At 69.4% G+C, this 57671-nt stretch carries 46 protein-coding genes, 9 tRNA genes, 1 other RNA gene and 2 pseudogenes (2 of these 58 cut by a window edge); 32 read left to right on the top strand and 26 right to left on the bottom strand.

Annotated features, from left to right (window positions below):
- Together ACZ48Z_RS36900 and ACZ48Z_RS36895 are read right to left on the bottom strand one after the other, a co-directional pair.
- Positions 1–180: the 5' portion of a PIN domain-containing protein gene (locus ACZ48Z_RS36900; protein WP_468740270.1), read on the bottom strand. 246 nt of this gene lie to the left of the window's left edge; 180 of the gene's 426 nt are visible here — the first part of the coding sequence; the start codon lies at positions 178–180; the stop codon falls past the left edge of the window.
- Positions 177–455: a ribbon-helix-helix domain-containing protein gene (locus ACZ48Z_RS36895; RefSeq protein ID WP_468740269.1), complete on the bottom strand. Its 279-nt coding sequence runs from the start codon at positions 453–455 to the stop codon at positions 177–179. The genes ACZ48Z_RS36900 and ACZ48Z_RS36895 overlap by 4 nt, the downstream gene beginning before the upstream one ends.
- Before the next feature lie 234 nt (positions 456–689).
- Here ACZ48Z_RS36895 and ACZ48Z_RS36890 point away from each other — a divergent pair, with 234 nt between their 5' ends.
- The 4 genes and pseudogenes from ACZ48Z_RS36890 to ACZ48Z_RS36875 form a co-directional block, all read left to right on the top strand.
- Positions 690–1409 carry a hypothetical protein gene (locus ACZ48Z_RS36890; RefSeq protein ID WP_468740268.1) on the top strand — a complete coding sequence of 240 codons (720 nt, stop codon included), beginning with the start codon at positions 690–692 and terminating at the stop codon, positions 1407–1409.
- Positions 1406–1666: a hypothetical protein gene (locus tag ACZ48Z_RS36885; protein ID WP_393844682.1), complete on the top strand. Its 261-nt coding sequence runs from the start codon at positions 1406–1408 to the stop codon at positions 1664–1666. Before ACZ48Z_RS36890 ends, ACZ48Z_RS36885 begins: the two co-directional genes overlap by 4 nt.
- Before the next feature lie 385 nt (positions 1667–2051).
- Positions 2052–2687, top strand: coding sequence for a hypothetical protein (locus tag ACZ48Z_RS36880; RefSeq protein ID WP_468740267.1), 636 nt, complete (start codon positions 2052–2054; stop codon positions 2685–2687).
- Positions 2683–2970, top strand: a pseudogene (locus ACZ48Z_RS36875) (site-specific integrase); the annotation flags it as partial. The gene ACZ48Z_RS36880 and the pseudogene ACZ48Z_RS36875, both read left to right, overlap by 5 nt.
- A 62-nt stretch (positions 2971–3032) precedes the next feature.
- Here ACZ48Z_RS36875 and ACZ48Z_RS36870 read toward each other — a convergent pair.
- Positions 3033–3120 (bottom strand) — tRNA-Ser (locus ACZ48Z_RS36870).
- 72 nt (positions 3121–3192) lie between these two features.
- Between ACZ48Z_RS36870 and ffs the strand changes: the two genes are divergently transcribed.
- The 6 genes from ffs (at position 3193) to ACZ48Z_RS36840 (ending at position 12716) form a co-directional block, all read left to right on the top strand.
- An RNA gene (ffs, locus tag ACZ48Z_RS36865) (signal recognition particle sRNA small type) lies at positions 3193–3291 on the top strand.
- A gap of 62 nt (positions 3292–3353) precedes the next feature.
- The gene (locus ACZ48Z_RS36860; RefSeq protein WP_468740266.1) at positions 3354–5810 is read left to right on the top strand and encodes a DNA polymerase III subunit gamma and tau; all 2457 of its coding nucleotides are present in this window, start codon (positions 3354–3356) and stop codon (positions 5808–5810) included.
- Positions 5811–5995: 185 nt separating this feature from the next.
- A complete protein-coding gene (gene purD / locus ACZ48Z_RS36855) occupies positions 5996–7249 on the top strand; it encodes a phosphoribosylamine--glycine ligase (protein WP_468740265.1) in 1254 nt (417 codons plus the stop codon).
- 302 nt (positions 7250–7551) lie between these two features.
- Positions 7552–9831 carry a M48 family metalloprotease gene (locus ACZ48Z_RS36850; protein WP_468740264.1) on the top strand — a complete coding sequence of 760 codons (2280 nt, stop codon included), beginning with the start codon at positions 7552–7554 and terminating at the stop codon, positions 9829–9831.
- Between the two features lie 365 nt (positions 9832–10196).
- Positions 10197–11711: a N,N-dimethylformamidase beta subunit family domain-containing protein gene (locus ACZ48Z_RS36845; protein ID WP_468740263.1), complete on the top strand. Its 1515-nt coding sequence runs from the start codon at positions 10197–10199 to the stop codon at positions 11709–11711.
- A gap of 105 nt (positions 11712–11816) precedes the next feature.
- The gene (locus ACZ48Z_RS36840; protein ID WP_468740262.1) at positions 11817–12716 is read left to right on the top strand and encodes a phosphoribosylaminoimidazolesuccinocarboxamide synthase; all 900 of its coding nucleotides are present in this window, start codon (positions 11817–11819) and stop codon (positions 12714–12716) included.
- Between the two features lie 36 nt (positions 12717–12752).
- Here the strand turns inward: ACZ48Z_RS36840 and ACZ48Z_RS36835 are convergent.
- From ACZ48Z_RS36835 to ACZ48Z_RS36800, 8 genes are all read right to left on the bottom strand, one after another.
- Positions 12753–12828, bottom strand: a tRNA-Gly gene (locus ACZ48Z_RS36835).
- 22 nt (positions 12829–12850) lie between these two features.
- Positions 12851–13459: a response regulator gene (locus ACZ48Z_RS36830; RefSeq protein ID WP_468740261.1), complete on the bottom strand. Its 609-nt coding sequence runs from the start codon at positions 13457–13459 to the stop codon at positions 12851–12853.
- A gap of 265 nt (positions 13460–13724) precedes the next feature.
- On the bottom strand, positions 13725–14960 hold the full coding sequence (locus ACZ48Z_RS36825; RefSeq protein ID WP_468740260.1) for a sensor histidine kinase: 1236 nt from the start codon (positions 14958–14960) through the stop codon (positions 13725–13727).
- Between the two features lie 20 nt (positions 14961–14980).
- A complete protein-coding gene (locus ACZ48Z_RS36820; protein ID WP_468740259.1) occupies positions 14981–15790 on the bottom strand; it encodes an ABC transporter permease in 810 nt (269 codons plus the stop codon).
- The gene (locus ACZ48Z_RS36815; RefSeq protein ID WP_468740258.1) at positions 15787–16728 is read right to left on the bottom strand and encodes an ABC transporter ATP-binding protein; all 942 of its coding nucleotides are present in this window, start codon (positions 16726–16728) and stop codon (positions 15787–15789) included. The genes ACZ48Z_RS36820 and ACZ48Z_RS36815 overlap by 4 nt, the downstream gene beginning before the upstream one ends.
- 137 nt (positions 16729–16865) lie before the next feature.
- Positions 16866–16941 (bottom strand) — tRNA-Gly (locus tag ACZ48Z_RS36810).
- A gap of 97 nt (positions 16942–17038) precedes the next feature.
- Positions 17039–17110: transfer RNA gene (locus ACZ48Z_RS36805), tRNA-Gly, on the bottom strand.
- A 325-nt stretch (positions 17111–17435) separates the two neighbouring features.
- Positions 17436–17753: a histone-like nucleoid-structuring protein Lsr2 gene (locus ACZ48Z_RS36800; protein ID WP_389099915.1), complete on the bottom strand. Its 318-nt coding sequence runs from the start codon at positions 17751–17753 to the stop codon at positions 17436–17438.
- A 269-nt stretch (positions 17754–18022) separates the two neighbouring features.
- Here ACZ48Z_RS36800 and purS point away from each other — a divergent pair, with 269 nt between their 5' ends.
- From purS to purM, 7 genes are all read left to right on the top strand, one after another.
- Positions 18023–18286, top strand: a complete 264-nt coding sequence (gene purS / locus ACZ48Z_RS36795) for a phosphoribosylformylglycinamidine synthase subunit PurS (RefSeq protein ID WP_356026239.1) — start codon at positions 18023–18025, stop codon at positions 18284–18286.
- Entirely contained in the window at positions 18283–18963 is a 681-nt protein-coding gene (purQ, locus tag ACZ48Z_RS36790; RefSeq protein WP_468740257.1) for a phosphoribosylformylglycinamidine synthase subunit PurQ, read from the top strand. The genes purS and purQ overlap by 4 nt, the downstream gene beginning before the upstream one ends.
- Positions 18960–21218, top strand: a complete 2259-nt coding sequence (gene purL / locus ACZ48Z_RS36785) for a phosphoribosylformylglycinamidine synthase subunit PurL (protein ID WP_468740256.1) — start codon at positions 18960–18962, stop codon at positions 21216–21218. The genes purQ and purL overlap by 4 nt, the downstream gene beginning before the upstream one ends.
- A 266-nt stretch (positions 21219–21484) precedes the next feature.
- Positions 21485–22282, top strand: coding sequence for a maleylpyruvate isomerase family mycothiol-dependent enzyme (locus ACZ48Z_RS36780; RefSeq protein WP_468740255.1), 798 nt, complete (start codon positions 21485–21487; stop codon positions 22280–22282).
- Between the two features lie 66 nt (positions 22283–22348).
- Positions 22349–23197, top strand: coding sequence for an META domain-containing protein (locus ACZ48Z_RS36775; RefSeq protein WP_468740254.1), 849 nt, complete (start codon positions 22349–22351; stop codon positions 23195–23197).
- A 57-nt stretch (positions 23198–23254) separates the two neighbouring features.
- Positions 23255–24781 (top strand): amidophosphoribosyltransferase, encoded by a 1527-nt coding sequence (purF, locus tag ACZ48Z_RS36770; RefSeq protein ID WP_468740253.1) that lies wholly within the window; start codon positions 23255–23257, stop codon positions 24779–24781.
- 45 nt (positions 24782–24826) lie between these two features.
- The gene (gene purM, locus ACZ48Z_RS36765; protein ID WP_468740252.1) at positions 24827–25891 is read left to right on the top strand and encodes a phosphoribosylformylglycinamidine cyclo-ligase; all 1065 of its coding nucleotides are present in this window, start codon (positions 24827–24829) and stop codon (positions 25889–25891) included.
- Between the two features lie 122 nt (positions 25892–26013).
- Here purM and ACZ48Z_RS36760 read toward each other — a convergent pair whose 3' ends face one another.
- Complete coding sequence (locus tag ACZ48Z_RS36760; protein ID WP_328748565.1) at positions 26014–26274, bottom strand: DUF3073 domain-containing protein; 261 nt, start codon at positions 26272–26274, stop codon at positions 26014–26016.
- Positions 26275–26555: 281 nt separating this feature from the next.
- Complete coding sequence (locus tag ACZ48Z_RS36755) at positions 26556–27656, bottom strand: Leu/Phe/Val dehydrogenase (RefSeq protein WP_468740251.1); 1101 nt, start codon at positions 27654–27656, stop codon at positions 26556–26558.
- A 222-nt stretch (positions 27657–27878) separates the two neighbouring features.
- On the opposite strand from ACZ48Z_RS36755, the gene ACZ48Z_RS36750 reads away from it, so the two are divergent.
- Both ACZ48Z_RS36750 and bldC read left to right on the top strand, forming a co-directional pair.
- The gene (locus ACZ48Z_RS36750; protein ID WP_468740250.1) at positions 27879–28721 is read left to right on the top strand and encodes a DUF8083 family protein; all 843 of its coding nucleotides are present in this window, start codon (positions 27879–27881) and stop codon (positions 28719–28721) included.
- A 523-nt stretch (positions 28722–29244) separates the two neighbouring features.
- Positions 29245–29451, top strand: a complete 207-nt coding sequence (gene bldC, locus ACZ48Z_RS36745; protein WP_003949541.1) for a developmental transcriptional regulator BldC — start codon at positions 29245–29247, stop codon at positions 29449–29451.
- Positions 29452–29852: 401 nt separating this feature from the next.
- Here the strand turns inward: bldC and ACZ48Z_RS36740 are convergent, their stop codons facing one another.
- From ACZ48Z_RS36740 to ACZ48Z_RS36710, 7 genes are all read right to left on the bottom strand, one after another.
- Positions 29853–30044, bottom strand: a complete 192-nt coding sequence (locus ACZ48Z_RS36740) for a DUF6274 family protein (RefSeq protein WP_468740249.1) — start codon at positions 30042–30044, stop codon at positions 29853–29855.
- A 203-nt stretch (positions 30045–30247) separates the two neighbouring features.
- Positions 30248–30322: transfer RNA gene (locus tag ACZ48Z_RS36735), tRNA-Asp, on the bottom strand.
- Positions 30323–30415: 93 nt separating this feature from the next.
- Positions 30416–34375, bottom strand: coding sequence for an ATP-dependent RNA helicase HrpA (gene hrpA / locus ACZ48Z_RS36730; protein WP_468740248.1), 3960 nt, complete (start codon positions 34373–34375; stop codon positions 30416–30418).
- 128 nt (positions 34376–34503) lie between these two features.
- Positions 34504–34577: transfer RNA gene (locus ACZ48Z_RS36725), tRNA-Phe, on the bottom strand.
- Positions 34578–34601: 24 nt separating this feature from the next.
- A tRNA-Asp gene (locus ACZ48Z_RS36720) sits at positions 34602–34676 on the bottom strand.
- Between the two features lie 38 nt (positions 34677–34714).
- Positions 34715–34787: transfer RNA gene (locus tag ACZ48Z_RS36715), tRNA-Glu, on the bottom strand.
- Between the two features lie 80 nt (positions 34788–34867).
- Positions 34868–36427: a metallophosphoesterase family protein gene (locus tag ACZ48Z_RS36710; protein ID WP_468740247.1), complete on the bottom strand. Its 1560-nt coding sequence runs from the start codon at positions 36425–36427 to the stop codon at positions 34868–34870.
- Positions 36428–36512: 85 nt separating this feature from the next.
- Here ACZ48Z_RS36710 and ACZ48Z_RS36705 point away from each other — a divergent pair, with 85 nt between their 5' ends.
- The 6 genes from ACZ48Z_RS36705 (at position 36513) to ACZ48Z_RS36680 (ending at position 44040) form a co-directional block, all read left to right on the top strand.
- Positions 36513–36863: a metallopeptidase family protein gene (locus ACZ48Z_RS36705; RefSeq protein ID WP_468740246.1), complete on the top strand. Its 351-nt coding sequence runs from the start codon at positions 36513–36515 to the stop codon at positions 36861–36863.
- Positions 36864–36942: 79 nt separating this feature from the next.
- Positions 36943–37461: a hypothetical protein gene (locus ACZ48Z_RS36700; protein ID WP_468740245.1), complete on the top strand. Its 519-nt coding sequence runs from the start codon at positions 36943–36945 to the stop codon at positions 37459–37461.
- Positions 37462–37753: 292 nt separating this feature from the next.
- The gene (locus ACZ48Z_RS36695) at positions 37754–39955 is read left to right on the top strand and encodes a DEAD/DEAH box helicase (RefSeq protein ID WP_468740244.1); all 2202 of its coding nucleotides are present in this window, start codon (positions 37754–37756) and stop codon (positions 39953–39955) included.
- A gap of 183 nt (positions 39956–40138) precedes the next feature.
- Entirely contained in the window at positions 40139–42256 is a 2118-nt protein-coding gene (locus tag ACZ48Z_RS36690) for an FG-GAP repeat domain-containing protein (protein ID WP_468740243.1), read from the top strand.
- Positions 42257–42327: 71 nt separating this feature from the next.
- A complete protein-coding gene (locus tag ACZ48Z_RS36685) occupies positions 42328–43869 on the top strand; it encodes an amino acid permease (RefSeq protein ID WP_468740242.1) in 1542 nt (513 codons plus the stop codon).
- 98 nt (positions 43870–43967) lie between these two features.
- Positions 43968–44040: transfer RNA gene (locus tag ACZ48Z_RS36680), tRNA-Lys, on the top strand.
- Positions 44041–44374: 334 nt separating this feature from the next.
- Here the strand turns inward: ACZ48Z_RS36680 and ACZ48Z_RS36675 are convergent.
- The 3 genes from ACZ48Z_RS36675 to ACZ48Z_RS36665 all read right to left on the bottom strand — a co-directional run bounded on the left by ACZ48Z_RS36675 (position 44375) and on the right by ACZ48Z_RS36665 (position 48046).
- On the bottom strand, positions 44375–45637 hold the full coding sequence (locus tag ACZ48Z_RS36675; RefSeq protein ID WP_468740241.1) for a pPIWI-associating nuclease domain-containing protein: 1263 nt from the start codon (positions 45635–45637) through the stop codon (positions 44375–44377).
- Positions 45638–45845: 208 nt separating this feature from the next.
- The gene (locus ACZ48Z_RS36670; protein WP_468740240.1) at positions 45846–47363 is read right to left on the bottom strand and encodes a site-specific integrase; all 1518 of its coding nucleotides are present in this window, start codon (positions 47361–47363) and stop codon (positions 45846–45848) included.
- Positions 47360–48046: a helix-turn-helix domain-containing protein gene (locus ACZ48Z_RS36665; protein ID WP_468740239.1), complete on the bottom strand. Its 687-nt coding sequence runs from the start codon at positions 48044–48046 to the stop codon at positions 47360–47362. The genes ACZ48Z_RS36670 and ACZ48Z_RS36665 overlap by 4 nt, the downstream gene beginning before the upstream one ends.
- A 94-nt stretch (positions 48047–48140) precedes the next feature.
- On the opposite strand from ACZ48Z_RS36665, the gene ACZ48Z_RS36660 reads away from it, so the two are divergent.
- The 7 genes from ACZ48Z_RS36660 to ACZ48Z_RS36630 all read left to right on the top strand — a co-directional run bounded on the left by ACZ48Z_RS36660 (position 48141) and on the right by ACZ48Z_RS36630 (position 55620).
- Positions 48141–48371 carry a hypothetical protein gene (locus tag ACZ48Z_RS36660; RefSeq protein ID WP_043434156.1) on the top strand — a complete coding sequence of 77 codons (231 nt, stop codon included), beginning with the start codon at positions 48141–48143 and terminating at the stop codon, positions 48369–48371.
- Positions 48372–48811: 440 nt separating this feature from the next.
- The gene (locus tag ACZ48Z_RS36655; RefSeq protein ID WP_468740291.1) at positions 48812–49885 is read left to right on the top strand and encodes a DUF3631 domain-containing protein; all 1074 of its coding nucleotides are present in this window, start codon (positions 48812–48814) and stop codon (positions 49883–49885) included.
- A 193-nt stretch (positions 49886–50078) separates the two neighbouring features.
- On the top strand, positions 50079–50849 hold the full coding sequence (locus ACZ48Z_RS36650) for a DUF2637 domain-containing protein (protein WP_468740238.1): 771 nt from the start codon (positions 50079–50081) through the stop codon (positions 50847–50849).
- A gap of 127 nt (positions 50850–50976) precedes the next feature.
- On the top strand, positions 50977–51624 hold the full coding sequence (locus ACZ48Z_RS36645; RefSeq protein ID WP_468740237.1) for a MobC family plasmid mobilization relaxosome protein: 648 nt from the start codon (positions 50977–50979) through the stop codon (positions 51622–51624).
- Complete coding sequence (locus ACZ48Z_RS36640; RefSeq protein ID WP_468740236.1) at positions 51621–53333, top strand: relaxase/mobilization nuclease domain-containing protein; 1713 nt, start codon at positions 51621–51623, stop codon at positions 53331–53333. The genes ACZ48Z_RS36645 and ACZ48Z_RS36640 overlap by 4 nt, the downstream gene beginning before the upstream one ends.
- Positions 53334–53550: 217 nt before the next feature.
- On the top strand, positions 53551–55200 hold the full coding sequence (locus ACZ48Z_RS36635) for a hypothetical protein (protein WP_468740235.1): 1650 nt from the start codon (positions 53551–53553) through the stop codon (positions 55198–55200).
- Positions 55201–55224: 24 nt separating this feature from the next.
- Positions 55225–55620, top strand: a complete 396-nt coding sequence (locus ACZ48Z_RS36630) for a hypothetical protein (protein WP_468740234.1) — start codon at positions 55225–55227, stop codon at positions 55618–55620.
- A 17-nt stretch (positions 55621–55637) separates the two neighbouring features.
- On the opposite strand, the pseudogene ACZ48Z_RS36625 reads toward ACZ48Z_RS36630, so the two are convergent.
- The 3 genes and pseudogenes from ACZ48Z_RS36625 to fxlM all read right to left on the bottom strand — a co-directional run.
- Positions 55638–55793 (bottom strand): annotated as a pseudogene (locus tag ACZ48Z_RS36625) (flavoprotein); the annotation flags it as partial.
- 74 nt (positions 55794–55867) lie between these two features.
- On the bottom strand, positions 55868–57004 hold the full coding sequence (locus tag ACZ48Z_RS36620) for a hypothetical protein (RefSeq protein WP_468740233.1): 1137 nt from the start codon (positions 57002–57004) through the stop codon (positions 55868–55870).
- A gap of 88 nt (positions 57005–57092) precedes the next feature.
- Positions 57093–57671, bottom strand: the final stretch of a protein-coding gene (fxlM, locus tag ACZ48Z_RS36615) for a methyltransferase, FxLD system (RefSeq protein WP_468740232.1). 1503 nt of this gene lie beyond the right edge of the window; only the last 579 of its 2082 coding nucleotides appear in the window; its start codon lies beyond the right edge, outside the window — the gene reads right to left on this strand; the stop codon is at positions 57093–57095.

Below are 57671 nucleotides of genomic sequence, written 5' to 3'. Positions count from 1 at the left end.
GCCGTCGTACGCCTCCACCAGCGTCATGGGCGACGTGACCACTTCGGCTTCGCCTCGTGCTGCGAGATCGAGCCAGGCGATCATCTTCCGGTCGCCACGCACGGCCAGGGACAGGGCTTCGCAGTCGAGTACGAAGGCGCGCAGTGGCCGCTGCCCGTGCTCACCGGCTCGCTTGGTCACGCGGCCTCTCCGGCGTTGTGTCCTCCGGCGGTGAGGCGACGCTGGTGCTCGGCGTCGAGATCTTCCAGCTCCGAGAGTGCTGCCGCGCGCTCGTCCTCGGTGACCGCGCCGTGTTCCTCCTGCAGCCAGTCGACCAGTTCCAGCAGTCGGTCCCGATCGCGCTTGAATCGCAATGCTTCGGCGACGTACGCCGAAAGTCCCCGCTCAGCCGCCTCGGCGCGGATCTCGTCCAGGAGATCTTCGGGGATCGTCACCGTTACTTTCTTGGTTGCCATACAAGTCACCATACTCTTGGTGTGAATGCCCTTACCAGATTGCCGTGACCCGTAGGGCAAGGAGGCCAATGGCCAATCCGTGAGCCCTGCCCATGCGTGATCGCCGACTCGTACCGCTTCACTCGGCCACCGCGTGCCGTTCACTCTCATCAGCGCATGCTGCCTCGGATGAGGATGGTTGTCCTTCACGGTGGTGAGCCTCCTGCCGTTGACGGAACGACAGGAGGAGAGTCCATGTCCCTGCTGCCTTCGGCAGACGTCTTCAGGTCGATCGAGCTAAAGGTTCCGCAGCTGCTCGGTGGACAGTTGGTCTGTCCACATGTACCGGGGGAGAGATGTTCGGTCGGCGAGCACCTCACGCTCTCGGAGGCGAAGGAAGCGGCGGCACGGGATGCCACTGATGCTGCTGTGCGGGATGCGCTGTGGCGGTGCGTGGGGCGCGATGCTCGAAGCGACGTGCCGAACTTGGCTCAGCGTGGCCAGTTGCTCGCGTTGTACTTCATCATCCCCTACCTGCGGAAGTCGGCCGCGAGAGTCTCAAGGAGGCTCTGCGTCGATGTCGCAGAGGTGAGGTCAGCCATGCTCGTCGGCGCGTTGTACGGGCTGGCACTGGCCGCTGAAGCCGACGACGTCCGTGATGAGGTCATCCGGGCTGCCAATGCCGCCGGCTGGGCGGTGGAGCGGTCTGATCCAGCCGAGCGTACGACAGATCCGCACAGCCTTGTCGACCGTGCGAGCCGCCTTGACGACGACTACTCGCCCATCCGCAACGAGTCGGACATCCAGGCCGTCGGTGAGGTGGACTCTTTGCTGGGGGAGCGCATCAGCGGCGAACGCATGGGCGCTACCTTGCACCGCCTCGGGCTCTTGGCCGCATTCCTCGCCTCGGGTTCGGGGCAGGTGCCCGGGGGTGAGTCCGACGAACTCGACGGACTGCAGAAGGAAGCCGAGTGAACCCGAGCGCAAGGCGACTGTCGCAGTGGCTGGGCGAGCCAATGCCCCTCCGCAAGGTGGCAGATCTCCTTGGAGTCGACGCAGCGAAGGCGTGCGGACTGGTGAGGGCGGGCCGCTTCCCCTGCCGTGTCACGAAGGAGAAGGGGAAGTACGTAGTCCTTCCCGCCGATGTGTTGGTGGCCATGGGGCTCGATGATCCGATCGTGCGGATCGTCGACCTGCTGGCCGGAGCCGAGTTCGCGAGGAGATGGGACTGAGGGCTGGCCGCCGCCGGGCCGAGTGCGACATCGGAGGGCAGGTCGCGCGAACGTCCCACCCTCCGGGTGACGTCGGCATGGAACGGGTTGGTAGGGCGCATGCGGATGGTCGGTGCGCTGCTGATCCGTCGAGCGGCTCCGCGTCGGCGGCTTCGGTCGCACGAAAACCCCCAATAGCGCGGATGGTGACGTCCAACAGGAACGTCTTGCCGGGGCCGCGGTGTCCGGTGACTGCCCTGCCGACACCGCGTGGCCGTCCGGGGCGTTCGTGGGGACTCAGGGAGCAGGTCAGAAGCGGTTCTCTTCTCCTCTGCAGGGAGGGAACCGCCTGATCCGTTCCCCACTGCACCGAATCGGGTCCGACGAGAAGCGAAGGAGCAAGATCATGTACGACTGCGAGGGATGCGGACGATCCCGGCAGGGGTTGTTCTTCGGCTCCGGGATCGGAGAAGCGAAGTGGTGGTGCCGGCGCTGCCAGAGCACCGATCAGAAGGAACTGATCAGCTCACTGGATGACCACGCCCGGGGCGTGCTAAACCGTGACGCCGACGGCGTGCGCTGGCCCTACGGCCCGAACATCTACGTCCAGATGCGCGCGGACCTGTTGGGCTGGGCGGACCGGCACGACCTCAAGAGTGGCAACACGGGGTGTTCGTCCGGACTCCACTGGCTCGACAGGGGCCGCTGCGCCAAGAGGGAATGCCAAGGCAGGCCGGGGTTCTACGACCACACGACCACGTGGCTTTCGCGGACCACCGGCAGGCCCGCTCTGGTGTTCAACCAGCCGTACAGGCAGGTGGACCCGGCCGAGGTTTGGGATTACATCAGCGAGTACCCGTCTCTCACGGCCGCGGTCGGGCCGGAGAGTTGGTACGGCGCAGGTACCAGCGGTGTCTACATCTGGAATGACGGCAACCGTTCGGTGGCTGTTCGGCCGCCCCGCCAACCGCGCATCGAAGGGTTCCACCTCGCGGTGGGCCTCTCCGGAATCGTGCCCGGTGAGGCACTGGCGGAGGAGTGACTATCACTACTGGAAGCGCCTGCTGGAAGACGCGGGGGGCCGGAACGGGCGGCTGCGTGACGCCCGACACACGGCCGCCACCGTGCTCATGCTACTCGGTGTCCCGGCCCGCGTCATTGATCAGATCATGGGGTGGGAGCCGGGCACGTCCATAAGCATGCGGGCTTCGTACCTCCATGTGCCGGACGCCATCCTCGAGGACGTCGCCCGGAGGATCGCCGAAGCCATCTCGGGAACCCCCGAGACACCCGCTGTGGACAAAAACCAGGACAACGAGGGCTGAGAACCGTCGAAGGGCCCCACCGCGAACGGTGGGGCCCTTCGACATCGTGCCCGGTGAGGCACTGGCGGAGGATACGAGATTCGAACTCGTGAGGGGTTGCCCCCAACACGCTTTCCAAGCGTGCGCCCTAGGCCACTAGGCGAATCCTCCGCGGCAAACAATACAAGACGTTGAGGAGTGCTCGCGAACTCGTTCCCGACCCCTGCCATCGGGTACTGTTTGGGCAGCCCCTCACGCGGCGCTATCTGACTGAACTCCCCCAGGGCCGGAAGGCAGCAAGGGTAGGTTGGCTCTGGCGGGTGCGTGGGGGGCGCTCGCGTTCCCGGGGGCTGGCGGAGCGCACAGGGGCCGGGTTGTCAGTGGGCGCCTATAACCTCGTATGCGTGTCGTCTCTCGCGTTGTACCGCCGCTACCGCCCGGAGTCCTTCGCCGAGGTCATCGGGCAGGAGCATGTCACCGACCCGTTGCAGCAGGCGCTGCGGAACAACCGGGTCAATCACGCGTACCTGTTCAGCGGGCCGCGCGGATGCGGGAAGACGACCAGCGCGCGGATCCTGGCCAGGTGCCTGAACTGCGAGCAGGGACCCACGCCGACCCCGTGCGGTGAGTGCCTGTCCTGTCGCGACCTCGCGCGCAACGGTCCCGGATCCATCGACGTCATCGAGATCGACGCCGCTTCCCACGGTGGCGTGGACGACGCCCGTGAGCTGCGCGAGAAGGCTTTCTTCGGGCCCGCGAGCAGCCGTTACAAGATCTACATCATCGACGAGGCCCACATGGTCACGTCGGCCGGGTTCAACGCGCTGCTGAAGGTCGTTGAGGAGCCCCCGGAGCACCTCAAGTTCATCTTCGCCACCACCGAACCCGAGAAGGTCATCGGGACGATCCGGTCCCGGACCCATCACTACCCCTTCCGCCTCGTGCCGCCCGGCACTCTGCGGGAGTACCTCGGCGAGGTGTGCGGCAAGGAGAACATCCCCGTCGCGGACGGTGTCCTGCCTCTCGTCGTGCGGGCGGGACAGGGTTCCGTGCGTGACTCCATGTCCGTCATGGACCAGTTGCTCGCCGCAGCGCGGGAGGACGGTGTGACCTATGCCATGGCCACCTCCCTCCTCGGCTACACCGACGGCTCCCTCCTCGACTCCGTCGTCGAGTCCTTCGCCACCGGTGACGGCGCCGCCGCGTTCGAGGTCGTCGACCGCATCATCGAGGGCGGCAACGACCCGCGCCGCTTCGTCGCCGACCTGCTGGAGCGACTGCGCGACCTCGTGATCCTCGCCGCCGTACCGGACGCCGCCGAAAAGGGCCTCATCGACGCCCCCGCCGACGCCATAGAGCGGATGCAGGCCCAGGCCGGCACCTTCGGCGCAGCCGAACTCAGCCGTGCCGCCGACCTCGTCAACGAAGGCCTGACCGAGATGCGCGGCGCCAACTCGCCCCGCCTCCAGCTCGAACTCATCTGCGCGCGCGTGCTGCTCCCGGCGGCGTACGGCGATCAGCGCTCCCTCATGGCCCGCCTCGACCGCATCGAGCGGGGCGTGAACTTCTCGCCCGGCGGTGGCGCCCCCGCTATGGGATACGTCCCCGGACCGGAGGCTCACGGGGGAGCGGGAGCGGGAGCGGGGGCGGCCCCCGGTGCCCCGACGGCCTACGCCCCGCCATCGCAACCATCCGCGCCACCATCACTGTCGGCGGCTCCCGACCCGGCTCCGGCTGCGGTCCCACCCGGCGGCGGACCGGCCGCAGCCCGCGCGGCGGTACGGGCCGCGGGCACGGGCACGCCTGCCGGCGGCGGCACCCCCGGGGGCGGGCTTCCTGGCGGAGCAGTCGGCACCGGCGGCTTCCCCCCCGGCGCTACGGCGGACTCGGCGCCCCCCACTGACCCAGCCACGTCCGCCGGCCCAGCCACGTCCGCCGGCCCAGCCACGTCCGCCGGCCCGGGCACTCCCGCCAGCCCCGCCACACCTGCTGACCCCGTCACGCCCCCTGCCCCGGTCTCGCCCCCTGCTGCCGCCCCGGACCCGACCTCCGCCCCGGACCCGACCCCCGCCCCCGGCGCCTGGCCCACCGCCGCTTCCGCCGGTGGCGGTCGTCGGCCCGGTGGCTGGCCCACCCCGGCCTCAGCGGGCGGCGGCGCCCAGCCCTCGGCGGCATCGCAGCGACCCGCGGCCACTCCGGCACCGGCCCAGGCCACCTCCGCGGCCTCCGCCCCGGGCCCCGGACCGGGCGCCTACGCTCCCCCGGCCGGCGGCCTCGACCCCCGCCAGCTCTGGCCCAACATCCTGGAAGCGGTCAAGAACCGCCGCCGCTTCACCTGGATCCTGCTCAGCCAGAACGCCCAGGTGACAGGCTTCGACGGCACCACACTGCAGATCGGCTTCGTCAACGCCGGAGCCCGCGACAACTTCGCGAGCAGTGGCAGCGAGGAGGTGCTGCGCCAGGCGCTCGCCGAGCAGTTCAGCGTCCAGTGGAAGATCGAGGCGCTCGTCGACTCGTCGGGCGGAGGCGCGGCACCCCCCGTGTCCGGCGGCTTCAACAGCGGCGGCGGCGGTGGCTACGGCGGAGGCGGCAGCGGAAACACGGGTGGCTACGGCGCCCCCGCCCCCCAGGCCTCGCCGTCCCCCCAGCCGACGACCACCCCGGACCGGCCCGCGTCAGGACCCTCCCCCACGCCGTCCCCGGCCCCCCGCCCCTCCGCACCGGAACCCCCGCCGGTCTCCATCGAGGACGACATCCCCGAGGACGACGACCCCGACCTCAACGAGTCGGCCCTCTCCGGGCGCGAACTGATCGTGCGAGAGCTCGGGGCGACGGTCGTCGAGGAGTTCACGAACGAGTAGACGAGAGTGGGCGAGCAGAGGACGGCGAGGGGGACGGGCGAAGAGAAACGGAGAGGGGTGTAGGCCGGCGGGCACAGGAGCAGCCCTCGGAGAAGCGAGCAGTAGGCCTCGCCTTGGAGGAACCTACGGTCCAGCTCCCTCCACCCCTTGGGAGCCCTCCACAAAAACCCCGTTAGGCTGACCCCGTGAACGTCCTCGTCATCGGTACCGGTGCCCGCGAACACGCCCTGTGCCGCTCCCTGTCCCTCGACCCCGACGTCAGCGCCGTGCACTGCGCTCCCGGCAACGCCGGCATCGCCGAGGTCGCCGAGCTGCACCCGGTCGATGCTCTCGACGGCGATGCCGTGTCCGCGCTCGCGCAGCGACTCGGCGCCGACCTGGTCGTCGTAGGCCCCGAGGCCCCGCTCGTCGCGGGGGTCGCCGACGCCGTGCGCGAGGCGGGCATCCCGGTCTTCGGCCCGTCGGGGGAGGCCGCGCAGCTCGAGGGCTCGAAGGCCTTCGCCAAAGACGTCATGGCCGCGGCCGAGGTCCCGACCGCCCGTTCCTACGTCTGTACGACCCCCGAGGAGGTCGCCGAGGCCCTCGACGCCTTCGGCGCCCCGTACGTCGTCAAGGACGACGGTCTCGCCGCGGGCAAGGGCGTGGTCGTGACCAGCGACATCGAGGCCGCGGCGGCGCACGCGAACTCCTGCGAGCGGGTCGTCATCGAGGAGTTCCTCGACGGCCCCGAGGTCTCCCTCTTCGCCATCACCGACGGTGACACGGTGCTGCCCCTCCAGCCCGCGCAGGACTTCAAGCGCGCGCTCGACGGCGACGAGGGCCCGAACACCGGCGGCATGGGCGCGTACTCCCCGCTGCCCTGGGCCGATCCCAAGCTGGTGGACGAGGTTCTGCAGACGGTCCTTCAGCCGACGGTCGACGAGATGCGCCGCCGCGGCACGCCCTTCTCCGGCCTGCTGTACGCCGGTCTCGCGATCACTTCCCGAGGCGTCCGGGTCATCGAGTTCAACGCCCGTTTCGGCGACCCCGAGACCCAGGTCGTCCTGGCCCGCCTCAAGACGCCGCTGGCCGGCGTCCTGCTCGCGGCGGCCACCAGCAACCTGGCCGACCTGGCACCCCTGCGCTGGAGCGAGGACGCCGCGGTCACCGTGGTCGTCGCCTCGCACAACTACCCCGGCACCCCGCGCACCGGCGACCCGATCACCGGTCTCGACGAGGTGGCCGAACAGGACGCCCCGCACGCGTACGTCCTGCACGCCGGCACCAAGCGGGACGGCGACGCCGTCGTCAGCGCGGGTGGCCGGGTCCTGTCGGTCACGGCCTCCGGCCAGGACCTGAACCAGGCCCGCGAGCGCGCGTACCGGGCGGTGGCCCGTATCCGGTTGGACGGTTCCCAGTACCGGACGGACATCGCGGCGAAGGCGGCCTCAGAAGCCTGAGAAATCCGGCGAAAAAGAGGAAACCACAGCAAACAGTGAACCCCGCAGGCCCCGGATCCGTCTCAGGATTTGGGGCCTGATCGTTGCTGTACGTCATCCACCTTTCCCCAAAGCCATTCCATCGAGTGACCGGGCCTCCATACGGCTGACGGGGGCTCGGGGCCCAACTAGGGTGCGGCGCAAGCGGTCCGGCACTTGGCCCACCGGCATTGCGATGTCAGTGGTGGATGCCACAGTGGGGGAGTGAGCAACGCCAGGACAGCTGGACATTCAGGACGGCAGGCAGGGGGTGAGGTCCGGTCGTGACCGGTATGGGTGTGGAGGCAGGCGCGCAGGCAGCGCGCTCCCGGGCCCTCGCCGTGCTGCGCATCCGCAGCCGTGCGCTGGCCGTTGCGCTGCTGCCCGCGGCGATCGCCGTGGTGCTGCTCGCCGGAGGATCCACCGGTCATCTGGTGGGCGGGTTCTGGGACACCGCGCGGCCGGTGATGACCGTTCTCGGAGCTCTCGTACTGCTCGCGGCCGGGGCCGTCGCCCTGGTCGTGGTCCGAGCCCGGCCGGCGGTCAGCCCGACGGTCGCGATCGCTGAGGAGTCCGCGCCCGACCTGTACCGCATGGTGCGCGACCTCGCCGACCGCCTGGAGGTCCCGGCTCCGTCCGCGATAGCGCTCACCCCGGACTGCGACAGCTGGTTGGAGGACCGCACCCACCCCGCCAACGGCCAGCCGCCGCAGGAGGGACTTGACGACGAGATCGCGGGTGCCCGCGGCCCACACCGCCGGGTCCCGGCCGCGCCGGTGCTGGTGATCGGCTCTCCGTTCCTGTGGTGGATGCGCGTCGGTGAACTCCGCGCGGTGCTCGCCCCGGTCGTCGCCGGTACGGGACCGTCGGCGCACCCGGACATAGCGGCGGCCCGCCGCTTCGTACGGGGCCTGGATGCGGCGGTGGCCGTCGGCTCGGCCTCCGGCCGCTGCCCGCTCACCCGGGTGCTCTGTGCGGGCGTCGCCTGGGTGGCCCGGCTCCTCCTGCGCAGCTGCCGGGAGCACGCGACCCAGATGGAGCGCGGTGTCGCCGCCGCGGCCTCCGAGCGTGCACAGGCTGTGGACTACGGTCTCAGGATCGTCGCCCAGGAACAGGTGGGCCTCGCGTACGCGGGCTGGGACCGTCTGCTGACCCGGGTCGCGCTCCCCGCCTGGCGGATGGGCCGCTGGCCGTCCCGACTGGACGCGGGCGTGGTGGCCGCGCTCACCGAGCTGTCCCGCCGTGACCGCCTGGCCGAGGGGTTCGCCTCCCGCCTGGGTGAGCGCCCCGCGTGCGACCTGCTCGAAGAGCCCGGCGCGATGGACGAGGCCGCCTCCCTGCTCGCCGCCCGCCTCTTCCACGGCGGCCCGGCGGAGACCGGCCCGGACTGGTCCCCCGTGGACTGGCAGGAGTATCCGGACGAGGTCGTCGACCGGAAGTGGCGCCTGGACGCGGCCCGCCTCCACCGTGTGCTCGACGCCCAGGGCGTCGTCCGCACCCCGGGATCCACACCCCCGGAATCCCACGCCCCCACGCTCTCCCGGGTCCTCGACCACTTGTCGACCCCCCAGCCCACACAGCCCCCGGCACCGACACCTACGCGCCGTCAGGCCTCCATTCCCACAGATCTGGTGCCGATCGAGCTCGACGATCAGGTGACGGGAGTACCTGCGGCCTCGTCGGAGGATCAGGCGCTCACAGCGCCCGTATCGGCCCTGCCGGAGGATCAGGCGCTCACGGCGCCCACGCCGACCGCACCGACTGATCAGGCCACCGGAGACCCCTCACCGACCGCGCCGGCCGAGCAGACGACGGCAGCTCCCGTACTGGATGCGTCGGACGACCTGGCGGCCGCACGCCTCGCCCCGCCCCCGGCGGCCGATCACCCACCCACCGCAGGTCCCGCACCGGCCCCGCCGGACGGTCGTATGACCGGAGACCCTGTACCGCCTGCACCGGCCGATCAGGCGGCCGCAGGTCCCGCACCCACCCCGCAGGACGATCGGGCAACCGGAGACCTCGTACAGGCTCCGCCAGCCGAGCAGACCACCGCGGACCCTGCATCAACCCCGGCGGCCGACCCCACACCAACCCCGCGGAACGACCCCGCCCCGGCCCCTCACCCCGACGCTGCAGTCGACTTGGGCGATGGCTATGCGGATGACATCCCAAGGGCCGACGGCGAAGCCGAGACCCTGGCCGCGGCACTCACCGCCGAGCTCGCCCGCGAGGAAGCCGCAGCTCCCCCGGCCGGCAAGGCCTCCGACACCACCCTGTGGGACGACGCCGCCCTGCCCCTCTTCCCTCTCCAGCCGCCCCGCACCGCCCGCGAACTCCTCACCGACCACGTCACCGCGATGGTCTGCTGTGCCGCGATCGACACCGCGGGGGCTGCCCCGGGCCTGGACTGGCTCGACGGCCCGTCCCTCCTCATCAACGGCGAGCGTGCCGCGGACCTCGCCCCCCGCGTCCTCAGCCTCGTGGAGGACGGCGATCCGGTCCCCCTGCGCGCCTGGCTGGTCAAGTCGGGGATACGCCCCGAAAAGCCGGTACGCCTGGTCTGAGGGTCACCTGTCGGACGACCCTCTCCCACCCGAGGGCCCCGCACACCCGGTCGTCCCCTCTCCGATCAGCCCCCTCCCCAGAACCACTCGCAGAGCGCCCCCGTAGCGGACCCCCCAATTCCACTTTCGGCCAATCCGCAACGAATAGTGACAGCCTGCGTGCGCAATGTGATGTGCTGGGACCGATCGCGCACATGGCAAGGGCACGCGCCATAGGACAGGCGCACGACAGCGACAGAACACGCACCAGAACAGGCAACAGAACAGCCGCACCAGAAATCGCGCACGCAGTGACCACGCCGAGACCACTCCGAGATTCGGACGGCGCACAACCGACCACGGGGGCACGAGGGAGGGGAGCGACCATGAGCCCAGGACCGGAACCGGAGCACATCCGCCGCTGGGAGTCGGGAGCACTCGCGCACGCCGTGACGGACCCCTTCGGCCAGGGCCCCGTCCCCTGGCTGCGCGGCAGCGAGACGTACTTCGACGACACCGGCCAGGTCGTCCCCTGGTATGTGGAGAAGGACCCGGCCCACACCCCGAGGGAGGGCGCCCCGCGCGTCCCCTCCCCGCGCACCGCCCCCGGCGGTGGCCCCCGTTCCGCGGACGACGTGCGCCGCCAGATCAAGGGCTTCACGTCCACCGGCGCGGTCGCCCCGGGCGAGGCCGTCGACTTCCACATCACCGTCGACCCGCCCCAGGAGTTCGGCGTCGACATCTACCGCATCGGCCACTACGGCGGCGACGGCGCGTCGAAGATCACCACGAGCCCGCGCCTCTCCGGCATCGTCCAGCCCGCGCCGCTGACCGCCGACCGCACGGTCTCCTGTCACCACTGGTGGCTGTCCTGGCGGCTGCAGATCCCGTCGTACTGGAGCATCGGGGCGTATGTCGCCGTCCTCACCACCGCCGACGGCTACCGCTCCCACATCCCCTTCACGGTCCGCGACAACCACCCCGCGGACTTACTGCTCCTCCTGCCCGACGTGACCTGGCAGGCGTACAACCTCTATCCCGAGGACGGCCGTACGGGCGCGAGCCTCTACCACGCCTGGGACGAACAGGGCCGGCTCCTCGGCGAGGCCGACGCCGCGACCACGGTCTCCTTCGACCGGCCGTACGCGGGCGCGGGCCTGCCGCTGCACGTCGGTCACGCCTACGACTTCATCCGCTTCGCCGAGCGCTACGGCTACGACCTCGCCTATGCCGACGCCCGCGACCTGCACGCCGGCCACCTCGACCCCGCCCGCTACCGGGGCCTGGTCTTCCCCGGCCACGACGAGTACTGGTCCACAGCCATGCGCCGTACGGTCGAGCGTGCCCGGGACAGCGGTACCTCCCTGGTCTTCCTGTCCGCCAACACCATGTACTGGCAGGTCGAGTTGGGCCCCTCGCCGTCCGGTGTCCCCGACCGCCTGCTCACCTGCCGCAAACGCAGCGGTCCTGGCAAGCCCGTGCTCTGGCGCGAAGTCGACCGCCCCGAGCAGCAGTTGGTCGGTATCCAGTACGCGGGGCGGGTCCCCGAGCCGCACCCCCTGATCGTCCGCAACGCCGGTCACTGGCTGTGGGACGCGACCGGCGCGCACGACGGCGACGAACTCGCGGGTCTGGTGGCGGGCGAGGCGGACCGCTACTTCCCGCGCACCCCGCTCCCCGAGCACGACGACCGCATCCTGCTCGCCCACTCGCCGTACGCCGACAGCGAGGGCGTCATCCGCCACCAGGAGACGTCCCTCTACCGCGCGCCCTCCGGCGCCCTGGTCTTCGCGGCGGGCACGTTCGCCTGGTCCCCGGCGCTGGACCGGCCGGGCCATGTCGACACCCGCGTCCAACGGGCCACCGCCAACCTCCTGGACCGCATCTGCAAGCGTGACTGAACCCGCTCGACAGCAGCCCCTCCGCCCGATCCGCACACCCCAGGTCCAAGGTCAGCGCCCCATACGGGACAATCGACCCGTTGGACATAACCACGGGGAGGAACCGTGTCCGGATTCGTAGAGAAGCCCGAGCCGCTCCAGGTTCCGGGTCTGGTGCACCTGCACACCGGCAAGGTGCGCGAGCTGTACCAGAACGAGGCGGGCGACCTCGTGATGGTCGCCAGCGACCGTATGTCGGCGTACGACTGGGTGCTGCCCACGGAGATCCCCGACAAGGGGCGCGTCCTCACCCAGCTGTCGCTGTGGTGGTTCGACCAGATCGCCGACCTGATGCCGAACCACGTCCTGAGCACCGACGTGCCGGAAGGCGCCCCCGCCGACTGGGCGGGCCGCACCATGGTGTGCAAGTCGCTCCAGATGGTGCCGGTCGAGTGCGTCGCCCGCGGGTACCTCACCGGCTCCGGCCTGCTGGAGTACGACGAGTCCCGCACGGTCTGCGGCCTCGCCCTGCCCGAGGGCCTGGTCGACGGCAGCGAGCTCCCGGCCCCGATCTTCACCCCGGCCACCAAGGCGGCCGTCGGCGAGCACGACGAGAACGTCTCCTACGAGGAGGTCGCCCGCCAGGTCGGAGCGGACACCGCCGCCCAGCTGCGCCAGGCGACCCTCGCCGTCTACTCCCGCGGCCGGGACATCGCGAAGGACCGCGGGATCATCCTCGCGGACACCAAGTTCGAGTTCGGCTTCGACGGGGACACCCTGGTCATCGCGGACGAGGTCCTCACCCCGGACTCCTCCCGCTTCTGGCCGGCCGACCGGTGGGAGCCGGGGCACGCGCAGCCGTCGTACGACAAGCAGTTCGTGCGCGACTGGCTGACCTCGGCGGAGTCCGGCTGGGACCGCAGGAGTGAGCAGCCTCCTCCGCCGCTGCCGCAGGAGGTCGTGGACGCGACCCGCGCCAAGTACGTGGAGGCGTACGAGCGTCTGACGGGCCTGAGCTGGTCGTAACGCGAAAGGCCCCCGGGTGACCGGGGGCCTTTGCAGTGGAGCGAACGACGAGGTTCGAACTCGCGACCTCAACCTTGGCAAGGTTGCGCTCTACCAACTGAGCTACGTTCGCATGCGCCGTGGCGCGAGAACCACTATACCCAACCTCGTTCCCGTGCGAGACGCACTGCCGTGTGCCGGTTCTCGGCACCGAGCTTGGAGACCGCCGACGACAGGTAGTTCCGGACGGTTCCCTGCGACAGCGCGGCGCGTTCCGCGATCTCCGCGACGGGCGCCCCGTCGGCGGCGAGTTCCAGCACCTCGGCCTCCCGCGCGGTCAGCGGTGAGTCCCCGGCGGAGATCGCGTCGGCGGCCAACTCGGGGTCGACGTAACGGTTTCCCGCGTACACCGTGCGGATGATCTCGGCGAGTTTCTGCGCGCTCACGGTCTTCGGGACGAACCCCCGCACACCGGCCTCCAGGGACCGCTTGAGATGCCCGGGCCGACCGTGGCTGGTCACGATCAGCACCTTGCACGACGGCAGTTCCGTGCGCAGGGATGTGGCGACCTTCACACCGTCCGCGCCGGGCATCTGAAGATCGAGTACGGCGACGTCGGGCTCGTGCGCCCGGGCCATCGCCAGCGCTTCGGGGCCGGTCGCCGCCTCCGCGACGATCGCGAGGTCGTCCTCCAGCGAGAGCAACGCGGCGAGCGCGCCCCGGATCAGATGCTCGTCGTCGGCGAGCAGCACCCGCACGGTCACGGGACCACCTCCGCCGCTACCCGAAGCAGCCGTCACGCCACCACCACCTCCATCGCCACCCGCACGGTCACAGCGCTTCCTCCCGAACTACCGGAGGCCGTCACGACAGCACCTCCGCCGCTACCCGAAGCGGCCCTGACCGCACCACCAGCCCCATCGCCGCCAGGAGCCCTCACACCGCCACCTCCCTCGTCACCGGGACTGCCACCTTGCTCGTCACCGGAACCCGTCACGAGACCACCGCCTCCCTCATCGCCGGAGCCTGTCACGAGCCCACCGCCTCCCCCGCCTCCAGCGGCACCCCCTCCGCCAGCGGCACCTCCGCCACCAGCCGGAACACACCTTCGTGCACCCGACCCGCCTCCAGCGTCCCGGCCACGGCCGCGAGCCGTTCCCGCAGTCCGGCGAGTCCGGAGCCGCCGGTGGCCGAGGCCCGCAGCGCCCCGTCGTTCTCGACGGTCAGCACCACCCGCTCCTCCTGTGTGAGCACGGTCACCGTGCACCGCTTGGGGTCGCCGTGCCGCAGGACGTTCGTGGTGGCCTCCCGCACCACCCAGCCGAGCGCGGACTGCACCTGGGCGGGCAGCCCGGCCGGCTCCCCGGTGACCTCGCAGTCGATGCCGGCGGCAGTCAACACCCCTTGCGCTCCCGCGAGTTCGGCCCTGAGGTCGGCCTCCCGGTATCCCCGTACGACGTCTCGCACCTCGCGCTGTGTCTCCTGCGCGATCCGCTGCACCTCGGTCATCTGGTCCACGGCCTCGTCCCGCCCGCGTCGCGTCAGCTGCACGGCCAGCTCGCTCTTCAGCGCGATCACGGCCAGGTTCCGGCCCACCACGTCGTGCAGGTCCCGCCCGAACCGCAGCCGTTCCTCGGCAACGGCGAGCCGGGCACGGGTCTCGCGGGCGGCGTCGAGTTCGTAGACGGCGTTGAGGAGCCACACGGAGAAGACGGAGGTGGAGGCGAGGAAGGCGGCGCCGAGGAGCACCGCGAACCCGACGGCCAGCGAGGCGGGAAGGGCCATGCCGAGCGGGAACCCGCCGAGCGCGGCGCCTCCGGCGAAGCCGCACACCGACGCGACCGCCCTGCGGCGCCTGCGGATGGCCAGCACGCCGGTGCCGGCCCCGAAGACCAGCACCCCCGCGAAGACCGAGCCCGCGGCGGTGTCGACGTCGTCGCCGCGCGGTCCGCGCTCGGCGATCCCGATCGCCACGGAGGCGACGAGCACGGTCACCGCGCCGAGCACCCACAGCATCCGCACCGGCTGCTCGCGCCGGCCCCGGGTCCAGTCGAGCGCCCGGGACGCGGTCACCGCGCAGACCGCGGAGTGCGCGGTGACCAGCAGGAGCAGCCAGACCCCCAGCGAGCCGGTCATCTGCCCGACGACCGGCAGCCCGATCGCCACGACCTCGATCAGCGCGAAGAAGTGGAACGACCAGCGCGTGTACGTCTCCACCTTCGCCGGCGTGCTCTTGCTCCGCCACCAGCCACCCGAACCACGCATTCCCCTGCCCCCCGTACCGTTCAGCGCCGGGGCTCCCAGCGGAACCACCGCTGCACAGCAAACACGGCCGGCGCGATCCAGGCCAGCGCCGTCAGTACCGCTCCCAGCGCCTCGTAGGCGGAGAGGTCGCCGCTCCAGCCGCCGCGCACCAGGGTGATCACCGGGCTGAGCGGCAGCAGTTCGCACACCGAGGCGAGCCGGTCGGGCAGGAGTTCCCGCGGGACGGCGACCCCTGAGCCCATCATCGTGATGATCACCAGCGGCAGGCCGGTGACCTGAGCGCTCTCCACGGTCCGGGTGAAGCTCGCGGTCAGTGCGGCGAGGGCCGCGCTCATCAGCAGGCCGAGGAGCACACCGAGGACGGCGAGAAGGGGCGCCTTCGGTGCGGCCATGTCCAGCAGTACGGAGCAGCCGACGGAGAGGAGCACGCACTGCAGGAGGCTCGTGACGGTCGCGGGCAGGGCCGCCCCCGCCATGATCTCGCCGTCCCGCAGTTCCCCGGTGCGCAGCCGCTTGAGGACGAGTTCCTCGCGCCGCCCGACGAACACACCGATCAGGGCCATGTAGACGGCGAAGAGCAGGGAGAACCCGACGGCTCCGGGAATCAGCAGGTCTCCGAGGCTGAGCCCCGCGTCCTTAAGGTCGACGTCCTGCATGCCGGCCCGCAGGCTGAAGGGCAGCACCAGCGGCAGGAACACCGCGGAGAGGATCATGCCCTTGCTCCGCAGGAACAGTGTCAGTTCGGCCCGTCCGAGCGCGGCGACGCGTCCCGCCGGTGTGGTGGTCGCACGCTCCGTGGCGCTCGCCGCCGCACTCCCGATCGCGCTCATGCCACCCGCTCCTTCTCGTCCTGTGCGATCCCGAGGAACGCCTCCTCCAGGGACGCCGACCGCACGTCGAGACCGTGCAACTCGACCCGGGCCGCATCGGCCCACACCAGCAGCCCGGTGGCCGCCCGCTGAAGCTCCCGTGTCCGCAGCCGTACGACCCGCCCGTCGATCTCGTGCCCGCACACGCCCAGCGCGTCGAGCGGCGGGAGATCGCCGAGGTGGTAGCTGTCCGGCAGCCGGAAGGAGATCCGGGACGGCTGCCCGGCCGTCACCTCGGCGGTCGTCCCGGTGGCGGCGATGCGCCCCTCGTGGAGGATGGCCAGCCGGTCGGCGAGCTCCTCGGCCTCTTCCAGGTAGTGCGTGGTGAGCAGCACGGTCGTGCCGCGGTCGCGCAGGTCCCGCACCAACTCCCAGGTGTCCCGGCGCCCTTGGGCATCCAGCCCGGTGGTCGGCTCGTCGAGGAACAGCACCTCGGGGTCGCCGAGCAGCGCGAGGGCCAGGTCCAGGCGGCGCCGCTCGCCACCGGACAGCTGCTTGACCCGTACGCCGGTCCGCCGGGCGAGCCCGACCAGTTCCAGCACCTCCAGCGGCGGCCGGGCCCCGCTGACGCAGCTCGCCCACATCCGCGCGGTCTCGCCGACCGTCAGCTCGGACGGGAAACCGCCCTCCTGGAGCATCACCCCGGTGCGGGGGCGTACGGCGGCCCGCTCGGCGTACGGATCGTGTCCGAGGACGCGGATCCGCCCGTCGGTGGGCGGGGCGAGCCCCTCCAGCAGTTCCACGGTGGAGGTCTTGCCGGCGCCATTGGTGCCGAGCAGGGCGAAGATCTCTCCGCGGGCCACGGAGAACCCGATTCCGCGCACCGCCTCGAACCCGCCCCCGTACACACGCCGTAGGCCGGTGACCTCAATCACGTGTTCGTGTTCGTCGGTGTTCATGAACTCAGCGTCCCGGCGGACCGGGTGCGGCAGCAGTGCGTGGTGTCACCACTCCGTATGACAAATGTCAGACGGAGTGGTGGACATGGGGGGCGGACATGAAAAGACCCCGGTCGTGATGACCGGGGTCTTCTCTGTGGAGCGGACGACCAGGTTCGAACTGGCGACCTCAACCTTGGCAAGGTTGCGCTCTACCAACTGAGCTACGTCCGCATTGCCTCCGACCGGCTTTCACCGATCGGCGCGAACACCAGCCTACCTGATCCTCTCCGGAGGGGATGCCCCCGGAGTGATCCGATCGACGGTGCAGAGCGGGTGACAGGAATTGCACACTGCGCCTTCCCCCTGGAAGGGGGATGTTCTACTACTGAACTACACCCGCGTGTACTCCGTGAGCTGGGCCTTTCGGCCTCGCCCCTCGGCGTGCTCCAGACTCTAGCTGACCAGGTGGGGTGCAACGCAAGTCGGTTGTCCCGAGGGGCGGGTGACCCGGCGTCGGCCCAGCGCACAGGGCACGTTCACGCCCCCGCGCCCGGGAGACCGGGCCCTCGGAGCCACGGCACAGGGCGGAACCCCTCAAACCCAGGACGCGCAAAACCCAGGGCGCTCAGAGCCGGGACGCTCAAAGCCGAGACGCCAAGGACCGGGGCTCCAGAGCCAGGCCTCCAGAGCCGGGACTCCAGGGCCGGGACTCCCCGGCCCTCGGCTCACTGGGCCTCGGCGAACGCCTCGTAGACCTTCTTGGGGATGCGTCCGCGGGCGGGGACGTCCATCTTGTTGGCCTGGGCCCAGGCCCGGACCGCCGCCGGGTCGGGAGCGACCTCGGTCTGCTTGTACGCCTTGCCCGACCTGGACCGCTTACGGCCGGCCTCCACGTACGGCTCAAGCGCCTTACGCAGTTTCTCGGCATTGGATTGATTCAGGTCGATCTCGTACGACTTGCCGTCGAGTCCGAAGGCGATCGTTTCCGCCGCTTCCGAGCCGTCGATGTCGTCAGAGAGAGTGACCACGACCTTCTGCGCCACGAATATCGGTCCCTTCGTACGGCACGTTGCCAATTCATTTGTACAGTGCCCGACAATGCATTGTGAAGCTCGACTAAATCCTTCCGCGTGTCCGAGCGCAATAGGTATCGGGTGTCGATCCGAGATCTTTCCCGGAAATTTTCGTCGACGTCCGCCTTCGTGCCGGACCGTGATGACCGTCACGTAGATTCCTACAACTCAACGCGCGTAGAAATTTTGTGCGGGTAGTCTGAAGGAACCTGCTCAGCACCACACCACCGGGAGTGCCAGTGGCACGCGTCGTAGTCGACGTCATGCTCAAGCCGGAGATCCTCGACCCCCAGGGCCAGGCGGTGCAGCGTGCACTGCCGCGACTGGGTTTCGACGGCATCTCCGACGTACGTCAGGGAAAGCGATTCGAACTGGAAGTTGACGGACCGGTCGACGAGGCCGTGCTCGCCCGCATCCACGATCTTGCGGAATCCTTCCTCGCCAACACCGTGATCGAGGACTTCACCGTCAAGGTGGAGGAAGTCGCGGAGGCCGCGAAGTGACCGCTCGTATTGGCGTCGTCACTTTCCCCGGCAGCCTCGACGACCGGGACACCCAGCGCGCGATCCGCCTCGCGGGCGCCGAGCCGGTCGCCCTCTGGCACAAGGACAAGGACCTTCACCAGGTCGACGCGGTCGTCCTTCCCGGTGGTTTCTCCTACGGCGACTATCTGCGGGCCGGTGCCATCTCCCGCTTCTCGCCGGTGATGGAGACGGTCATCGAGCAGGCCAGGGCAGGACTTCCGGTCCTCGGTATCTGCAACGGCTTCCAGATCCTCACCGAGGCCCACTTGCTTCCCGGCGGGATGCTCGGCAACGACCACCTCCACTTCATCTGCCGCGACCAGAAGCTGCGGGTGGAGAACGCGGACACCGCCTGGACCGTCGACTACGCGTCCGGCCAGGAGATCCACATCCCGCTGAAGAACATGGACGGCCGGTACGTCGCCGACGAGTACACGCTCGACAAGCTGGAGGCCGAGGGGCGGGTCGTCTTCCGCTACCTGGACGTCAACCCCAACGGCTCGCTGCGCGACATCGCCGGCATCACCAACGAGGCCGGGAACGTCGTAGGCCTCATGCCGCACCCGGAGCACGCCACCGAGCCGCTGATCGGCACGGGCCGCACCGACGGCCTCCCGTTCTTCACCTCGATCCTCAAGAAGCTGGTCAACGCATGAGCCGGACGCCTCTGGACACGGTCGAGCACGCGGCCGCGACCCCCGACGTCGAGCTGCCCTGGGCCGAACTCGGCCTGAAGAAGGACGAGTACGAGCGGGTCGTGGAGATCCTCGGCCGCCGGCCCACCGGTGCCGAGCTCGCCATGTACTCCGTCATGTGGTCCGAGCACTGCTCCTACAAGAGCAGCAAGGTGCACCTGCGCCAGTTCGGCGAGAAGGCCCCGCAGAGCGACGCGCTGCTCGTCGGTATCGGCGAGAACGCGGGCGTGGTGGACGTCGGCCAGGGCTACGCCGTCACCTTCAAGGTCGAGTCGCACAACCACCCGTCGTACGTCGAGCCCTACCAGGGCGCGGCCACCGGTGTCGGCGGCATCGTCCGCGACATCATCGCGATGGGCGCCCGTCCGGTGGCGGTCGTGGACCCGCTGCGGTTCGGTGCCGCCGACCACCCGGACACCAAGCGCGTGCTGCCGGGTGTGGTGGCGGGCATCGGCGGCTACGGCAACTGCCTCGGGCTCCCCAACATCGGCGGCGAGGTCGTCTTCGACGCCTGCTACCAGGGCAACCCGCTGGTCAATGCCGGTGCCATCGGTGTGATGCGGCACGAGGACATCCACCTCGCGAAGGCGTCCGGCTCGGGCAACAAGGTCATCCTGTACGGAGCCCGTACGGGCGGCGACGGCATCGGTGGCGCGTCCATCCTGGCGTCCGAGACCTTCGACGACACCAAGCCGTCGAAGCGTCCCGCGGTCCAGGTCGGCGACCCCTTCCAGGAGAAGCTCCTCATCGAGTGCACCCTGGAGGCGTTCAAGGAGAAGCTGGTCGTCGGCATCCAGGACCTCGGTGCGGCGGGCCTGTCCTGCGCCACGTCCGAGCTGGCGTCGAACGGCTCCGGCGGCATGCGGGTGACGCTGGACGACGTACCGCTGCGCGACTCCACGCTCTCGCCCGAGGAAATCCTCATGAGCGAGTCGCAGGAACGCATGTGCGCGGTGGTCGAGCCGTCGAAGGTCGACCGGTTCCTGGAGATCTGCGACAAGTGGGACGTCATCGCCACCGTCATCGGTGAGGTCACCGACGGCGACCGGCTGGAGATCTACTGGCACGGCGGCAAGATCGTCGACGTCGACCCGCGCACGGTCGCGCACGACGGCCCGGTCTACGAGCGCCCCTACGCCCGCCCCGAGTGGCAGGACGCCCTCCAGGCGGACGACGCCAACAAGCTTGCCCGGCCCGGGAGTTCGGCCGAGCTGAAGGACCAGGTCCTGAAGCTGGTGTCGTCCCCCAACCAGGCCTCCAAGAAGTGGATCACGTCCCAGTACGACCACTTCGTGCAGGGCAACACGGTGCTGGCCCAGCCGGAGGACTCCGGCATGATCCGCATCGACGAGGAGACCGGCCTCGGTGTCGCGATCGCGACGGACGGCAACGGCCGCTACGCCAAGCTGGACCCGTACGCGGGCGCCCAGTTGGCGCTGTCCGAGGCCTACCGCAACGTGGCGACCACCGGCGCCAAGCCGCTCGCCGTCTCCGACTGCCTGAACTTCGGCTCGCCCGAGGACCCGGCGGTGATGTGGCAGTTCGCGGAGGCCATCCGCGGACTCGCCGACGCCTGCCAGCAGTTGGGCACCCCGGTCACCGGCGGCAACGTCTCGCTCTACAACCAGACGGGCGACGTGGCCATCCACCCGACCCCCGTCGTCGCGGTCCTGGGCGTCATCGACGACGTCGCCCGCCGCACGCCGGTCGCCTTCCAGGAGGAGGGCCAGCTGCTGTACCTCCTCGGCGACACGCGTGAGGAGTTCGGCGGCTCGGCCTGGTCCCAGGTGATCCACGACCACCTCGGCGGTCTGCCCCCGAAGGTCGACCTGGAGCGCGAGCGCCTGCTGGCCGAGATCCTGATCTCCGCCAGCCGGGACGGCATGATCGACTCCGCGCACGACCTCTCCGACGGCGGCCTGATCCAGGCGGTCGTGGAGTCGGCGCTGCTCGGCGGCAAGGGCGCCCGCCTGATCGTCCCGGACGGTCTGGACGCGTTCACGCTGCTCTTCTCGGAGTCGGCGGGCCGCGCGGTGGTGGCGGTCCCGCGTTCCGAGGAGCTCCGCTTCAACGACATGTGCGGCGCACGGGGCCTGCCCGTCACCCGCATCGGTGTCGTCGACGGCGATTCGGTCGAGCTCCAGGGCGAGTTCGAGCTGGCGCTGGAGGAACTGCGGGTCGCGCACGAGGAGACGATCCCGGCACTGCTCAAGTAACCGGCAGCCGTACGACCCCGAAGGCCCCGCCCGTCACACCGACGGACGGGGCCTTCGCCATACCTCCCCGCTTGCCGCGCCGACTCCGAACCACCGAGCGCGGCACCGGACTTGGGCATCCGCGGCGCCGACAGGGCCATCAGCCCCGGTCCGGGCCGGACCGTGAGCGGCCGAGCGGCGTGCACACGGGCCGGTGCGGGAGCCCCCCGGCCGCGCAGAAGGGCACGCGGGAGTACGGCACCCCCGCCCCGACTAGGCTCACCGCCATGCCCACGGTCAGGAAGCGCGCCCGTACCTACGACCCCGTCAAGATCCGCAAGGCCGTCGAGGCCCAGCTCGGGAACGTACGGGAGGCCGTGCGCACCCTGACTCCGGAGCAGCTGGCGCTGCCGACGCGCCTGGGGGAGTGGACCGTACGGGAGCTGGTCGCTCACGTCGGGATGGCCGTCACCGCCGTCCACCGGGCCCTGGCTCTGCCCGCGCCCGCCCGGCAGGACGCCACACTCCTGGACTGGCCCTTCGCCACCGCCGCCAGTTCCGCGGCCATCGCCGACTTCACCCAGGGCCTCGCCGCACAGCACCCGGACCTCGACGCCTACCTCACGGACGTCGACCGCACCCTGACCGAGCTGCTGGACGCGCACCCCGGCACCCGGCTCCTGCAGACCAACGTGGGTGCGCTGCCCCTCGCCGAATACCTGGTCACCCGTACCGTCGAGCTCGTCGTCCACACCGACGACCTCAACGCCGCCGTGCCCGGCCTCGACGTCCCTCACGACCGCCAGGCCCTCGCCGCCTGCACCCGCCTGCTAGCCGACGCCCTCGCCACCAAGGCACCCGGCGGCTCGACCGAGGTGCGGATCCCGCCGTACGCCGTCGTCCAGTGCGTCGAGGGGCCGAAGCACACCCGGGGCACCCCTCCGAACGTCGTCGAGACCGACCCGCTGACCTGGATCCGGCTCGCCACCGGGCGGCGGACCTGGCAGGACGCGCTCGACGAGGCCGAGGTCAGCGCGAGCGGGGAACGGGCGGACCTGGGCGGACTGCTGCCCCTGATGAGTTGACGGCGAGCATGACAACGGACTGATAACGGCACCGAACCCGCGGCCCGCCTCGTGCGTCAAAGAACCATGAAGCGGACGACCTACGTGAAGTACGCCGCCGCAGCCCTGGCCGGCACCGCCGTGCTGGCCGCCTGCGGCACGGAGTCCGGCAGCGGAAGCGGCGCTGTCGGCGAAGGGGAGACCAAGAAGGCCCCGGTCATCGCGGACACCCGCTGGATTCCCCAGAAGGTGACCGTGGACGGCAAGGACTATCTGCTCCCGGAGGTCAAGGGCTCCTCGCGCGAGGCGGAGATCATCTTCAAGCCCGGCGCGGCCGAACCGGACGTCGGCGGCGGCGAGTCCGGCGGCAGGGTCGGCTGCAACAGCATCGGCGCCGACGCCGAGATCGTGGGCGACACCGTGAAGATCTCCGACCTCGCCATGACGCTGATGGGCTGCCCGGGCCCGGTGGGAGAGTTCGAGCAGAAGTTCGTCGGCGTCTTCGACAACGACCTCAAGACCGCGGTCCAGGAGCGGAACGGCGTCCGGACACTCACCCTGACCAGCCCGGAGGGCGACAGCATCACCCTGCGCGACGGACCCGCTGTGACCCCGCCCCTCAAGGGCACCCGCTGGGTCATCCAAACGGAGACGGACACCAAGACGGACACCAAGGCGTACCTCACGCTCACCGAGGACAACGCCGTCACCGGCAGCCTCGGCTGCAACACATTTCACGGCAAGGCCACCGTCAAGGGCGGCACCATCGAGTTCGGGCGCCTCGCGACCACACGCATGGTGTGTTCCGGCCCGGTGATGAAGACCGAGCGCGAACTCACCGAAACCCTCTCCGGCAAGGTCTCCTACCAGCAGGAACGGGATTCTCTGACCCTCACGACGGCTTCCGGGAAGGATCTTCGGGCCCGCGCGGAGTAAGAAAGCCCACTCTCCGCGAATTCGGACCAGTGGTCGATCTCGCCTACACTCGGAACCGTGCCACGTGGTGACGGACGACTCAACCACGACCTGCTCCCCGGCGAGAAGGGCCCCCAGGACGCTTGCGGCGTCTTCGGTGTCTGGGCTCCGGGCGAAGAGGTCGCCAAGCTCTCCTACTTCGGGCTCTACGCCCTCCAGCATCGAGGCCAGGAATCCGCGGGAATCGCGGTCAGCAACGGCTCACAGATCCTCGTCTTCAAGGACATGGGCCTCGTTTCCCAGGTCTTCGACGAGACCTCGCTCGGTTCGCTCCAGGGTCACATCGCGGTCGGTCACGCCCGCTACTCGACCACCGGCGCCTCCGTGTGGGAGAACGCCCAGCCGACGTTCCGTGCCACCGCGCACGGTTCCATCGCGCTCGGCCACAACGGCAACCTGGTCAACACGGCGCAGCTCGCCGAGATGGTCGCCGACCTGCCCAAGCAGGAGGGCCGCAGCCCGCGAGTGGCCGCGACCAACGACACCGACCTGCTCACCGCGCTCCTCGCGGCCCAGGTCGACGAGGACGGCAAGCCGCTGACCATCGAGGAGGCGGCCCACTCCGTCCTCCCGAAGGTGCGGGGCGCCTTCTCCCTCGTCTTCATGGACGAGCACACCCTGTACGCCGCCCGCGACCCGCAGGGCATCCGCCCGCTGGTCCTCGGCCGCCTGGAGCGCGGCTGGGTCGTCGCCTCGGAGTCCGCCGCCCTGGACATCTGCGGCGCGAGCTATGTCCGCGAGATCGAGCCGGGTGAGTTCGTCGCCATCGACGAGAACGGCCTGCGCACCTCCCGATTCGCGGAAGCGAAGCCCAAGGGCTGTGTTTTCGAGTACGTCTATCTCGCCCGCCCCGACACCGACATCGCCGGCCGGAACGTGTACCTCTCCCGCGTGGAGATGGGCCGCAAGCTCGCGAAAGAAGCCCCGGTCGACGCCGACCTGGTCATAGCGACACCGGAGTCGGGCACACCGGCCGCCATCGGCTACGCCGAGGCGTCCGGCATCCCCTTCGGCGCGGGTCTCGTGAAGAACGCCTACGTCGGCCGTACGTTCATCCAGCCCTCGCAGACCATTCGCCAGCTCGGCATCCGCCTGAAGCTGAATCCACTCAAGGAAGTCATCAAGGGCAAGCGTCTGGTCGTCGTCGACGACTCGATCGTGCGCGGCAACACCCAGCGGGCCCTGGTGCGGATGCTCCGCGAGGCGGGCGCGGCGGAGGTCCACATCCGGATCTCCTCGCCCCCCGTGAAGTGGCCTTGCTTCTTCGGCATAGATTTCGCCACCCGCGCGGAGCTCATCGCCAACGGCATGACCATCGACGAGATCGGCACCTCGATGGGCGCCGACTCCCTCTCGTACATCTCCCTCGACGGCATGATCGAGGCGACCACCATCGCCAAGCCGAACCTGTGCCGTGCCTGCTTCGACGGCGAGTACCCGATGGAGCTCCCGGACCCCGAGCTGCTCGGCAAGCAGCTTCTGGAGACCGAGCTGGCCGCAGGGCCCGCCTCCACGGCCGCGGCCGACGCCATCCGTCGCCCGTAGACAGCCCGTCCCACCTGCCGTACGACACGAAGGTTCTCTACTGCCATGTCTGAGACAACTGGTGCCAGCTACGCAGCCGCGGGCGTCGACATCGAAGCGGGTGACCGCGCCGTCGAGCTGATGAAGGAGTGGGTGAAGAAGACCCAGCGCCCCGAGGTCCTCGGCGGCCTCGGTGGTTTCGCCGGCCTCTTCGACGCCTCCGCCCTCAAGCGCTACGAGCGTCCCCTCCTCGCCTCCGCCACCGACGGCGTCGGGACCAAGGTCGACATCGCGCGGCAGATGGGCGTCTACGACACCATCGGCCACGACCTCGTCGCGATGGTCATGGACGACATCGTGGTGTGCGGTGCCGAGCCGCTGTTCATGACCGACTACATCTGTGTCGGCAAGGTCCACCCCGAGCGTGTCGCCGCGATCGTCAAGGGCATCGCCGAGGGCTGTGTGCTCGCCGGCTGCGCCCTGGTGGGCGGCGAGACGGCCGAGCACCCCGGTCTGCTGGGCCCGGACGACTTCGACGTCGCCGGGGCCGGGACGGGCGCTGTGGAGGCCGACCGGCTGCTCGGCGCGGATCGCATCCGTAAGGGTGACGCCGTCGTCGCCATGGCGGCCTCGGGTCTTCACTCGAACGGGTACTCGCTCGTGCGGCATGTGCTCCTGAACGAGGCGGGCCTGGCCCTGGACGCCCGGATCGACGAGCTCGGCCGCACCCTCGGTGAGGAGCTCCTGGAGCCCACCAAGATCTACTCGCTGGACTGCCTGGCCCTGATCCGCACGGCGGACGTGCACGCCTTCTCGCACGTCACCGGTGGCGGCCTCGCCGCCAACCTGGCCCGGGTGATCCCCGACGCCCTGCACGCCGTCGTGGACCGCTCCACCTGGACCCCGGACCCGATCTTCGACCTCGTCGGCAGGACGGGGCAGGTCGAGCGCCTGGAGCTGGAGAAGACCCTGAACATGGGCGTCGGCATGATCGCGATCGTCCCGCAGGACTCGGCTGACGTGGCCCTGGAGACTCTGGCCGACCGCGGGGTCGAGGCATGGGTGGCCGGTGAGATCACCGACCGCGAAGACCGCACCACAGGCGCGGAACTGGTGGGCGACTACGCCTGAATTCAGCCCCTCCGGCGTTTGAGGAGCGGGGTCCGGGGCGGAGCCCCGTGACGCCAGCACGAAACCCGGTCCGGCGCCAAGGCTCCGGACCGGGTCGGCAAACGGCTAAGCCGCTGCAAGCACTACGCGCCGCGGCGATGTTGCGACGAAGGACCGGACTGGTCGTCCTCGTCCTCATCGTCGTCGTTATAGAGATCCGCGTACTGGGAGTACGGGTCGTCCTCGTCCTCATCGTCCTCGAACGGCTCGCCGTTAGGCGGCTGGCTCGAAGTCGTCGAAGCGCCCAGCTCATTGGCCAGACGCGACAGATCAGTCCCGCCGCTGCTGTACTTCAGCTGGCGGGCGACCTTCGTCTGCTTGGCCTTTGCCCGGCCGCGCCCCATGGCTCGACCCCCTCGGATACGGGGCCCGGCGGCCCCAGAGTCTTGACACGCGTTCATGATCTGGAACGGGCTCTCCGCAGAGAGACCGGTCCGTAGGGCTTCCACGGTACCTGAGCCCACGCCCATACGGTACGTCGCCCACAGGACGTGGCCGAACCCAGAACCCTCGGGGAGCCCCGTCCCCGCTGGTCAACCGCGATTTTAACCACTTCTTGGCGGCCGACCCGCCGACGAACGTGAGAGTTCTCTCCAAGTGTGCGCCGACGGGTACCGGCCAGACGTCAGCGGGCCCGTTCCACGGCCGCCTCATGCATCCGCTGCTCGGCGATCCGGTCGGCCGCGGCAGCCGGCGGAATCCCGTCTTCCTTCGCACGTGCGAAGATTCCGAGCGTGGTGTCGTAGATCTCGGCGGCCTTGGCCCTGCACCGTTCGAAGTCGAACCCGTGCAGTTCGTCGGCGACCTGGATGACTCCGCCGGCGTTCACCACGTAGTCCGGCGCGTAGAGGATCCCGCGGTCGGCGAGGTCCTTCTCGACGCCCGGGTGGGCGAGCTGGTTGTTGGCCGCCCCGCAGACGATCCGGGCGCTCAGCGCGGGAACGGTGTCGTCGTTCAGGGCGCCGCCGAGGGCGCATGGGGCGTAGATGTCGAGGCCCGCGCTCCGGACGAGCGCCCCGGTGTCGGTGACCACCCCGACGGACGGGTGGCGCTCGGCGATCCGCTGGACGGCCTCCCGCCGCACGTCCGTGACCAGGACCTCGGCGCCCTCCTCCAGGAGGTGTTCCACGAGGTGGTGCCCGACCTTGCCGACGCCCGCGATGCCCACCCGGCGCCCCCGCAGCGAGGGGTCGCCCCACAGGTGCGCGGCGCTGGCCCGCATGCCCTGGTAGACGCCGAAGGCGGTGAGGACGGAGGAGTCGCCGGCGCCGCCGTTCTCGGGGGAGCGGCCGGTCGTCCAGCGGCATTCACGTGCGACGACGTCCATGTCGGCGACGTAGGTACCGACGTCGCAGGCGGTGACGTACCGGCCGCCCAGCGAGGAGACGAACCGGCCGTACGCCAGGAGCAGTTCCTCGCTCTTGTCGCGCTCCGGGTCCCCGATGATCACGGCCTTGCCGCCGCCGTGGTCGAGGCCGGCCATGGCGTTCTTGTACGACATCCCGCGCGCGAGGTTCAGCGCGTCGGCGACGGCCTCCGCCTCGGTCGCGTACGGGTAGAAGCGGGTCCCGCCGAGGGCGGGACCGAGCGCGGTGGAGTGGAGGGCGATGACGGCCTTGAGGCCGCTTCTGCGGTCCTGGCAGAGCACGACCTGCTCGTGGCCGCCCTGGTTCGAGTGGAACAGGGTGTGCAGCACGTCGGCAGGGGCGCCGGTTACATCGGTCACTGTGGTGACTCCTGGGTACGTTGCGGCGGTGGGTCACCGGCTCCCGTAAGGGTGGCGGGGCCGGTGGGCACGAGATTAGGCCTTGTGACGGCCCGCGGTCGTGCAGTGCTCAGGATCACCTTTTCCCCAGGCACGGGCGTGCGACGATTTGCATGGTTTTCCCGCGCGTTTGTGTGCGGGTTCCGCAGGTTTTCCCGGCAGGCGGCGGGGGAGAGTGCAGGCGTGCCCAAGGTGTCCTCGGTGATCGTCCCGTATGCGACCTATCTGCGCGTGTACGAACCGCTGGCTGCCTTTCCCGAACCCGAACGCGGCCACTGGGCCGGCTACGCCCGGCGCCCGGACCGTCCGTCCTACCAGGACGAACTGCGCCGCTCGCTGGCCGACCTGCTGCCCGTCCCGCCTATCCCGGTCCCGGTGCACGAGAGCGGCGACGCCTTCGTGCTCGACGTGGACGGCGTGGTGTGCGTGTGCCCGTGGCGCACCCGGCTGCGCGGCTGGCTGGCCCTGGAGGAGCTCGGGGACGAGCTGCCGGGGCCGGTCCTGGACGCGGTCCTGCCCGAGCTCGTACGCCGCCAGAGCGCCCAGGACTACGAGCGCTGGCTCGCCCGCAACCCGGACGCCCGGCCCTGGATCCGCACCGCGACCTGGCAGGTGCCGCTGAACTGGTTCGTGCTGGTGGCCGACGACGAACGGCACTTCGACAAGGGCTCCGGCGACGTCCCGCCGACGCTGCGCTACCGCACGCCCATGGTGCAGGCCCGGCGGCGCGTGGCGCGGGCCCTGCGGACCCTCAAGGACGCCATGGACGAGGGACCGCTCATCGACGGTCTGATCGACGTCGGGCGCTGGCTGGAGGAGTTCCACCCGCGCTCGCTGGTCGAGGTCGACTACGGCGGTCTGGTGCATGTGCTCCCGCACGGCGAGCTGGAGGACGACCACTCGGCGGCGGACGTGGCCGAGGGCATCGAGGCGCTCAGGCGCGGCGACGGGGCCGCGGCAGGGGAGGCCTACGGGCGGCTCGTGGAGCGCTGGCGGGCCGTCAGGGAGCGTCGCTCGGCGAACTGAATGGGCTTCCTGTGCGGCATGTCACGAACTGGCGTTTGACCTGACGCCCGTTTTGGGGTTTGGTCCTCGCTCAAGGTGTTCCAGCTTTCCTGCAGTCGCGCCGACAACGGACGTAGGTCCCGATCCGGGCGTACGCCTCACGGAGTGTCAAGCGTGACGGACCGCACGTACCCGGCTCTTGCATCTCTTGCCCCTCCTCATGCCAAAATAGGACAAGGGGCCCGGGGGAGGTTCCGCTTTGGGGGGTCTGGTGACTCCTGATCGCTCTGTGACTGATCGTCACAGTGGCGTGACTGTCCGCTATGGCATGGTCCATCGGCTTCCGTCGCCGATGAACACCTGGGGGGCAATTCCATCGGTTTGGCCGACGCGGCTGGACAGATGGTGTAGTTGTAGTGCCGAGGACAAGCCGTTCGTCCTATAACCGACTCGACCCGCATCCGCCATTTCGGGCAACGCGGGTCAAGGTGCAGAATTTAGAGGAAAGAACCGAGAACGATCGGTTCTCCCGAGGAGGCCGCTCATGACCGCTCGCACCCCTGATGCCGAGCCGCTGCTGACCCCGGCTGAGGTCGCCACGATGTTCCGCGTGGACCCGAAGACGGTCACGCGGTGGGCGAAGGCCGGCAAGCTCACGTCGATTCGCACGCTCGGCGGACACCGCCGTTACCGCGAGGCTGAGGTCCGCGCTCTGCTCGCGGGCATCCCGCAGCAGCGCAGCGAGGCCTAACAACTGAATAACCGGGCAAATCGACTGGTCCCCCAACCGGTTGAGGCGCCCGAACCCTGGCTACAAGCGACGCGGGTCCTGCCCCAACGGGGCCCAGTCTCCACCTCGTCGTCGATCGCGCTGGACTCCGCCGAGTCCGGCGCGATCTTTTTTGTGCGCGAACCGTGGGGGTCCGGCACCGCTGTGAGCGGGCTTGTCGGAGTCTGGGGAGGGGTGTCGGATCTCCTGTGGGGCGGCCGCTGACCGGAGCCTGACGGAGGCGCGACCAGTAGTGCAATTGCACATATAAAATTGACCAGTTGTAGGAGAGTGGTAAGTTCCACGGTTTCAAAAACTCATACGGTGACTCCCGTCACATGCCAGAGTCCTTGTTGCTTCCGGTTCATGTGCACTAGAGGGGGTCACGCGGGGGAGGGGCTCTCGTCCTCCCTGTCTCCCTCCGGGGCCGTGGTGGTCTGCGGCGCGGAGTCCATCGCCAGCCGCAACAGGCGGTGGCAGATCGCGCAGTGGCGGGTCAGATGCCGATACGACGACGCGGCCGACAGGTGCGCGCGGAGCAGGGCCCGCGTCTCGTGCCTGGCCGTTGCCGCCATACGCCACCTCCAGGGGCTCTGCGAGGAACGCGCCCTGGTCTCTGGGTACCGGGCTCTGGGAGCCCCGTCAAGATGGCATGAGTGGCACCGGCCCCCTCGGCCCCCGCACGGCCACGCAGAAGACCTGCTCACCCCGTCACCGGACCGCAGACACGAAGAAGGCCCGCATCCCGTTGCCGGGTTGCGGGCCTTGCTTCTTGCTGCGGTCCTGACGGGATTTGAACCCGCGGCCTCCACCTTGACAGGGTGGCGAGCACTCCAAACTGCTCCACAGGACCAGGTTTCGCGGCGCTTATTGCTGCGTTGCGCTGCGAGAAGGACTGTACAGGAGCGGGCGGGCCTGGTCGAACTCACCGTGCGTGCGGGAGCCGTTACGGCGCGAGCGTGTCGATCGCCTTCACGATCCGCTTGTCGGAGACGGGGTACGCGGTGCCGAGGGCGTGGGCGAAATAGCTGACCCGCAGCTCCTCGATCATCCAGCGGACGTCCAGTACCTGCTGGGCGACGGGCCGCCCCTGGGGGAGCTGTTCCAGGAGCCAGGCGTACTCGTCCTGCATCTCGTGGACCTTCTCCATACGGGTCGTGTCCCGCTGGACGTTCGTCGCCATCTGCTGGAGCCGGCGGTCCGCCGCGACCAGGTAGCGCATCAGGTCGGGCAGGCGGCGCAACCCCGTCGCCGTCACGAACCCCGGCTTCACCAGCGCGTCCAACTGCGCCCGTACGTCCGCGAGGTTCGCCAGCAGCGCGGGGCTCCGTACGGTCTTCAGGCGCCGCTCACAGGCCTGCCAGGCGGCGAGCACCTGCTGCACCTGCCCGACCGTACGCACCGTCGTGTCGACGATCTCCGCCCGCACCTTGTCGTAGAGCTTCCGGTAGGACTCCTCGTCCCACGCCGGGCCCCCGAAGTCACGGATCAGCTTGTCCGCGGCGGCGGTCGCGCAGTCCTCGAACAGGGCCTGGATCGAGCCGTGCGGGTTCGCCGACAGCGCCAGCTTCTGGGGGTTCGTCAGCTTCTCGGAGGCGAACTTCGCCGGGCTCACCGGGATGTTGCGCACGATCAGCCGCCGCGTGCCCTTCCACATCGCCTCGGACTGCTCCGCCTCCGTGTCGAAGAGCCGCACGGACACCGTGTCGCCGTCGTCGACCAGAGCTGGATAGGCCTTCACCGGCTGACCTGCCCGGCGCGTCTCGAAGACCCGGGTGAGCGTGCCGATCGTCCAGTCCGTGAGGCCCTTGCGCTCCAGTGACTCGCCGCCCTCCCGGGAGGCGGTCGCCGCCGCGGCCTGCGACAGCGCCTGACGCGCCTTCGGCCGGAGCCGCAGCCGCAGCGTCTCCAGGTCCTTGTCCTCGGCCAGCTTCCGGCGCCGCTCGTCGACGATCCGGAACGTGATCCGCAGATGGTCCGGAATCCTCGACAGGTCGAAGTCGTCCGCGTCGAACGGCACGCCGACCATGCGCTTCAGCTCACGGGCCATCGTGACCGTCAACGGCTCCTGGAGCGGGACGGCCGTGTCCAGGAACCGCTTCGCGAAGTTCGGCGCCGGCACGTAGTTGCGGCGGATCGGCTTCGGGAGGGAACGGATCAACTCCGTCACCAGCTCCTCCCTGAGGCCCGGGATCTGCCAGTCGAAGCCCTCGTCCGTCACCTGGTTCAGGACCTGGAGCGGGATGTGGACGGTCACGCCGTCCGCGTCCGCGCCCGGCTCGAACTGGTACGTCACACGGAACTTGAGCTGGCCCTGCCGCCACGAGTCGGGGTAGTCGTCCTTGGTGACCGCCTCCGCCGACTCCCGGATGAGCATCGCGCGCTCGAAGTCCAGGAACTCCGGCTCCTCGTGCCGCTTGTGCTTCCACCACGAGTCGAAGTGGGCCCCGGAGACGACGTGTTCGGGAACCTTCTCGTCGTAGAAGTCGAACAGCGTGTCGTCGTCGACCACGATGTCCCGGCGCCGCGCGCGGTGCTCCAACTCCTCGACCTCGCTGAGGAGTCGGCGGTTGTCGGCGAAGAACTTGTGGTGGGTGCGCCAGTCGCCCTCGACCAGGGCGTTGCGGATGAAAAGCTCCCGGGAGGCCTCCGCGTCGATCCGGCCGTAGTTCACCTTGCGCTGCGCGACGATCGGCACGCCGTACAGCGTGACCTTCTCGTACGCCATCACCGCGGCCTGGTCCTTCTCCCAGTGCGGTTCGGAGTACGTCCGCTTCAGCAGGTGCTCCGCGAGCGGCTCGACCCACTCGGGCTCGATCCTGGCGTTGACCCGGGCCCACAGGCGCGAGGTCTCCACCAGCTCCGCCGACATGACGAAACGGGGCTGCTTCTTGAAGAGCGCGGAGCCCGGGAAGATCGCGAACTTGGCGCTGCGGGCGCCGAGATACTCGTTCTTGTTGCCGTCCTTCACGTCCTTCATGCCGATGTGCGAGAGCAGACCGGCGAGGAGGGAGACGTGGACGCTCTGCTCGGCCGCGTCGTCCTCGTTCAGATGGATGCCCATCTGCTTGGCGACCGTGCGCAGTTGGGTGTAGATGTCCTGCCATTCGCGAATGCGCAGGAAGTTGAGGTACTCCTGCTTGCACATGCGCCGGAAGGAACTGGAACCCCGCTCCTTCTGCTGCTCGCGGACATACCGCCACAGGTTGAGGTAGGCGAGGAAGTCGCTGGTCTCGTCACGGAAGCGGGCGTGCTGCTGGTCGGCCTGGGTCTGCTTGTCGGCCGGGCGCTCGCGCGGGTCCTGGATGGAGAGCGCGGCGGCTATCACCATGACCTCGCGGACACAGCCGTTCTTGTCGGCCTCCAGGACCATGCGCGCCAGCCGCGGGTCGACGGGCAGCTGCGCGAGCTTGCGGCCGGTCTGGGTCAGCCGGTTGCGTACGTCCTTCTGCGTCGGGTCGAACGCGCCCAGTTCCTGGAGGAGTTGGACGCCGTCCCGGATGTTGCGGTGGTCCGGCGGGTCGATGAAAGGGAACTTCTCGATGTCGCCGAGGCCGGCCGCGGTCATCTGGAGGATGACGGAGGCGAGGTTGGTGCGGAGGATCTCCGCGTCCGTGAACTCGGGGCGGGCCTCGAAGTCCTCCTCGCTGTACAGCCGGATGCAGATGCCGTCGGAGGTACGGCCGCAGCGGCCCTTGCGCTGGTTGGCGCTGGCCTGCGAGACCGCCTCGATGGGCAGCCGCTGGACCTTGGTGCGGTGGCTGTAACGGGAGATCCTGGCGAAGCCCGGATCGATGACGTACTTGATGCCCGGCACGGTCAGGGACGTCTCGGCCACGTTCGTCGCCAGAACGATCCTGCGCCCGGTGTGCTGCTGGAACACGCGGTGCTGCTCGGCGTGCGAGAGCCGCGCGTAGAGGGGGAGGACCTCCGTGAAGCGGTAGTTCTTCTTCACGAGCGCGTCCGCGGTGTCCCGGATCTCCCGCTCGCCGGAGAGGAAGACGAGGATGTCGCCCTTGCCCTCGCCCTGGAGCTCCTCGACGGCGTCGCAGATCGCGGTGATCTGGTCGCGGTCCGAGTCCTCGGAGTCCTCCTCCAGTAGAGGCCGGTAGCGCACCTCCACCGGATACGTCCGCCCGCTGACCTCGACGATCGGCGCGTCCCCGAAGTGCCGGGAGAACCGCTCGGGATCGATGGTCGCCGAGGTGATGACGACCTTGAGGTCAGGCCGCCTGGGCAGCAGCTGAGCCAGATACCCGAGCAGGAAGTCGATGTTGAGGGACCGCTCGTGGGCCTCGTCGATGATGATCGTGTCGTAGCCGTACAGCTCGCGGTCGGTCTGGATCTCGGCGAGCAGGATGCCGTCCGTCATCAGCTTGACGAAGGTCGCCTCCGGGTTCACCTGGTCGGTGAACCGCACCTTCCAGCCGACGGCCTCGCCGAGCGGGGTGTCCAGTTCCTCGGCGATCCGCTCGGCGACGGTACGGGCGGCGATACGACGGGGCTGGGTGTGCCCGATCATGCCGCGTACGCCCCGGCCCAGTTCCAGACAGATCTTCGGGATCTGGGTGGTCTTGCCGGACCCGGTCTCACCGGCGACGATCACGACCTGGTGATCACGGATGGCGGCCGCGATCTCGTCCTTCTTCTGGCTGACCGGCAGCTGCTCGGGGTAGGTCACCGCGGGCGTGCGCGCACGCCGTGCGGCGGTCCGCTCCGCGCCCTTGCCGACCTCGGTCTCGATCTCGGTCAGGACGGCGGCCCGCGCCTCCGGCTTGCGGATCTTGCGCGCGCCTTCGAGCCTGCGCCCGAGCCGGTGCGCGTCACGCAGGGACAGCTCGGTCAGGCGGGCGGCGAGCTCCGCGAAAGCGGGGGAGCCGGGGGCGGGGGCAGGGTGCGTAGACATACGCGGTCCAGGATCTCATCCCGGGGAAATTAGTGGCGAACGGTTTTGGCGCCGGGTGGTGCGGCCGGTGCGGACGCGACCGGGACACATACAACAAGACCCCGATCCGGGGATCGGGGTCTGTGCTGTGGCTGGGGCCGGGGTCGAACCGGCGACCTACCGCTTTTCAGGCGGTCGCTCGTACCAACTGAGCTACCCAGCCGAGAGGTTCCAGAAGAAACCTCAGCGGTCCTGACGGGATTTGAACCCGCGGCCTCCACCTTGACAGGGTGGCGAGCACTCCAAACTGCTCCACAGGACCAAGCTTTGTGCGCGAACAGTCTCGCACACGATATTGCGTACCCCCAACGGGATTCGAACCCGTGCTACCGCCTTGAAAGGGCGGCGTCCTGGGCCACTAGACGATGAGGGCTACAGGCCATCCTGGGCGCTTCTCAGCGCGTCGGGGACGTGAGAAGCATATGGGATGCCGGGAGGTATCGCCAAAACGGTTTAAGGGGAGCCCGAGGGTGACGGCGTGGCGCCCGGCTGGTTGTCCTCCGGGAGGTGGCGGCTGACCTCCGCCGTCGTCAGGCCCAGGCCGCCGAGCTTGATCTCGTCCCAGGCCTGGAGGCGGCGGGTGTCGCGGTCCAGGTAGAGGATCGAGGCCTCGATGGGGTCGGGGTACCTGCCCTCGACGGCACGCAGTCCGCTGCCGCCCGTCGAGCCCTCGACGCGCAGCCGCGTGCCCTTCTTCATGACCTCCATCTCCTGGTGGTGGAGGTGGCCGGACAGGATCATCGGGACCTCGCCGTCGACCTCGCGGGCGGCGGAGGGTTCGTGGGCGATCGCGAGGTCGACCGGGGTGCCGACCGCGCGCTGCTCGCGCAGGGCCGCGGCCAGGCGGGCGCCCGCCGCCTCCTGGGACTCGTCGGCGCCCGGGTTCGTGGAACGGTCCGGGGTGAACTGGGGGTCGCCCATGCCGGCGAAACGCAGGCCGGCGATGGTCTCCGCCTTGCCGTTGTCCAGGACGTGGACGCGCTTGAGCCCCTCCATGTAGCGCTGGGTGGTGAGGGAGTCGTGGTTGCCGCGGACCCAGACGTAGGGGGCGCCGAGGTCCGGGATCGGGTCCAGGAAGCCGTTCTCCGCCGCCGTACCGTGATCCATCGTGTCGCCGGAGTCGACGATCACATTGACCTTGTACTGCTCCACCAGCGAGGCGATGATCTTCCAGCTCGCGGGGTTCAGATGGATGTCGGAGACGTGCAGGACCCGGATGGTGGTGGGGTCGGGCTGGTAGGCGGGGAGGGTGGACGTGACGTCGTAGAGCTTCGTCACGTTGGTCACCAGGCGGGCCAGTTCCTTCTGGTAGACGTCGAACTCGGTGACGATGCTGCGGGCGTTGCCCACCAGGGAGGGCGCTGAGGAGAGCAGTCCCGAGAACTTGGGTTCCAGTACCGATTCCGGGTTCCAGGTGGCGTAGGCGGTGCCGCCCGACGCGGCCAGGAGGGTCAGGGCGAGTCCGCCGGCGGCCAGGGCCCTGCGGGGACGGCGGTAGACCGCAAGGCCCAGGGCCGTGGCGCCGGAGACGACGGCGACGCAGGAGCGGACGGCGAGGTCGAGGGTGCCGTGCTCGACGTCCGCCGCGACCTCGTCCTGCAGGCCGGAGAGGCGTTCGGGGTGGTCGACGAGGGCCTGGGAGCGCTCCGGGTCGAGCTGGTCGACGTTGACGTCGAGGCGGACGGGGGCCTGGTGGCTGTCCAGCTGGAGCGCGCCGAGCGGTGAGATGTTGATCTTCGTGCCGCCGGTCAGGGACGGGCGCAGGGTCATCGTCGTGTTCATCGGGCCGACCGGGACCCGGACGTTGCCGACGATGAGCAGACCCAGCCAGGCGCCCATGAGGACGACGGCGACCAGGCTGAGGGCGCGGGCCCAGGGGTGGGGCGGGTGGACGAGCTCGGCGGACGGGTGGGCGCGGCGGCTGCCGTAGTGCCGGGCGAGTGCGCGTGCGGGTGAGCGGAGGGCGTCGAGGGCGGTGCGGCGGGGCAGGGCTGCGACGGGGACGCGTGCCATTGGTCCCGTATGCCCAAGTGCACGCGCGGATATGCGGGCGCGCCCCTGACTCTCGTACGGGCGTTCTGTACCGGAGAATGGGCTTGTGCTGGAGATGACGCGCGAGGAGTTCGAGGAACTGGTCGCCGACGCCCTGGACCGGATTCCGCCGGAGTTGGCGCGGCTGATGGACAACGTCGCGGTGTTCGTCGAGGACGAGCCGCCCGCGGACGATCCCGAGCTGCTCGGGCTGTACGAGGGCACTCCGTTGACGGACCGGGGGGAGTGGTACGCGGGGGTGCTGCCGGATCGCATCACGATCTACCGGGGGCCGACGCTGCGGATGTGCGGGACCCGCGAGGAGGTCGTCGCGGAGGCCGAGGTGACGGTGGTGCACGAGATCGCCCATCACTTCGGGATCGACGACGCGCGGTTGCATGCACTCGGGTACGGCTGAGCGGTTCGCGTGTCCTCTTGTGGGCGGCGGGAGTTGGGCACGTTGACTCTTTGACGACCGCCCTCGGAGGTGGCTGCTCGTGCGCCCCTTGTACGTACCCGTCCGTCTGGCCGCCACGGTCATGGCCGTCGCCGCCGCAGCGGGCTGCATGAGCGTGGGCGGGGACGACGGTGGAGACAGCGCGAAGCCGTCGCACTCCGCCGGTGAGCGGGGCGGGGAGGCGCCGGACGGCGGAACGGCGGTCTCGGGCGGTTCCGCGGGGTTCGGCGGGGCCGCCTCGGACGGCAAGCACGGGAAGCACGGCAAGGGCAAGGACGGCGAGGAGTCGGCCTCGCCGTCGGCGTCCGCCTCGGCGGGGGCGAGCGCGTCCGCCCCGGCGAGGCCCGGGCAGTCGGTGAAGCCCGGGGTGCCGACGCCGACCAGGGCCGATCCGACACCCACCCGTTCAGCCGATCCGGAGCCGCCGGTGCCGAGCGAGCCGCCCGCGTCGCCCACGCCGTCTCCGCCGCCGGCCGAGCCGTCGTCCTCGGCGCAGCCGGAGACGGGACCGCAGCTGAGCCAGCGGGAGCCGGCGCCCACTGCCGGGTCACCGGTGTGACACCGGACACCGGCGTCTACCGCCGCCGGATCACCGGTGTGACACCGGACGCCAGCGCCCTGGCCGGGCTGCCGAGTGACCTCGGATACATGCGCGGGGATCGGTTTGCCTTCGGGGGTGGTGGGTGCGTATGGTTATAGATCGTTTGATCATTTGCCCGGCGCCAACGCAGAAGCGCGCCGTGTGGCGCGTTCTCTCCTTTGCCGTGGCTGACCGCATAGAGGCGGTCGTATTGCGAATCACGGAGTTGACGGGCGCGTGCCGACGAGACTCCGGAAGGTTTCGCATACGCATGTCCATTTCCAGTTCTGACCACATCGTCATGCCCGAGAACGAGGGCACCGACGAGGCGGTCTCCCAGACCCTCGAGGCCCCCGAGGCCCCCGAGACCACCTTCGCGGACCTCGGTCTCCCCGAGGGTGTCGTCCGCAAGCTCGCCCAGAACGGCGTGACCTCCCCCTTCCCGATCCAGGCCGCGACCATCCCGGACGCCCTGGCCGGCAAGGACATCCTGGGCCGTGGCCGCACCGGCTCCGGCAAGACCCTCTCCTTCGGTCTGCCGCTGCTGACGAAGCTGTCCGGCGGCCACACCGACAAGAAGAAGCCCCGCGGCATCATCCTCACGCCGACCCGTGAGCTCGCGATGCAGGTCGCGGACGCCCTCCAGCCCTACGGCGACGTCCTCGGCCTCAAGATGAAGGTCGTCTGCGGCGGCACGTCGATGAGCAACCAGATGTACGCCCTGGAGCGCGGTGTCGACGTCCTCGTCGCCACCCCGGGCCGGCTGCGCGACCTCATCAACCGCGGCGCCTGCTCCCTGGCGAACGTCGAGGTCGCCGTCCTCGACGAGGCCGACCAGATGTCCGACCTGGGCTTCCTGCCCGAGGTCACCGAGCTGCTCGACCAGATCCCGGGCGGCGGCCAGCGCATGCTGTTCTCGGCCACGATGGAGAACGAGATCTCCACGCTGGTCAAGCGCTACCTGAGCAACCCGGTCACGCACGAGGTCGACAGCGCCCAGGGCAACGTCACGACCATGTCGCACCACATCCTGATCGTGAAGCCCAAGGACAAGGCGCCGGTCACGGCCGCGATCGCCTCCCGCAAGGGCCGCACGATCATCTTCGTCCGCACCCAGCTGGGCGCCGACCGTATCGCCGAGCAGCTGTGCGACTCCGGTGTGAAGGCCGACGCGCTGCACGGCGGCATGACGCAGGGTGCCCGCACCCGCGTGCTGGAGGACTTCAAGAAGGGCTACGTCAACGCGCTCGTCGCGACCGACGTCGCCGCCCGCGGCATCCACGTCGACGGCATCGACCTCGTCCTGAACGTCGACCCCGCCGGTGACCACAAGGACTACCTGCACCGCGCAGGGCGTACCGCTCGCGCGGGCCGCACCGGCACGGTCGTGTCGCTGTCCCTGCCGCACCAGCGCCGCCAGATCTTCCGGCTGATGGAGGACGCGGGCGTCGACGCCGGGCGTCACATCATCAACACCGGTACGGCCTTCGAGCCCGAGGTCGCCGAGATCACGGGCGCGCGTTCGATGACCGAGGTCCAGTCCGAGTCCGCGGCCAACGCGGCGCAGCAGGCCGAGCGTGAGGTCTCGCACCTCGCCAAGGAGCTGGAGCGGGCGCAGCGTCGCGCGACCGAGCTGCGCGAGGAGGCCGACCGTCTGGTCGCCCGCGCCGCCCGCGAGCGTGGCGAGGACCCGGAGACGGCGATCGCCGCGGCCGCCGAGGCGACCGTGGCCCAGGAGGCGGAGGCTTCGGCCGAGGCCGTGGTCGCCGAGCAGCCGGCCGAGCGTCCCGCGTACGAGCAGCCGCGTCAGCGTCGTGACGAGCGGGGCAACTACGAGCGTCGTGACGACCGTCGGGACGACCGGGGTGGCCGTTCCTTCGAGCGTCGTGACGACCGTTCCTCCGGTGGCTTCAACCGTGACCGTCGTGACGAGCGTCCCTCGGGTGGTGGCTTCCGCCGCGACGACCGTCGGGACGACCGGGGTGGCCGTTCCTTCGAGCGTCGTGACGACCGCTCCTCGGGCGGGTTCAACCGTGACCGCCAGGGCGACCGCCCGAGCGGTGGGTTCAACCGTGACCGTCGTGACGAGCGTCCCTCGGGTGGCGGCTTCCGCCGCGACGACCGCCCCTCGGGTGGCTTCAACCGTGACCGCCAGGGCGACCGCCCGAGCGGTGGTTTCAACCGTGACCGTCGTGACGAGCGTCCCTCGGGTGGCGGCTTCCGCCGCGACGACCGCCCCTCGGGTGGTGGCTTCAACCGTGACCGCCGCGACGAGCGTCCGTCCACCCACCGGGGCAGCGACCGTCCCTTCAACCGTGACCGTCAGGGCGACCGCCCCACCGGTGGCTTCCGCTCCGGCGGCCACGACCGCCCCACCGGCCGTCGTGACGATCACCGCACCACGGGCACCGGCACCGGCACCGGTTCCTTCGGCCGCCGCGACGACAAGCCGCGCTGGAAGCGCAACGGCTGACACAGCGTGAGCTGAGCTGGGGCCCGTACGACTTCGGTCGTGCGGGCCCTTTTCGCATCCGTATTCGACTATCGAACCCTGTGGGGCAGTTGTTAACATCTGTTGATCGCGTGACGGAGTGTGGCCAAGGGGGAAGACGAGGCCTGCCGACGCGCCTTTTCTTACTTCCCTGGGGAGGGACCCTTGACCCGGCGTGCCCGGATCGCACTCACTCTTGCCTCGCTGGCCGCTCTGAGCGCCGGCACCCTGACCTCCGCGGGCCCGGCGGCCGCGGACACCGCCCCGACACCGATCACCACGGACGGCGTGTGGGGCATCGACTACGCGGGCGGCTATCTGACCAGCGTCGAGCACCGGCCCGACGGCGAGCAGTACGTGATCGGCCGACAGCTCTCGGCCGACGGCTCCACCGTGCTGGAGCAGGCCACTCGCGGATTCGCCGGCACCTTCGCCAACGGCACCCACCTGCAGCGGGTGCCGTGCGACGCGGGAGGGTGCGTGCCGCTGCGCTCCCTCAGCACGCAGAGCGCCGGCTACTTCCGGGTCGACGCCTCGGGCAACGAGCGCGCCCAGATCTGGGTCGAGCCCGACGCCTACCGCTCGGCCGAACCTGACGTCACCGGCGGCCGTTTCGTGGACGCCACCGGCCGCTACTACGTCTACAACGCCGCCTCCACCGGCAAGCAGTACGTCGATGCCGTGAACCGGTACCGCGCCGAGGACGACCGTCTGACCCGCTCCGTCACGGCGGCCTCCGTGTGGGGTTCAGCCCTGTGGACACCGGGCTCCGGCAACGGTGTGGTCACCCAGTACGACCTGGAGGGGAAGAAGACGGTCGCGACCGTCTCCACCGGAGCCCCCTGCACCGTCAAGGAGCTTCAGGTCATCGGCCGTTGGATCTACTGGAACTGCGGTCCGACGGGCGCCGCGGGCGTGTACGACCGTACGGCGAAGAAGAACGTCAAGGTGCCCTCGGGTCCCGCGCTCGTCGGTGACGGCTACCTCGTCCAGCACGACCGTGCCGCCGGGAAGCTGATGCTGACGGACTACCACTCCGGTACGGCCGCCGCAGCACGCGTGATCGCCGACCTGCCGGGCGGGAACACCGCCGACCAGCGGCGGCTGACCTGGTCGGTGGACAAGCTCGGCGGGGGCATCGCCTACGTCGGCACGGACCACGCGATCCGGATCGTGCCGAGCGGGGTGCCCACGCAACCGCTCGGGAAGATCGAGTCGGACCTGGACAACGACTACTTCGACGCCTCGGGCCGCAACGGCGGCAACATGGCCTGGATGAGCACCTGGCAGCTCAACAAGCCCGCGAGCTGGATCTTCACGGTGAAGGACGCCCAGGGCCGCACCGACCGCACCCTGAGGGGCAGCGGTACGGCGATCGACCTGGCCTGGGACGGGAAGACCGACGCGGGCGCCTACGCGTACAACGGCGTGAAGACCTGGATGCTGACCGCGGCCGCCGCCGATGGCGGGGGCACGTTCACGACGAGCGGCAAGGTCGCGCTCAACGGGGGCCGCCAGGGCCACCACGACATGGGCGGCTACGCCTACGGCGAGCTGGTCACCCTCAACTCCTCGGGCACCCTGAGCCTCCAGTACACCAACGGCGGCGGCACGTTCGACTGGAAGCAGAACGCGTCCGGCTGGCCCGCCGGCACGGTCGCCGTGCCCTTCGGCGACATGGGCAAGGACCGCTGCGCCGAGATGCTGGTCCGGATGCCGAACGGCGAACTGCGCCGTTACGCGGGCAAGTGCGGCGGTGGTTCGTACGCACCGGCGAGCAGCCACACCTCCCTCGGCACCGGCTGGAACGCGTACAACGTCCTCACCGCCCCCGGCGACCTGACCGGCGACGGCCGTACCGATCTGCTGGCCCGCAAGGCCTCGACCGGGGACGTCTATCTCTTCGCCAACGACGGCGCGAGCAAGCTCAAGCCGGGCGTGAAGATCCGCAGCTGGGCGACGTACAAGAAGATCGTCGGCGCCGGTGACCTGAACGGCGACGGCTTCGGGGACGTCCTGGTGCAGGACAAGGCCGGGACGCTGTGGCGCTACGACGGCACCGGCACCGGTCAGGTGAAGGAGCGGGTGAAGGTCTTCTCCAACTGGGGGACCTCGTACAACGTGGTCGTCGGCGTCGGAGACATCACCGGGGACGGGAAGAACGACCTGGTCTCCCGGGACACCGCGGGCAACCTCTACCGCAACAACGGTGACGGCAAGGGGTCGTTCGGGGGGCGTACGAAGATCGCGGGCGGGTGGCAGGGCTACAAGGGCGTGTTCTAGGAATTCGGTTGGGTCTTTTCTAGCCAAGTTGTGACGTGTGTCACGCCCCCGGGATGGGAATCGCTGGGGGCATGACAGATGACATAGCGAGCGGGCCCTCGGAGCTATCCGACGAAGAACGGCTTGCCCAGCTCGGCTACACGCAGGTCCTGGCCCGCCGCATGTCGGCGTTCTCCAACTACGCGGTCTCCTTCACCATCATCTCGGTGCTGTCGGGCTGTCTGACGCTGTACATGTTCGGCATGAACACGGGCGGCCCGGCCGTGATCACCTGGGGCTGGGTCGCCGTCGGCCTGATGACGCTGTTCGTCGGCCTGTCGATGGCCGAGATCTGTTCGGCGTATCCGACCTCGGCGGGCCTGTACTTCTGGGCCCACCGGCTCGCGCCCCCGCGTTCGGCCGCCGCCTGGGCGTGGTTCACGGGCTGGTTCAACGTGCTCGGCCAGGTCGCGGTGACGGCGGGCATCGACTTCGGCGCCGCGTCCTTCCTGGGCGCCTATCTGAACCTGCAGTTCGACTTCAAGGTGACCCCGGGCCGGACGGTCCTTCTCTTCGCGGCCATCCTGCTGCTGCACGGCCTGCTGAACACCTTCGGCGTGCGGATCGTCGCCCTGCTGAACAGCGTGAGCGTGTGGTGGCACGTGGTCGGCGTGGCCGTGATCGTCGGCGCGCTGACCTTCGCCCCCGACAAGCACCAGTCGGCGTCCTTCGTCTTCGGCGAGTTCGTCAACAACACGGGCTGGGGCAGCAGTGTCTACGTGGTCCTCATCGGCCTCCTGATGGCCCAGTACACCTTCACCGGCTACGACGCCTCGGCCCACATGACCGAGGAGACCCACGACGCGTCCACGGCCGGCCCAAAGGGCATCGTCCAGTCGATCTGGACGTCGTGGATAGCCGGATTCGTGCTCCTCCTGGGCTTCACCTTCGCGATCCAGTCGTACAACGGCGCACTGAAATCCCCGACGGGCGCGCCCCCGGCCCAGATCCTGCTCGACGCGCTGGGAGCGACAGCGGGCAAGCTCCTGTTGCTGGTCGTGATCGGCGCCCAGCTGTTCTGCGGGATGGCGTCGGTGACCGCCAACAGCCGCATGATCTACGCCTTCTCACGCGACGGCGCGCTGCCGTTCTCGAGCGTGTGGCACACGGTGAGCCCCCGCACCCGGACCCCGGTGGCGGCGGTGTGGCTGGCAGCGGTGGGGGCGCTGCTGCTCGGGCTGCCGTATCTGATCAACGCCGCGGCATACGCTGCGGTGACCTCGATCGCGGTCATCGGCCTCTATATCGCGTACGTCATTCCGACGCTGCTGAGACTGCGCAAGGGCGAGGAATTCCGGCGAGGGCCGTGGCATCTGGGCCGCTGGTCCCGCCCGATCGGCGTGGTGTCGGTGGCGTGGGTCGGCGTGATCACGGTGCTGTTCATGCTCCCGCAGGTCTCCCCGGTCACCTGGGAGACCTTCAACTACGCCCCGATCGCCGTCCTGGTCGTCCTGGGCTTCGCCTGGATCTGGTGGCAGGCCTCGGCCCGGCACTGGTTCCTGAACCCCGAGCACGAACGCACCAAGGCCCGCGCGGCGGCCCGCGCGAACGCCCCCGAACCGGTTGATCCCTGACCTTCCCACCCGTTCCGTCCCGTCGACGCGGCCGTGTCCCCGATACCCGATCGGAGACACGGCCGCGTCCGGCTATGCTCGGGGAGGCAACATCGCCAGGGCCCTTAGCTCAATTGGCAGAGCAGTGGACTTTTAATCCATTGGTTGTGGGTTCGAGTCCCACAGGGCCTACGGTGCGGGTGGCGGGGGTAACCCCTCTGACCTGCGGTGCAGCGCTCGGGTCGGCGTCGGTCGGCTCGGGCGCTGCTTCGGTTTCGGGGTTCTGCGTGAGCGATGCGTGAGCGGATGTTCGAGCAGAGCAGCGAGGCTAGCGTCGGCTGGTTGGTCTTTCGGTCAGGCTGCAATGCGCTGATCACTCGCAGCCGTCAGGGAACCAGGGCTGCGGCGCCTCTCTGCGCCCGTACAGCCCTTGAGGCGCTGGGGGCCCAAACAACGAGTGGGATCCTTCGCGGATACGCGTGGGAGGCTTGGCAGCGGCTCGGTGCGAAGCCTCCCGACCCAAGATCTAGTCCCTCTCGATGACGAACAGCACCGTCAGGATGTGCTCAGCTGTTCCCAGCAGACAACGAGCCATGGACAAGTCGCCGGCCGAAGCGTGCTTGATGGCCTGGGCGCGCGCAGTTGCCTGCGTTTGCAGGGAGATGATGTTGTCCACAAGGGTGCACGCCATCTTCGCTTCGTCCTTGTGCCCGCGCATGATGTAGCGGATCCGCACGGCGCGGGTGAGCCGGCCGTTGGACGACCGCCATTCCTTCTCAGGACGCCCCGACGTAGGCAGCCACTTCTCAACCTCGCTATCCGGGGCTGCCGCACGGATAGCCCTGTCGATGGATTCCACAGCGCACTGGGCGGCCATCTCGGCGGCGGCCGGAGGGGCCTGGCGGACGACATGCCATCCGCCCTCGAGCATCTCCACGACCTTCGTGTCGATGGACGTCAACGCTCTGCGGAGGTCTTCCAGTACGTCGAGACGCCCGGCCTGCTGAGGGGAGAGCAAATCGTCGACGCGGTCGGCGACTTCCACCTCTAGGTCAGCGTCGCCCAGGACAGTCTCGGAGCTGAGTGCGTCCGCTCCGAGCAGCCCGTTCACTCCCAGACCAGCGTGCAGGGAGGAGTCGAGCTCGAAGCGCGTTGGACTGTCTCCGAGGCTGCCCAAGTAGTCCCGGTACAACGACAGAGGACGGCTGCTGATCTCCGACAGCAGGCCGCGGCCGGAGTCCATCCGCGCCAGCCAGTCCGTCATATACACCTGGCGGTGGACCGTGAGACTGAGGCTCTTGCGGAACTCTTCCGTAGCCCACACCGGGGGCATCGGTACCTTGAAGACGGGGCCCTTGATGATCTCGCCTATGACGCTCTCGATCTGAAGAGACGTCCGCCAAGCAGACAAGGTGCCTGGTCCGACTGCCAACTCGCTGAGCGCGGCCGTCGCCTTCAGGTACTTGAGATGTTCCCTCCCTGCCACTTGGTCCATCGAGCGCAGTCCTGCGGCAAAGCCTGTGAGAGCGCTCGGGAACATACTCTTCTGGACGTCGGCCAGGAACTTCTTGGTACCCAGTAGGTCTTGGTCCTGCAGCAATTTCGCAGCCTGGAACGCCGGCCCTGCTTGCAGCTGGCGGAAGAGATCGCCGTAGATCCTGCTGGTGTCGATGATCTTTGCGACCGCGGCCACTGCCGGGTCAGAACTCGTCGATGTCGGCTCGACTTCGTTGCCGATGCCGGGTACCTCGTCGTCTTCACCATCGTCTGCAGCGGCCTGAACGACCATCAGACTTCCCTCCCTTGATCACATACTGCGATCTACGGAGGATACGCCCCTCATCCGGACTGTTCAGAGCATTACGCTCGGCCAGGTAGGGCGCAAACGGCTCTACGTCAGGTACGCAAGGAGCCAGCCGACGCACCTTGCTCGCCTCGGCGTCACAAGACCGTAAGACCCGGTTGGGGCGGGATCCGGAAACCGGCACCGAACATGCTTACTTGGCGCCATTTCGAGGGCGGCGGGGGACCAACGCAGCCGCCTTCTCCGCGATCTCACGGTCGAGCTCAGGGAGCAGGCTCGTATACGTGTCCGAGGTCAAGGTGATGGTGGAGTGCCGCAGCGTCTCCTTCACCGTGTGGATGTCGCCGCCACCTCCGTGCGTGAGCGTCGCGGTGACGTGGCGTAGGTCCCGCAGGGTGATGGGCGGCAGGTCGGTCGTGGCGAGGATGCGGCGGAAAGACTCGGAGACCGTCCCGGGGTGCAGCCAGGAGCCGTCTTCCTTGTTGAAGACCTTGCCGGTGTCCTGCCAGGCTTCACCCCACTCCGCGCGCTCCTTCTCCTGGCGGGCTTTGTGGTCGCGCAGTTCGGAGATGGTCGTGCTGTCGAGCGCGATCGTGTTCGCGCTGCCGTCCGTCTTGGGTTCCGACTCGTAGGGATCCCAGCCGTCCACCACGATCTCCTTGGCGGGAGTGATGAGGCCGGCGTTAAGGTCGATCTCGTGCCAGTCCTGGCCGACCGCCTCGCCGCGACGGAGACCGCGGGCGCCCATGAGGTGGAAGATCGCGTACAGACGGTCGCCCTCGGCTGCGTCGAGGAAGGCACCGAACTGCTGCGGGGTCCACACCATCACGGGGCCGGGGATGTCCCCCGTCTCGCGCCAGCGTTGGACTCGTTCATCGGTCCAGAGAAGCGGCTTCGGGCGCTTGCCGGACTCCAACTCGACGTGGGACGCCGGGTTGAAGGTGATGAGCTGCTGGGCGATTGCGGAGTTCAGGGCTGCGCGCAGGGTGCGGCGGATCGCCTGACGGGATGCCGGGCCGGTGATCTTCCGGAACGGCTTCATCTCCGCCAGCTTGGCTCGCTCGGCCGCGAGCAGCTTCCGCTCGGCTCCTACGGGGCGGCCGGGCTTACTCGGCTTGCAGCGGGCGATCTGCTCGCGGCGGGCCTCGTTCTCGGCCGCGATGACCTCGTTGTCGTCGGCTATCCCGTCGAACATCTCCACCAGGTGGCCGACGTTGAGGCGGTCGAGGCGTACGTGGCCGATGCGCGGCTTCAGGTAGACGCGGATGTGGGAGGCGTAGCCGTTGAGCGTGGTCTTGCGGCGCTTCTTCGCGGCGAACCACTGGTCGAGCCACTCGCCGACGGTGAGGCTGCCACGGAGGGCCAGGCCCGCCCTCAGACGGCGTCGGGTCTCCTCGATGGCCGGGAGCGGGGTCTTCTCGACCGCGACCTCCTCCAGCATGTCGACGAGGCGCTGAAGGCTGTCGGGGTCGTCCTTCTCCGCGAGGGCGAGCAGGGAGCGGACGTGGTCGAGGTCGGCCTGCGCGTCCTTGAGGGACTCGTAGCCGGCGCGGCTGAAGGAGCGGCGCGTGCCGTCTTCGCGGGGCGGGAGTTCCTGACGTATGGAGTACGAGCCGTGCTTGCGGCTGGAGAGCTTTGGGCACTTCTTGCCGAGCGGTTTTCCGGTGTGGGGGTCGCGGCAGTAGCAGCGGCGGTGGGTGGAACCCTTCAAAGATCGTTCTCCTCGGTGGTGCTCGGGCCGGTTTCGGGTGGGTCGACGTCGGCGAGTTCCGGCGGCAGGTGCGGTGGGGTGCCGCCGTCTTCGCGGATGAAGGCGCGGGCACTGCGGAGCCGGTACTTGGCTTCCAACGCCCTTTCTGCGTAGTCGGCTTGGGCGAGTACGGCTTCCTCGCGTTCTGCCCGGTTGGGTGCTGTCTCGGCCTTCCAGCGCTCGTGCTTCTCGCCCTTCAGGGCGGCCAGGGCGGCGCGCTGGTGGTGAATGTGGGCTCGGAAGGAACGGATCATGTCGTCTTCCATGCCGAAGTCCTCCGTGTCGCCGGTGAACCAGCGCATGGCATCCCAGGTCCGCTCGGAGTGCTGCAAGGGGAGTCGCTGGACTCGGTCGACGTAGCCGACGGGGTAGAGCAGGCAGATCGGGTAGGTCCGCAGGGCTTCGGCGAGGACCATGACGTCGACCAGGGGCAGGTTGGCGCGGCGACCGGATTCCATGTTGGCGATCACGTTGCGCGGGATCGGGTGGCCGATCTCCTCGCAGCGGTCAGCCAGGTCCTGGGCGCTCATGCGCAGCTCCTTCCTTCGTCTGCGGACCTCGGCGGCCACGGTCGCCATCACTTGGTCCACCCACTCCGGGACGTCGTCCTCATCCCTTCCAGCATCCAAACCGCGTTGTGTCATGCAGACACATTAGCTTCCCTAACGTTGATTCCATGGCTTGGAGACGAGCGCGATTGCCGTGTTCGCCGAGGGCTCAGTCATGGATGGAGCGCGTATGCGCGAGAACGAACCAGTCGGCCGAGTGAAGGGCATGAGCCGAGAGGAGCTGTTGGAGCTTCCCGCCGCCGTTGACCTGGAGACGGGCAACCGGGCGCTGGGGCTCGGGCGGAGCAAGGGGTACGAGCTGGCGAAGCGCGGCCAGTACCCGTGCAAGGTGCTGCGGCTGGGCAACGCCTACCGGGTGGTGACCGCCGACCTGCTGGCTCTTTTGGGGCTGGCCGCGTGAGGGCGGGGAGCCATAGCAGAGCGTTCTGCGCTGAGCTGACACAGAAATGCTGGACTGTTGCCGGGCGTGGACGTACGGTCCGTGTTCCCTCGCGGTCGCCTGGTGCCCGCGAGAACGGGACGGGCCCCCGGCGGTGCAACGCCGGAGGCCCCAGCAACCCCGTACGGCCCGTGAAGTACCAACCCGGCGGCAAGGGCGTGCAAGCCCGCCACCGCCAGACGAGGAGCTGCCCTGTGGAACATGCGGGAGCTGAGCCCTATTCCGACTCCAACCCGGCTTCGTGGCCGCCGGTCGCCGTCCCCGGACAGCCGGTCGACTGCGCTGCGCTGCCTTCACCGGATGTACCTGCAAGCCCAGTTGAGGCGTCGGCCCCGTCGCCCACCTCCGAGGGCGCGCAGGTCCTGGCCGACCTCCGGGCACAGATCAAGCGGTATGTGGTGATGCCGAGCGAGGAGGCACTCACCGCGGTGACGCTGTGGATCGCGGCGACGCATCTGCAGCGCGCGTGGCAGCATGCGCCGCGTCTGGCGATCGTGGCTCCGGAGAAGCGGTGCGGCAAGTCACGGCTGCTGGACATCGTGACCGAGACGGTGCGCAACCCGCTGATCACGGTCAACGCCAGCCCGGCGGCCATCTTCCGATCGATCGACGACGAGGACCCGCCGAGTCTGCTGGTCGACGAGGCCGACACCCTCTTCAGCACCGTGAGGGCAGCGGAGAAGAACGAGGAGGTGCGCGGCCTGATCAACGCCGGGCACCAGCGCAACCGGCCCACGCTCAGGGTGACCGGGCCCGAGCACAAGCCCACCGCGTTCCCCACGTTCGCCATGGCGGCACTCGCCGGGATCGGTGATCTGCCGGACACGGTGATGGACCGGTCGGTGGTCATCCGGATGCGGCGCCGCGTGACGGGCGAGAAGGTGGCGGCCTTCCGCACCACCCGGGACACCCCCGCCCTGCACGCGATCCGCGACCGGCTCTCCGCCTGGCTCCAGCCGCTGTACGCCCAGGCGCTGGAGATGGAGCCGCCCATGCCGGTCGAGGACCGCGCGGCCGACACCTGGGAGCCTCTGGTGGTCATCGCCGATCTCGCCGGAGGCGAATGGCCGGCGCTTGCCCGCACCGCCTGCCGCGTCATGACCGGCTACGAGGCCGGGCAGGACGAGGAAGGCGGCCTGCGCACCCGCCTCCTGACCGGCATCCGCCGGGCCTTCGCCGCCGAGAACGACCCGGCCGTGCTGGGCACGAGGCGCCTGCTGGAGTACCTCAACGCGGACAAGGAAGCGCCGTGGTCCGAGTACGGCGCGGGCGGTCTGACCCCGCGCGGCCTGCAACTGCTGCTGAAGCCCTACGGCATCAGCTCGTCCAATCGCCGCTTCCCCGACGGCACCCAGGCCAAGGGCTTCGCCCGCAACCAATTCCTCGACACCTGGGCCCGCTACTGCCCGGAGCCGAAGCCCGCGGCCGAGCCCGTCCAGCCGCCGGGTGAGCCTCTGCCCGGCAGCGCAGCCTGACCCGACTCGACTCGTCGCACTCGTCCCCGCGCAGGTCAGCGCGGGGACGAGTGAATGACCCGCAACGAGTCATCTCGACATCACCAGGCCACTCGTACCTGCTCTGACCAGGCATGCAACGAGTGGTACGAGACACCGCACCTCCCGGCGGCCATCCCACGCCCTGCCGCCCGACCGCACAGGAGTGCCTCGCTTGACCTTCCCCAGCATCAAATTCCCCGCCGTATCGGGCGCCGCAGCGATACGCCTGGGCATCGCCCTGCTCGCCGTGTTCGCCTTCGCCCTCTCCTACGACGCCCTGCGGCAGATGGCCGTCGCCATCCACGTCCGCTGGCTCCTCACCTACGCCTTCCCGCTCGTGATCGACGGGTTCATCGCCATCGGCGTCGCCGCCCTCGTGATGCTGCGGGCTGCCCCGACACGGTCCCGCGTCTACGTATGGATACTCGTCGGCGTCGCCACGGTGACGAGCATCTGGGCCAACGCTCTGCACGCCGTCCGCCTCAACCAGCAGACTCGCCCGGGAGATGGGCTCCGCCTCGACGACCTCACCGTCGGCGCCCTTTCCGCCATCGCGCCACTCGCTCTCGCCGGCGCCGTCCACCTCTACATCGTCATCCACCGCCACCCCACTGCTCACGGCCATGCCGATGTGGCGCGGCATGCTGCCGATGTGGCTCCGGACACTGCCCAAGTGGCTGAGAACCCGCAATCCTCCGCCCAACCGCAGGATCAAAAGCCCAGCGAAATCTCTCCGGAACGGCTTGTCCTCGCGCGCACGGCGCCGCTGGGACGCAAAGGGCGTGCCTCGCGCCGCCACATCGAAGCCACCTTCCGCAGAAGGGACTTGACCATCGGCAGGACCGAGGCGGACAAGCTCAAGGACGTCCTTCAGGCCGAACTCGACGAAGCCGCCTCCCAGCAGCAGAGGGAACTCGACACGACCCCCGCCAAGGCCGCCTGACCCTGCGCTCACGCTGACGGCCCCGCCCTCCCGGGCACACCCCGTGTCCCCGTGCAGCCGAGCACAGGGACGTCGGGGTCGCGTACAGCGAAGCAACCTGCACCAGCACCTCACGGAGAACCACGCCATGCACGATCCGCACCGCGAACTCCCCACCCCCCTGCAGGAGATGACCACCGGCCTCAACCACACAGCAAGGTATCCCGCTGGACCGTCCAGGGACGGCCGCAGCGGGGGAGCCTCCGCCCCGGGGGTGGCGGAGGCACTCGGGCACCAGGGGGTGCCCGAGCAGGAACAGCCCATCGATGCCACCGCCGTCGCGCTGCCGCGTGCCGCCGAAGCCGCCGCGCTGCACCGCGTCGCCCGACGTCGCAGGCCCGATCCGAACGGCCAACGCAAGGAACGTGTCGACGCCCGCTACAGCGTCGAGGAGAAGGCCGACATCCAGCGCATGGCCCGCTCGCTGAACATCGCCGGCGCCCACTACGTCGGCGCCGTCGTCATGGCCCACGTCCAAGGTGACCTCGCCCTGCCCGGCCAGCGCACCGAACTCGACGACTACATCGACGAGCTCACCGCCCTGCGCCGCGAGGTCGCCAGGATCGGCCACAACCTCAACCAGATCACCAAGAAGCTCAACTCCGGCGGCCACCCGCACCCTGGGGACACCGCTGCCCTGGCCCAGACCGAGCGCACCCTGGACGCGGTTGGCACGGCCGTCCGCCACATCGCGGCCGCTGCCAACCAGGCCGTTGCCAAGCGGGCAGCCCGGTGATCGCGAAGATCAGCGGCGGCAAAGTGACCGCGGGCCTGATCCGGTACCTGTTCGACACGAAGAAGGCCAAGGACCACACCGACCCGCACCTGGTTGCCTCCTGGGACGGCTTCGCCCCCGACCCTGGCCGCGCCGATGACCCTGACGCGGCCAGGAGGCTCCTCGTGGCTGACCTCGACCTGCACGTCAAACAGGCCCGACGGCTCGGCCGTGCCCCGGAACGGCACACGTGGCACTGCTCGATCCGGGCCGCCGAGACCGACCGCCACCTCAGCGACGAGGAGTGGGCCGCCATCGCCCGCCGGGTCGTGGCGGCCACCGGCATCGCGCCCGACGGTGATCCGGACGGCTGCCGGTGGGTCGCCGTCCGCCACGCCCCCGACCACATCCACATCGTTGCCACCAGGGTCCGCGCGGACCTGCGCACCGCACGCCACTGGAACGACTACCTCACTGCCGACCGCGAACTCGCCACCATCGAGAAGGAATACGGCCTCTTCCAAGTCGTGCGCGGGGACCGCACGGCCGTCAAGCGGACCACCCGCGCCGAGCAGGAGAAGGCTCACCGCACTGGCCAGGCCAAGCCCGCTCGCGAACGCCTGCGCGCCACCGTGCGCACCGCGGTGGCCGCGGCCTCCACCATGGAGGAGTTCGTCCACCTGCTCAGCCACATCGACGGAGTACTCGTCGAGATCGTGCACTTCCCCTCCGGCGACGTCCGCGGATACAAGGTCGCCGCCGAAGACACCACCACCGCCGACAACAAGCCCGTCTGGTTCTCCGGCTCCGAACTCGCCCCCGACCTGTCCTTCCCCAAGATCCGAGAACGCCTGGAGAACACCGACCCGCAGGCCGGCGACCAGCCGAGTCGGCGCAGGCCGAACACGTGGCACCAGGCCACCGCTTCCACGGAACGCATCCCGCGCCACCTCGACCGGACCGACAACGAAGCCTCCCAGGCCCACCTCGCCGCCTTCGGAGAAGCCCTCGACGCCCTTCCTCTCCTCGCGCCCCAGGCCCTTCGGCCTCAGCTCCGAGAGGCGGCAACGGCGTTCGAGCGCGCCACACGCTCCCGCATCCAGGCCGAACACCAGCACGCCCGCGCCTTGCGTGGTGCCGTGCGGGCGATGCTCCGTGATCCCGTACCCAGGGACGGTGCCGCGCTGGCGATGTTCCTTGACGCCGCGATCCTCGTCGTCATCGCCGCCGCTCGCTGGCACCAGCTCCGCCACCACGACCAGCAGGTCGCCGCCGCCCACCAGACCCTGCTGCACCTCCAGGCGGCCTACGACCAGGTAGCCGCCGCACCACTGGCCGCCCTTGCTCAGCGCCGACCGCTCCAGCAGGCGGTGGACAGGCATATCCGCCACCTGCACCAGGCCGTGCCCGACCACGTCGAGCAGATCACCGAAGATCCGGCCTTCGATGCCCTCACCACGGCCCTCGCCGAAGCCGAGGCGGCAGGCCACGATCCCGAACGGCTCCTCCAACAGGCCGCCGACCAGCGTGCCCTGGACGACGCCGACTCCCCTGCACGGGTCCTGACCTGGCGCGTCCAACGTCTCAGTGCACGGCCGGCACTCAGCCTACGAGCCCGAGCAGCACAGGCTCGCAGCGCTGCCGCGCGGCACACTGCTGCTCCGGTTCCCATGACAGCAGCCGCCCCAGCCCCGCAACACTCGGCACAAGCACGGCCGCGTTCCCGGTGAGGCCCGACGACCGGATTCCGGCGGAAGTCCGCCTGCGCCGTCGGTAATCCAGCAACTCGAAGGCACCTTTCGGTCATTGTTCAACCCGAATGCCTCCGTGCGCGGCTTGTGCTGGTTTGCGGTATGGCAGCGCTTCCCATGGACGAGGACGATGCCCCTCTGCGTCCGCCGTATTCAGGTGTCGCGGTGGGGCATCGGAGACACGGGGGTGGGGGACTTGTCCTACGGGGAGCATCAGTCTGTCTTTTCGGCGCCCGCAGTGCCGTTGGGGACTGCGGGCGATGCGCGGGAAGTGATCAAGCATGGGGTTTATACCGAGGGGGTCACCCGCCGGTTGAGCGCTGCGGCCTTCGCCCGTACGGACTGGCTGGCTGTGTTGCGCGCCGAACTGGCGCGGCTGTGGAAGGAGTTGAAGACAGCAATACGGAAGCGGTTTCGGTGGCTGTTTCCTCCCAAGGAGGCGGAGAAGGCCGCCGGTTCCTCCGAGCCGGTACCGCCGGCTGTCGTGGTGGGTGAGGATTACGCGGTCTGGGTTCGCCGGAGAATCAAGAAGTCGAAGCGGCCGGTCCCTGTGTACGGCTTCCACCAGGAGCCTGTGGTGGAAGCCTCAGACCGCGCCGTACGCCATATGTGGAAACGGCGGGGGGCCGTCGCCGCGGTGGTCGCGGTTGTCGTCTGGCAGGCCATCGCCGGCAGCCTGACGGTGGGGTGGGCCGCCCTCACCCTGGTCGTCGGGGTGTGGGGCGTCTACATGATCGAGCGCTACCTGGCGCAGATACGCCTCAACGCCCTGTTGGCCGGTGAACTGCACGCGGTTCCGACAGCCGTTCAGGCCCATGCCCTGCCGTATATCCGCGAGCGCCGCGACAGCGGCAACCGGGACCGGTTCCTCGGGGCGGGTCTTCAAGCATGGCCGCTTGCGGTCATCGGCATCGACGTGGAACCGGCCCCGGAGAGCCAGGGCGATGGAGACGACGACAGCGGGCTGCCTTCGGGCCTCGGTTCGCCGGCGCAGCGCTCAGGCCAGCCCGACATGGCCGAGGTGGCAAAGGCCGTTCTGGATGCGCTGGCCCAGCACAACAAGCCAGTGGCCCGCAAGCCGCTGAAGCACTTCACCGTGGCTCAACTGCACACGCATGTCGCGCGCCGTCTGGACGACCCGGCACCCGCTCACCATCGCGATCATCCCATCCCGCGCATGGAGGTCATCGGCATCGCCGGCATCCACTACAAACGCTGGGACCAGATCGACGACGACGCCTGGCGCAGCCTGCACGCCCTCGCCGAGGACAGCATCGGCGACAAGCCCGCCGAGGAGATCGCCCGCCGCTATATCTGGGCCCGGGTCACCGCCTGGAACGGCGATCTCATCGCCGCCGTCCTGGTCCACCTCGCCTACCAGGGAGGCTTTCTGCGCGTTACTGTCCGGCCGCATATTATGTGCCCGCTCAACCCGAAGGTCGCCGGTCTCAAGCCCGCCGACCCGCGCAGCCTGAGATGGCTCGGCCGCACCGCGTTCAACGCCCTCGGCGACATCTACATCGGAGTCGACAGGCTCCTACGCCGCACCGGCCGCAAGCGCCCCGAACTCGACCCGGGCAGCGGACCGGTCAGCCTCCGCGAGGTCTACAGCGTCCGCTGGATCGAAGACATGCACACCAATGACGACGCCCGCTACTACGTGCAGATGATGCAGCGCCGCGTCTTCGACTCCACCGAGATCTTCCTGCGCGACCACAACGTCGACATCGCCGCCTACCAGCAACAGGCCACCGCTATCTACAACTTCGGCGTCATGAACGGCGGCACCATGGCCGGCCCCGTACAGGCCACACCGTTCTCCAACAACCCCTCCATGACCAACTGACCCGCACCCCACCAGGAGTCCCGCATGGCCATCCGCCGCCAGCCCGACCCGGTCCCCAACGGACCCAACTTCGGTGTCATCAACACCGGCAACATGACCGGACCCGTCCAAGCCGCAGCGTTCTCCCAGAACGTCAGCCAGACCAACAACATCACGAACGAGGCTGTCGACAAGGCCCGCGACAGCATCGACGACCTTCGACGGCGTCTGGAAGAACTACGTGGCCAGTACCCCGAGGTAAACGCCGCCCTGCGCGACCTCGCCATGATCACCCCGCGCCTGGACGAACCCGACCGCGATCCCGGCACCCTGCGCTACATGCTCCAGAACCTCGTCGAACGCTGTGGCGGATTCCCCAACCTCCTGGCCGCAGCCCAACTCGTCCAGTCCACCGTCATGGCACTACTGCCGGGATCCTGACCATCTCCCAGCTGCGGCTACCGAGCGAGCCGAGGCACAACGAGGTCCAGGGCTTCCTCCCAGCGGTAGTGGTCGGCCCCGCCGCCAGCCTTCGGCTTGTGTGGCTCGCACTAGCCGATCAGGACGCCCGTCTCGTGCAGCCGCTCCAGATCCTGCCGGTACGCGGGGTGGGCGGGGACTGGGCTGAGCGGCGACCCCGGCCGACAGACCACGATCTTGAGGAACGGCTCGCCAGTCCGCACGTCCATCAGGCTCTCTCCTTAGGGGTCGTGCGTCCGGACTCGGAGAGGCGCGAGAGGCTTCCCCGGATCACACTGTCGCTGGCGCGCAGAGCCGCTGTGAGTTCTCCTTGCAGCTCGTCCGGGATGGCCCCTGCCTTGAGGGCACAGGCACGCACCAGCGCGCGGCAGTCCTGCGCTTGCCGATTTGTGGCGATCGCGGTGAACAGAGGGTGCGCCAGGTTCTCGCGGGCCGCGTAACCGTCTTGGGCGTCCGTCGTCCTGCGGTGGAGGGCGTTGACGATGCGGTGAGCAGCGGGCGTCTCCGCGGAACCGATCGAGTCCAGGGCGGTAAGTCCGAGCCGGATGTCGAACACAGTCATCCCGGCTTCGCTCTTCCGCTTGGAGTAGGTCGTAACCAGGCCCGCCAGCTGGCCGTCGATCGGTTGCCCGGCATCTCGGCTGCACAGGACGGACAGGCTTGTGGTGACGGCTTGCTCCCATGGATCGCCGGGCATCGTGGCGGTAAGGAGAGCAGTGGCTCGTGCCGTGTCACCTTCAACGAGGGCGGCCATTACGGCGACTTGGCGCCCGTCGAGCATCCGCCGGCCTACGCCACGGTGAGCTTCGATGTGTGTCAGGGCCTCGGCCCAACGTCCCTCGGTGGTGAGGGTCCGCGTGCCGTCGGCGAGGAGCACACGCCACAGCCACGCCCGGACCTCTTGGCGGTCCTCGTCGGTCGTGGTGAGGTCCGCCGGTACGGTGACGCCCTCGAACCGGGCGACTGTGCCCGCCTCGACGGCCATGTACAGGTTGAGGAGTCGCTGACGGCCCTCATCGGCGTGACCGGCGCGGATCTGGAGGCGAGCGAGGTTGACGACCGGTTCCAGCCCTCGGATCGCGCTCATGCCGGGCAGGGGGCAGGCATGAAGGTAGGCGGCGGCGTGCTGGTGGCACATCTCGCGGGCTAGGGCGGGGAGGTCGAGGTCGGAGGCGATGAGCGCGGCCTGGTTGTAGACGGCCGATGCGAGCCCCTGGTCGGTCTTTTTCACCGCGGTGTCGGCCAGGTCGACGAGTGCGCGTACGCGTTCAGGCAGGGGCAGGCAGGCGGGTCGGAATCGGGCGACGAGCGGGAAGCGCTGGGCTATGGGGCCGTGTGGGTCCATGTATCCCCCGGGTCGTGAGTGAGGACTGCTGAGGTGGCGGTGCCCGCTAGCCGTACGCCGACGGGCACCGTCCGCTACCCGTGAGGCGTTATTGCCAGTCGACGACGATGCGGTTCAGCGGGGTGTCGAGGGCGAAGAGACCGGGGCGCTGCTCGATCTCGGGGGCGTCGAGGGGCTGGATCTCGAACGTGGCCTCACGGTCGCGGTAGTCGCGGTCCCAGGTACGGATGGTGTCGGCGACCTTCGCGGCCAGTTCGTCGCTGCCGGGGCCGTGGCCGATGACGCCGAACTCCCAGAGCCTGTCGCCCTCGGGGGTCTTCTCCTTGGACACGCGCCGGGCGAGGTAGGTGACGGCACCCTTGTCAACGACCGCAGTTGAGGAGGGGTAGGGGTCCTCAGTGAGCAGCGTGCCCTTGGCGCTCTGGGGGAACAGCATCCGGATCAGACCAGAGGGGAGGGAGCAGGTGACGAACAGTTCCATCCACTCCGGCGACTCCATGGCACGGACCGTCATGCCGGTCCACTCCTCGGTGCGCGGCTGGTCGAGTACATCTGCGAGGGCATCGACGTCGATGCTGAGCCCGGCGGGGGCCTGGAGTCGTACGGCGCCGTCCGTGCTGAGCGGAATCACTCGGCGGTCGTCGTCGGCGATGCCTCGCCGAAGCGG

The organism is Streptomyces sp. NPDC031225, from assembly GCF_055570355.1.
Note: the sequence above shows the minus strand (reverse complement) of the source record. Positions and strands in the feature narration are given on the sequence as shown.

Bases quoted from the DNA above. Each gene is read 5' to 3' on its own strand.
- ACZ48Z_RS36780 (WP_468740255.1), top strand. From the start codon at position 21,485: ATGCCCACGGTCAGGAAGCGCGCCCGTACCTACGACCCCGTCAAGATC.
- ACZ48Z_RS36820 (WP_468740259.1), bottom strand. From the start codon at position 15,790: ATGAGCGCGATCGGGAGTGCGGCGGCGAGCGCCACGGAGCGTGCGACC.
- ACZ48Z_RS36760 (WP_328748565.1), bottom strand. From the start codon at position 26,274: ATGGGGCGCGGCCGGGCAAAGGCCAAGCAGACGAAGGTCGCCCGCCAG.
- ACZ48Z_RS36630 (WP_468740234.1), top strand. From the start codon at position 55,225: ATGGCCATCCGCCGCCAGCCCGACCCGGTCCCCAACGGACCCAACTTC.
- ACZ48Z_RS36880 (WP_468740267.1), top strand. From the start codon at position 2,052: ATGTACGACTGCGAGGGATGCGGACGATCCCGGCAGGGGTTGTTCTTC.
- ACZ48Z_RS36695 (WP_468740244.1), top strand. From the start codon at position 37,754: ATGTCCATTTCCAGTTCTGACCACATCGTCATGCCCGAGAACGAGGGC.
- ACZ48Z_RS36825 (WP_468740260.1), bottom strand. From the start codon at position 14,960: ATGCGTGGTTCGGGTGGCTGGTGGCGGAGCAAGAGCACGCCGGCGAAG.
- ACZ48Z_RS36685 (WP_468740242.1), top strand. From the start codon at position 42,328: ATGACAGATGACATAGCGAGCGGGCCCTCGGAGCTATCCGACGAAGAA.
- bldC (WP_003949541.1), top strand. From the start codon at position 29,245: ATGACCGCTCGCACCCCTGATGCCGAGCCGCTGCTGACCCCGGCTGAG.
- ACZ48Z_RS36740 (WP_468740249.1), bottom strand. From the start codon at position 30,044: ATGGCGGCAACGGCCAGGCACGAGACGCGGGCCCTGCTCCGCGCGCAC.
- ACZ48Z_RS36895 (WP_468740269.1), bottom strand. From the start codon at position 455: ATGGCAACCAAGAAAGTAACGGTGACGATCCCCGAAGATCTCCTGGAC.
- ACZ48Z_RS36775 (WP_468740254.1), top strand. From the start codon at position 22,349: ATGAAGCGGACGACCTACGTGAAGTACGCCGCCGCAGCCCTGGCCGGC.
- ACZ48Z_RS36890 (WP_468740268.1), top strand. From the start codon at position 690: ATGTCCCTGCTGCCTTCGGCAGACGTCTTCAGGTCGATCGAGCTAAAG.
- ACZ48Z_RS36655 (WP_468740291.1), top strand. From the start codon at position 48,812: ATGCCGAGCGAGGAGGCACTCACCGCGGTGACGCTGTGGATCGCGGCG.
- ACZ48Z_RS36665 (WP_468740239.1), bottom strand. From the start codon at position 48,046: ATGACACAACGCGGTTTGGATGCTGGAAGGGATGAGGACGACGTCCCG.
- hrpA (WP_468740248.1), bottom strand. From the start codon at position 34,375: ATGTCTACGCACCCTGCCCCCGCCCCCGGCTCCCCCGCTTTCGCGGAG.
- purL (WP_468740256.1), top strand. From the start codon at position 18,960: ATGAGCCGGACGCCTCTGGACACGGTCGAGCACGCGGCCGCGACCCCC.
- ACZ48Z_RS36815 (WP_468740258.1), bottom strand. From the start codon at position 16,728: ATGAACACCGACGAACACGAACACGTGATTGAGGTCACCGGCCTACGG.
- ACZ48Z_RS36645 (WP_468740237.1), top strand. From the start codon at position 50,977: ATGCACGATCCGCACCGCGAACTCCCCACCCCCCTGCAGGAGATGACC.
- ACZ48Z_RS36620 (WP_468740233.1), bottom strand. From the start codon at position 57,004: ATGGACCCACACGGCCCCATAGCCCAGCGCTTCCCGCTCGTCGCCCGA.
- ACZ48Z_RS36660 (WP_043434156.1), top strand. From the start codon at position 48,141: ATGCGCGAGAACGAACCAGTCGGCCGAGTGAAGGGCATGAGCCGAGAG.
- ACZ48Z_RS36845 (WP_468740263.1), top strand. From the start codon at position 10,197: ATGAGCCCAGGACCGGAACCGGAGCACATCCGCCGCTGGGAGTCGGGA.
- ACZ48Z_RS36675 (WP_468740241.1), bottom strand. From the start codon at position 45,637: ATGGTCGTTCAGGCCGCTGCAGACGATGGTGAAGACGACGAGGTACCC.
- ACZ48Z_RS36710 (WP_468740247.1), bottom strand. From the start codon at position 36,427: ATGGCACGCGTCCCCGTCGCAGCCCTGCCCCGCCGCACCGCCCTCGAC.
- purM (WP_468740252.1), top strand. From the start codon at position 24,827: ATGTCTGAGACAACTGGTGCCAGCTACGCAGCCGCGGGCGTCGACATC.